Genomic DNA, 54,781 nt, shown 5'->3' with positions numbered 1-54,781 from the left:
GACGGCGAGCACCCCCACCCCTAGGGCGGCCAGGCGGCGGAGAAGGGCCACCACCCCCCCCTGGTGCTCCAGGTCCAGGAAGGTGGTGGGCTCGTCCAGGAGGAGGTAGCGGGGCCTGGCCGCCAGGGCCCGGGCCAGGAGGACCCGCTGCCGCTCCCCCCCGGAGAGGGTGCCGAGAAGGCGACCCTGGAAGCCCCCGGCCCCCACCACCTCCAGGGCCCAGGCCACCGCCTCCCGGTCCTCCCGCCCCTCCCGCCCGAAGAGGCCCAGGTGGGGAATCCTCCCCAGGCGCACCACCTCCTCCACCAAAAGCCCCTCGGGGTAGGGACCCCCCTGGGGCAGGTAGGCCAAAAGCTGCCCCCGCCGGTAGCTCCCGTGGGCCCGAAGGGGCCTGCCCTCCAGGAGGACCACCCCCCCCTGGGGGCGGAGGAGGCCCGCCATCACCCTGAGAAGGGTGCTCTTGCCCGAGCCGTTGGGACCCAGGAGGGCCACCCACTCCCCGGGGGCGACCCGGAGGTCCACCCCCTTTAGGGCGTAAGGCCCCACCACCCCCTTGGCCTCAAGCCCGGCCACGCCGCCTCCACATGAGGTAGAGGAAGAAGGGCCCCCCCAGGAGGGTGGTCACCACCCCCACGGGAAGCTCCGCGGGCCGGGTAAGGGTGCGGGCCAGGAGGTCGGCCAGGGCGAGCAGCGTCGCCCCCCCCAGGGCGCTTGCCGGGAGGAGGAGGCGGTAGTCCTCCCCCAGCAGCCGCCGCAGCAGGTGGGGGGTGACGAGGCCCACGAAGCCGATGATCCCCGCCTGGGCCACCGCGGCGGCGGTGAGGAGGCTCGCGGCGAGGAGGAGGAGGAGCTTCAGGGGCTCCAAGGGGAGGCCGAGGCTGCGGGCGGTCTCCTCCCCCAGCTGCAGGGCGTTCAGCACCCGCCCCAGGAGGAGGAGGGGGGGCAGGGCCAGGAGGAGGAAGAGGAGGAGGGCCCGCACCCCCGGCCAGCCCACGAAGGCCAGGTTCCCCAGGGTGTAGGCGAACACCGCCCGCACCCGGTCCGCGTCCTGCATCATCAGGTAGGTGGTGAAGCCGGTGAGGACGCTGCCCACCACCACCCCCGCCAGGATGAGCTCCCCGGTCCTCGCCGTCCCCCCCGCCAGGATCAGGGTGAGGAGGGTGGCGAGAAGGGCCCCCAGGAAGCCGAAGAGGGTGGCGGAGAGGGGGAGGCCCTGGAAGATCCCGTGCTGGGCGAAGGCCGGGGTGAGCCCCCCCAGGAGGACGGCGAGGAGGGTGACGGCGAAGGCCGCCCCCGCCGCGGCGCCCATGAGGTAGGGGTCGGCCAGGGGGTTGCGGAAGAGGCCCTGGAAGGCCGCCCCCGCCACCCCCAAGGCCGCCCCCACCAGCATCCCCCCCAGGACCCGGGGCAGGCGCATCTCCGTGACGATGGGGTTTTCCCGAAGGCCCAAAAGGGCCTGGACCACCTCCCCCGGGGGGATGGCCACCGCCCCCAGGCCCACCCCCAGGACCAGGGCCAGGAGGAGGAGGCCCACGAGCCAGAGGAAGACCAGGCTCCGCTTGAGGGCCAGGGGAAGGGCCTGGACCACCGCCTACCGCCCGTGGAAGCAGTCCACCAGGAGCCTAAGCCCCTGGGCCACCCGCGGGCCCGGGCGGGAGAGGAGGTTGTTCTGCTCCCCGGTGAAGACGCAGATCCGCCCCTGCTGCACCGCCCGCACCCGGCCCCAGCCGGGCCTGGCCCGGATGGTCTCCAGGGCCCCCGGGTAGGTGGCCACGATCACCTCGGGGTTCCTCTCCACCACGAACTCGGGGGCGATCTTGGGGAAGAGGCCGAGCTCCCTGGGGACGATGTTCACCCCCCGGGCCTTCTGGATGAGCACCCCGATGAAGCTCTCCGGCCCCACGGTGTAGGGGGTGGGGTCGATCTCGTAGTAGACCCGGGGGCGGGCCTGGAAGCGGGCCGCCCGGGACTCCTCCGCGTAGACCTGGCGCTGGATCTGGGCCACCAGGCGCTCCGCCTGGGCCTCCATCCCCAGGAGGCGCCCCAGGGTGCGGGTGGTGCGGAAGATGTCCTCGTAGGTCTCCGTGCGCACCGCGTACACGGCGAGGCCCGCCCTTTCCAGGGTCTCGTAGAGGCGGCCGTACTTGGAGACCAGGACCAGGTCGGGCCTGAGGGAGACGATGAGCTCGGGGTTGGGGTTGTAAAGCCCCCCGGCCTTGGGCAGGCGGCGCACGCCCTCGGGCCAGTCGGAGTAGTCGTCGGTGGCTAGGATGCGCTCGCAGGCCCCCAGGGCGCAGACCGTCTCCGTCACCGAGGGGAGCATGGTGACAATGCGCTTGGGGGGTGCCTTGACGGTAACCGTACGCCCCAGGTCGTCGGTGAGGGTGAGGGGAAAGGCGAAGGCCAGGGCCAGCAGGACCGAAAGGAACGCCAGGATCTTCCGCATGCCTACCTCCCTAAGGCCGCTAGGGCCAGGCCCGGGGGAGGTAGGGAAAGCCCCCGCCGGAAAGCGGCAGGGGCAGAAACGGCTCAGGAGCCCCCATCGCTCCCCCATCCGCGTGAGGTGCCCGCCTTGGGGTCTGGCGGGCGGCCCTGGCAGGTATTCGGGCTTCCGGCCTGCGAAGCGGGGCGCGAAGCTGGACCGGTTACCGTTGCGGGACAGCGCCGGATTTGCACCGGACTTCCCCACTTTAAGCCTGGACTACGCGCCCAGGCACCAGGGCAACGGGACCTGGCTTTGGAGCCCTAGCGGGCCTTGTGGGAAAGGATAAGGCAAGGCCGGGGGCGGCGCAAGGGGTGGCCTCACCCGGCCAGGCGCAGGAGGGCGAGGAAGCTTGGAAGCTCCAGGCTGGCCCCGCCCACCAGCCCCCCGTCCACGTTGGGCATGGAGAGAAGGTCGGCGAAGTTCTGGGGGTTCACGCTTCCCCCGTAGAGGATCCTCACCCGCTGGGCGAAGCCCTCCCCGTACCGCTCCGCCAGGGCCTGGCGGAGGGCCTGGTGCATGGCCTCCGCATCCTCCGGGGTGGCGTTTCGCCCGGTGCCGATGGCCCAGACGGGCTCGTAGGCGATGACCAGGTCCTCGGGGCCCGGAGGGCTTACCCCCTCCAGGCTCCCCCCGAGCTGGGCCAGGGTGTAGGGCACCGCCTCCCCCCGTTCCCTAACCTCCAAGGGCTCCCCCACGCAGAGGATGGGGGTGAGGCCCTCCTCCAGAAGCCTCCTGGCCTTCTCCGCCACCAGGGCGTCCGTCTCCCCGTGGTAGCGCCGCCTTTCCGAGTGGCCCACGATGGCGTAGCGGCACCCCAGGTCCTTCAGCATCCGGGCGGAGACCTCCCCCGTGTAGGCCCCCTCCCGGTGGGAGGAGACGTCCTGGGCCCCGTAGGCCACCTGGGTGCCGGAAAGCACCTCCTTGGCCGCGGGGAGGATGGGGAAGGCGGGGAGGACCGCCGCCTCGCTCTCTAGGGGGGGGAGAAGCCGCTTCAACTCGGCGAACCACACCCGGGCCTCCGAGGGCACCTTGTGCATCTTCCAGTTGCCCGCCACCAGTACCCGGCGCATAGGGCCATCATAAGGGCGCCCTGCCCCCCTGGGACAGGGCGCCCCCCGCCCTACTTCAGGACCTCGATCCCCGGCAGGGTGCCCTTCTCCAGATACTCCAGGCTGGCCCCGCCCCCGGTGGAGACGTGGCCGAAGCGCTCCTTGAGGCCCAGGCGGTTCACCGCCGCCACCGAGTCCCCGCCCCCCACCACGGTGAAGGCCCCCTCGAGGGCGGCGATGGTCCGCCCCACGAAGAGGGTGCCCCCGTCGAAGGGAGGCACCTCGAAGACCCCCATGGGCCCGTTCCAGAAGACCGTCTTGGCCCCCTGGAGGGCCGCGGCGAAGGCCTCCTGGGTCCTGGGGCCGATGTCCAGGCCCATGTAGGGGACGGGGATGGCGTCCGCGGGGAAGACCCGGGTCTCCACCCCGGGCTCCACCCGTTCCGCGGCCACCACGTCCAGGGGAAGGTACACCTTGACCCCCAGGGACTCCGCCCGCCGGAGCAGATCCCGGGCCAGATCCAGGCGGTCCTCCTCCACCAGGCTCCTCCCCACCTCCCCGCCTAAGGCCTTGAGGAAGGTGAAGGCCATGGCCCCACCCACGAGGAGACGATCCACGCGGGGGAGAAGGCTTTCCAAAACCCCGATCTTGTCCGAAACCTTGGCCCCCCCGAGGACCACGGCGTAGGGCCTCTCCGGATCGTGGAGGAGGCGGGAGAGGGCCCGCACCTCCTTTTCCATGAGGAAGCCCGCAAAGGAGGGCAGGAGCCTCGCCACCCCCACCACGCTGGCGTGGGCCCGGTGGGCGCTGCCGAAGGCGTCCAGGACGAAGGCCTCCCCCAGGCGGGCGTAACGGGCGGCGAGCTCGGGGTCGTCCTTCTCCTCCCCCGGCTCAAAGCGCACGTTTTCCAAAAGGGCCACCTCCCCCGGGACCAGCCCCTGCACCGCGGCCTGGGCCTCCTCTGAGCCGGGGCTGAAGGGGAGGAAGCGCACCCCGGGAAGGTGCTTGGCCAGGGCCTCGGCCACCGGGGCCAGGGAGTGCTTGGGGTCCGGCCCCTTGGGCCGGCCCAGGTGGGAGAGGAGGACCAGGGAGGCCCCCTGGTCCAGGAGGTGGCGCAGGGTGGGGAGGCTTTCCTGGATACGGGTCTCGTCCTGGACCGCCCCGCCTTGGATGGGCACGTTGTAGTCCACCCGGACCAGCACCCGCTTGCCCCGGGCCTCCAGGTCCTTCAGGGTGCGCATCTAGACCCCCTTCCGCAGGACCAGCTCCACCAGGTCTGCCACCCGCTCGGAGTAGCCCCACTCGTTGTCGTACCAGGCGAAGACCTTCACCAGGTTGCCCAGGGCCTTGGTGAGCTTGCCGTCCACGATGGAGGAGTGGGGGTCCATGACGATGTCCTGGAGGACGATCTCGTCCTCGGTGTAGGCCAGGATCCCCTTCAAGGGCCCCTCGGCGGCGGCCTTGAAGGCGGCGTTCACCTCCTCCGCGGTCACCTCCCGCCGCAGGAGGGCGGTGATGTCGGAGATGCTCCCCGTGGGGGTGGGCACCCGCAGGGCGGTTCCGTCAAAGCGCCCCTTGAGGGAGGGGAGGACCAGGGCCGTGGCCTTGGCCGCCCCGGTGGTGGTGGGGATGATGTTCATGGCCGCCGCCCGGGCCCGGCGGAGGTCCTTGTGGGGCAGGTCCAGGACCCGCTGGTCGTTGGTGTAGGAGTGGACCGTGGTCATGAGGGCCTTCTCCACCCCGAAGGCCTCCTCCAGCACCTTCATCACCGGGGCCAGGGAGTTGGTGGTGCAGGAGGCGTTGGAGAGGATGTGGTGGCGGGCGGGTTCGTACTGCCCCTCGTTCACCCCCAGGACCACGGTGAGGTCCTCCCCCTTGGCCGGGGCGGTGATGATCACCTTCCTGGCCCCGCCCTCGAGGTGGGCCTTGGCCTTCTCCGCGTCGGTGAAGACCCCGGTGGCCTCCACCACCACCCCCACCCCCGCCTCCCCCCAGGGGATCTCCCTGGGATCCTTGTGGGCGGTGGCCCGGATGGCCTTGCCGTCCACGTAGAGGTTCCGGTCATCGTACCCCACCTCCCCGGGGAAGCGGCGGTAGATGGAGTCGTACTTGAGGAGGTGGGCCAGGGTCTTGTTGTCGGTGAGGTCGTTGACCAAGGCTACCTCCACACCCCTTTGGTGGAGGATGCGGAAGACCTGGCGGCCGATCCTGCCGAAGCCGTTGATGCCGACCTTCATGGGTTCACCTCCGGGCGGGAAGCCTCCCGTCCCCCCCTACCTTACCCCAGGGGGACCGGGGGGCAGAAGGGGCAAAGGTCAGGGGAGGGCTCCCTTCCGGGGGGCAGGGGCCCCCTTGACCCGTCAACCAAGGTCAGGTAGCTTGGTTGACGAACGCCCCAGAGGGCGGCGGAGGTTTTATGAAGACGGAATCCCTGAGCCACCTCCCCCTGGCCAAAGCTTTCTGGCCCCGGCGCTCCCTGGGCCGCGACCTGGCCCTGGTTCTGGGAGGAAGCCTCCTGGTGGCCCTCACCGCCCAGGCTGCCCTGCCCCTCCCCTTCACCCCCGTGCCCCTCACCCTGCAGACCCTGGGGGTCTTGCTGGTGGGGGCAGCCTTGGGTAGCCGCCTCGGGTTCCTGGCCCTCTTGGCCTACCTCCTCCAGGGCGCCATAGGGCTTCCCGTCTTCGCCGGGGGAACCGGGGGTCTGGCCAAGATCCTCGGGCCCACCGGGGGCTTCCTCCTGGCCTTCCCCTTGGTGGCAGGCTTGGTGGGGTTACTGGTGGAGCGCTTCGGCCTGGACCGAGGTTTCTTAGGAACCCTCCTGGCCATGCTGGCGGGGAATGCCCTCCTCTACCTGGTGGGGCTTCCCTGGCTCGCCGCCTGGCTCATGGGGGCGGGAAAGCTCGCCGGCACCGGCGCCCTTTTGGCCATGGGGCTTTTCCCCTTCATCCCCGGAGACCTGGTGAAGGCAGGGATGGCAGCCTTGGTCCTGCCCTCCGCCTGGAGGGTATTGGGCAGGCGCTAGCGTGCGGCTGGCCTTAGCCCATCTAGCCAAGCGGGAAAGCCTTTCGGCGCTTCTCCAGGCCCTCGTTCCCCTGGTGCACCGGGCTCGCGGGGAGGGGGCCTTGGCCCTCCTCCTCCCCGAGCTGATCCTGGGGAAGCGCGGAGAGGAAGGGCTTCCCCAAGCCCTCGAGGCCCTGGCCGGGGAAAACCGCCTAGCGGTGGTGGCGGGCTTCCTGGCCCAAGGTCCCAGGAACCGGCTGGGCGTTTTTCCCCAAGGCCCTTTTTACGACAAGGTACACCCCTTCCTGGCCCCGGGGGAGGAGGGGGAGGAGGGCGTCGAGCCCGGGGAAGGGCCGGTGATGTGGGCGTTTGAGGGGCGCAGGTTCGGACTCGCCCTTTGCTACGACCTGGACTTCCCCGAGCTCTTCCGCAGCTACGCCTTGATGGGCGCCGAGGTCTTTTTGGTGGGCTCGGCCTGGCCCGGGGCGTACGGGGAGCTCCTTTCGGTCCTGGCCAGGGCCAGGGCCGCGGAGAACCAGGCCTACCTCCTCCTCGCCAACCGGGCGGACACGGGCAGCCCCTCCCTGGCGGTGGCCCCCGATGGGCGCCTCCTGGCCTTAAGGCGGGAGGAAGGCCTGCTCGTGGTGGACCTGGACCTGGGTTTCCTGGAGGAGTACCGGGCCCGCTACCCCATCCTCCGCCACCGCCGCATGGGAGCCTACCCCCTCTGGTAAGATGGCCCTCGTGCTGGAGAACCGCCGGGCACGGCACGATTACGAGATCCTGGAAACCCTCGAGGCGGGGATCGCCCTCCGGGGAACGGAGGTCAAGTCCCTGCGGGCGGGGAAGGTGGACTTCACCGGGAGCTTCGCCAAGTTCGCCGACGGCGAGCTCTTCCTGGAAAACCTCTACATCGCCCCCTACGAGAAGGGCTCCTACACCAACGTGGACCCCAGGAGGAGGCGCAAGCTCCTCCTCCACCGCCACCAGCTCCACCGCCTTCGGGGCAAGGTGGAGCAAAAGGGCCTCACCCTGGTGCCCCTCAGGCTCTACTTCAACGAGCGGGGCTACGCCAAGGTCCTCCTGGGCTTGGCCCGGGGCAAGCGGGACTACCAGAAGCGGGCGGAGGACAAAAGGCGGGCGGTGCAACGGGCCCTGGAGGAGCTATGAGGGCCTGGCTCCTGGTCTTTCTCCTCCTCCCCGCCCTGGGCCAAGCCCCGAGGCCCCTCACGGTGGGGAGCCTCACCGGGGAAGCCCTCTACCCTGGGGGCCGCGGGGTGGCCTACGGGGAGGTGCGCCTCCTGGCCCAGGGCCTGGGCCTGGCCCTGTGGCAGGGGGAGGACCGGGTGGCCCTGGGCCTGGGGAGCCGCTACCGCGCCTTCCCCGTGGTGGAGGGGGAGGCCCAGGCAGCGGCCCAGGGAGCGGCCTGGCGCCGGGGGGGGGAGGTCTACGTGCCCCTGCGGGCCCTGGCGGAGGCCCTTGGCCTGGAGCTGAGGGTCCAGGAGGGCATCCTCCTCACCCTCCCGTGGGCCCGGCTCCTGGGGGTGGACCGGGAGGCGGGGCGCTGGACCCTGCGCTTCAGCCGGGAGGTGAACGCCCTCTGGCGGGGGGAAGGGATCCTCTTCCTCCTGGCCCAGGGCGAGGGAGCCGGCCTCAGGCAGGAGGCTCTAGGGCTCTTCCTGCCCCTGGAGGCCCCCCCGGACCGCCTCTACTATCCGGGAGGGGGCCGGGTGGCCCTGGAGTGGGGCCCCCTGCCCCGGCCCAGGCCCCTGGTCCTCCTGGACCCCGGGCACGGGGGAGAGGACCCGGGGATCGCCCTGGAAGGGCTTCTGGAGAAGGACCTGGCCCTGGACCTAGCCCGGCGGGTGGCCGTGAGGCTCCCCGGGAGCCGCCTCACCCGGCAGGAGGACCGCACCCTTTCCCTGGAGGAGCGCCTGGAGCAGGCCCAGCGGGCCTCGGTGGTGGTTTCCCTCCACGTAACCCAGGGGAGCGCGGTGAACCTCTACCTGCCCCGGGCGCGGTCCCACCCCTTGGGGCGCAACGCCGAGGCCCTCCTGGCCACGGCCCCGCCTCCCCAGGCCGCCCTGCTCCGGGCCTTCGCCGGGGATCCCCGCCGCCTGGCCCGCACCCTGGAGGAGGCCTTTTCCGCCCTAGGCATCGTGGTGGCCCGCGCCGAGGGCCCCTACGCCCTCACCGATGTGCCGGGGGCCGCGGTGATCCTGGAGGTGGGTTTAGACCGCCTCCGCACCCCCGAGGCCCGGGAGGGGATGGCCGAGGCCATCGCCCAGGGCATACGCGCCTACCTGGAGTAGAGGATGCGGCGGATCCTAACCTTCTGGAACCTCCTGGGCCTCCTGACCTTCCTCCTGGGAGCCCTGGTCTTCTGGCAGACCCGAGGGGGCCAGACCCCCGGCGCCCTGCCCCTGCCCCCCGGGGAGGAGGCCTCCCCCGACCGGCTGGCCCTCACCCTCTACCGCCCGGACCCCCCCCGGGGCTTCCTGCGGGAGTCCCTGCTCCTGGACCTGGAGCCGGGGGAAACCCGGGAGAGCCGGGCCCTGGCCGCCTGGGCCGAGGCCCTGGGGGCCCCGGTCCCCCGGGGGCTTTACCGGGTAGGAGGGCGCCTGGTGGTGGACCTGCCCAAGGACTTCGTCCAGGGGCTGGATGCCACCCAGGAAGCCTTTCGCCTCTACAGCCTGGCCTACACCCTCCTGGCCACCTTCCCCCAAGGGGAGGAGGTGCGCTTTCTGGTGGAGGGGGAGCCCCGGGTGGGCCTGGCCCACCTGGACCTGCGGGAGCCCGTGCGCCGGCCATGAGGGGAGGGGAAGCCTGGCGCATCGACCGCCTGGTCCTCCAGGGGTTCAAGTCCTTTCCCGACCGCACCGCCTTGGACTTCCCGGACCCGGTGACCGGGGTCATCGGCCCCAACGGCGCGGGCAAGAGCAACCTGGTGGAGGCCCTGCGCTTCGTCACCGGCGTGCGGGCCCAGGAGCTTCGCGGCCAGGAGCTCCGGTCCCTCCTCTTCCAGGGCGGGGAGGGCCGTCCCCCCTCGGGGATGGCGGAGGTGCGGCTGGAGCTTTCCCGGGGCAAGGAACGCCTGGTGGTGGAGCGGCGCATCGAGGGGGAGCGCAGCCTCCTCTGGCTGAACGGGCACCCCGCAAGCGCCAAGGCCCTGGCCCTGCGCCTAGCCGGCACGGGCTTGGGGCGGGGGGGGTACGCCATCGTGGGCCAGGGGGAGGTGGGGGCGCTCCTGGAGGCCCCGGAGGGGGTGCTCCTGGCCCACCTGGAGGAAGCGGCGGGGCTTAGGCCCGTGGCCGAGGCCAGCAGGGCCGCGGGGGAAAGGCTGGAGGAGGCCGCTGCCCTCCTGGAGGCCCGCGAGCGGGCCCTCTCGGAGCTAAAAGCCCAGGGGGAGCGCCTTGGGGCCGAGGCCGAGCGGGCCCGACGGGCGCGCGCCCTGGACCTCGAGGTCCTGGCCCTGCGGCGGAGCCTCCTCCTGGCCCGCCAGGAGGAGGCCCTGGCGGAGATGGCAAAGGCCAAGGCCCGCCTCCAAGCCCTGGCGCAAGAGGAAGAGGCCCTGGCGGCGGCACGGCAGGCCCTGGAGGCCGAGCGCCGGGCCCTGGCCGAGGAAGAGGAAGGCCTGCGCCTGCGCTGGGAAAGGGTGCGCCTGGCCCTGAAGGAGGGTGAAGGCCTCCAGGGAGAGCTCCGGGAGCTCTCCCGGGTGCTCAGGGTCCTGGACCGGCCCCCGCCCCCGGAACCCGGCCCCCCGGTGCCGGTACCCCCACCCCCCGCGCCCCCCAGGGAGCTCAGGGCGCGCCTGGAAAAGCTCCGGGCCGAGGAGCGCCGCCTCCAGGGGGAAAGGCGGCGCTGGGAGGAGGCCCAGCGCCGCCACGAGGCGGAGCTGGCCCGCTACGAGGAGAGGCTTAGGGCCTACCGGGAGGCCCTGGGGGAGCGGCAGGGGCTGGAGAGGGAGCTTAAGGAGAAGGAGGCCCTCCTGGCCCGCCTCGAGGCGGAGGCGGCGGAGCGGCGCAGGCTGGAAGAGGCCTTGGCGGAACTCCGGGCCCAGGCCCAGGCCCAAAAGAAGGAGGCCGAGCGCCTGCGCCACCTTCTGGAGACGGGCGCCGACCTGCAGGAAGGCCCCCGTCGGGTGCGGGGCCTCCCCGGGGTCCTGGGGGTGGTGGCCGACCTGGTGCGCCCCCAACCGGGGCTGGAGCTGGCCCTGGAGGTGGCCTTGGGCCCCCGGCTCCAGTGGGTGGTCACGGAGGACGAGGAGGCGGCCAAGGCGGCCATCGCCCGGCTCAAAAGGGAGGGGGGCCGGGCCACCTTCCTGCCCCTAACCCTTCTGCACCCCCCTTCCCCGCCCCCCACCCCCAAGGCCCCGGGCCTCCTGGGGCCCGCCTTCCGCCTGGCCCGCCTGGCCCTTCCCGGCCTGCCGGCAGAAACCCTCCTCAGGGTGCTCCTGGGGGACACCCTGGTCTTCCAGGACCTGGAGGCGGCCCTGGCCTACCGCCGGGCCGGGGGGAGGGAGCGGCTGGTGACCCTGGAGGGGGACGTCCTGGAGCGCTCGGGGGCCCTCACCGGAGGGCGGTCCCGGGGTGGGGGTGAAACCCTTCTCCTCAGGCGCCGTCTGGAGGAGTTGCAGGAGGAGATGGCCCGCCAGGAGGCCGAGGCCCAGGCCCTCGCCCAGGCCCTGGCCGCCTTTGCGGTAAAAGGCCTGGAAGCGGTCCGGGCGGAGGTGGCCGCCCTCCGAGGCCGCCTCCGCACCCCTCCTCCAACCCCGCCCCAGCCCCCCGTTCCCCCCGGGGCCACCTGGGACGAAACCCGCCTGGTGGGCCTGGAGGAGGAGCGGCAGGCCCTCGAGGCCGCCATAGCCCAGGCGGAGGCCCACGAGCGCTGGCGCCTCCTGGAAAAAGCCTGGGGTGAATGGCAGGAGGCCCAGGAGGAAGCCGCCCGGGTGAGGGCGCGCATGGCTGAGCTGCAGGAGCGCCTCCAGGCCCTTCTCCCCCTGGCCCAGGAGGCCCAGGGGCTGGAAGCCCGCCTAAAGGAGGCTCAGGCCACCCGGCGCCGCCTCCAGGACCGGGAAGCCGAGATCCTGGCCCGCCGCAACGCCCTCTTGGCGGAACGGGAAGGGCTGCACCTCCTCCTGGCCCGGCGCGAGGCCCTGGTGGAGGAGCTATCCCGGGAGGTGGCCACCCTACCCGAAACCCCCCGCCTCCCGGGGACGCCCCGGGCCCTCCAGGCCCGCCTCGCCCAGGCGGAGGGGGAGCGGCGGGCCCTGGGGCCGGTGAACGCCCTGGCGGAGCGCGAGCTCGCGGAGCTGGAAACCCGCCTGCGGGCTCAGGAAGGGGAGGTGGCCGAGGCCAGGGAGGCCCTCAAGCGGCTGGAAGAGGAGAGGCGGGGGGTGGAACGGGCCTACGGGGCCCGGCTCCAGGAAAGCTTCCGGATTTTTCAGGAAGCTTTCCGAAAAAATGCCCAGGCCCTCCTGGGGGCCCAGGCCGAGGTGCGGCGCGAAGGAGGGGGCTTACGCCTCCTGCTGGTCCCGGCCGGCAAGCGCACCCAGGATCTGCGCCTCCTCTCCCTGGGGGAGAAGACCCTGGGGGCCCTGGCCTTCCTCTTCGCCCTGGGGGAGCTCCAGGGGGGCCTGCCCCTGGCGGTGTTGGACGAGGTGGACGCTGCCCTGGACGAGGCCAACCTCCTCCGCTTCGCCGACTTTTTGGCCTCGGGGCGGCAGTTCATCCTGGTGACCCACCAGAAGCGCACCATGGAGGCCTGCCACGCCCTCTATGGGGTGACCGCCGAGGGGGGCGCAAGCCGGGTGTACGCCATCCGCAAGGAGGTGGCCCTTGACCCTTGAGGAATACCAGAAGGAGGCTCAGAAGACCGCTCTCTACCCCGAGGCCTACCGCCTCCTCTACCCCACCCTGGGTCTGGTGGGGGAGGCCGGGGAGCTGGCCAACAAGGTGAAGAAGGTGCTGCGGGACGAGGGGGGGCAGCTCGGCGAGGAGGCCCGGGAAGCCCTCCTGGCAGAGCTCGGGGACGTACTCTGGTACGTGGCCCAGGTGGCCACAGACCTGGGGGTGAGCCTCGAGGCCGTGGCCGCCCACAACCTGGCCAAGCTCCGCTCGCGGCTGGAGCGGGGGCGGATCGGGGGATCGGGGGACGGGCGCTGACGCCGCCCCAGCGCGGGCGGCGGGAAGGGCCAGGGGTTCTCCGCAAAAGGGGGGGCCGCCCCGGCCGGCGCCGGGGCGGGGGACCGGGGAGGGGGCTACTCCCTCCGTCCCATGAGGAGGCTGGCGTAGTAGAGGATGGTGGCCAAGGAGCTGGCCAGGGCCGCCACGTAGGTGAGGGCCGCCCAGGTGAGGACGCGCCGGGCGGGGGCCACCTCCCCCTGGGAGAGGAAGCCCATGCGCCGGAGGAAGTCCATGGCCCGCCTGGAGGCGTCGAACTCCACGGGTAGGGTGACCAGCTGGAAGAGGGCCACCGCCAGGTAAAGGTAAAGGCCCAGCTTGGCCAGGCCCAGGGCCCCCAGCATCAACCCGGCGATGACCAGGATGGGGCCCAGGTTGGTGCCCAGGCTGGCGGCGGGCCAGAGGCTGGCCCGCACCCGGAGCCAGGCGTACCCCTGGGCGTCCTGCACCGCGTGCCCCACCTCGTGGGCCGCCACCGCCAGGGCCGCCAGGCTGGGGGAGGCGTAGTTGGGCTGGGAGAGCCGCACGGCCTTGGCGTGGGGGTCGTAGTGGTCGGTGAGGGTTCCGGGTACGGGCTCCACCTTCACGTGGCCGAGGCCGTGGGCGTCCAGGATAGCCCGGGCCACCTGGGCCCCCGTGAGGCCCCGGGCGTTGGCCACCCGGCTAAAGCGGGCGAAGGTGGCCTGCAACCCCCCTTGGATCGCCAAGCTGGCCAGGAAGACCAGCACCATGAGCAAAAGGGCAAAGATCTCCACGCTCGACCTCACCTCCTTTGGGAGTAGCAGAGCGGCTCAGGCCACCTTCGCGGTGGTCTTCGCCGCGCGCCCAAGGCGCTTTGGCCAACCCAAGGAGGAAGACCTCCCGTAGGGGCGATGGGCCGGTCCGCGCAGGGCAGCTACTCCCCAGGGGTCTTTATACCAGATCGCGGCCTCCGGAACAAGGACCTTGGGGAATTGTGCCCTAGGTTTGTTGTTAAGGCAAGGCTCAGGGGTATATTGGGCGCGGAGGTGAGTATGGGCTACGCGCATCCCGAGGTCCTGGTGAGCACGGAGTGGGTCCAGGAGCACCTGGCCGACCCGAAGGTACGGGTCCTCGAGGTGGACGAGGACATCCTCCTCTACGACACCGGGCACATCCCAGGAGCGCAGAAGGTGGACTGGCAGCGGGACTTCTGGGACCCGGTGGTGCGGGACTTCGTGGACGAGGAGGGCTTCGCCCAGCTCATGGAGCGCCTGGGGATCTCCAACGACACCACCGTGGTCCTCTACGGGGACAAGAACAACTGGTGGGCGGCCTACGCCTTCTGGTTCTTCAAGTACAACGGCCACCAGGACGCGCGCCTCATGAACGGGGGAAGGCAGAAGTGGGTGGAGGAGGGCCGCCCCCTCACCACCGAGGTGCCGAGCTACCCCAAGGGCGCCTACCGGGTGCCCTACCGGGACGAGTCCATCCGCGCCTACCGGGACGAGGTGCTCAAGCACATCCTTAAGGTAAAGGAGGGCAAGGGGGCCCTGGTGGACGTGAGGAGCCCCGAGGAGTACCGGGGAGAGCTCACCCACATGCCCAACTACCCCCAGGAGGGGGCTCTGCGGGCAGGGCACATCCCCGGGGCCAAGAACATCCCCTGGGCCAAGGCGGTGAACCCCGACGGGACCTTCAAGTCCGCGGAGGAGCTCAAGGCCCTCTACGAGCCCCTGGGCGTCACCCAGGATAAGGACGTGGTGGTCTACTGCCGCATCGCCGAGCGTTCCAGCCACTCCTGGTTCGTGCTCAAGTACCTGCTGGGCTACCCCCGGGTGAAGAACTACGACGGCTCCTGGACGGAGTGGGGGAACCTGGTGGGGGTGCCCGTGGCTAAAGGGGAGGAGTAGGCCCCTCCCTCGCGGGGGCAAGGGTTTCCTCCGCGCCCTCCCCCAGGGCCCTGGCCGCCAGCCTGCGCCCCGTGGGGGTGTCGGCCAGGCCTCCCAGGCCCGTCTCCTTGAGCTCCAGGGGCAGGAGACGGCCGATGCCCGCCATGGCCAGGATCACCTCGTCCGGGGGGATGACGCTGCGGATCCCCGCCAGGGCCATGGAAGCGGCGCTCACCGCGTGCACCGCGTAGAAGCCGTTGCGCATCACGCAGGGCACCTCCACGAACCCCCCCACGGGGTCGCAGACCAGGCCCAGGGTGTTTTGCAGGGCCAAGGCGGCGGCGTGGGCCGAGGCCTCCGGGCTCCCCCCGAGGAGTTCCGTCACTGCAGCCGCGGCCATGGCCGCGGAGGCGCCGATCTCCGCCTGGCAGCCGCCCGTGGCCCCGGCGATGTAGATCTGCCGGCTGATGATCTTGGCCACCCCCGCGGCCAGGACCAGGGGCATGAGGAGGTCCTCCTCGGGCAGGCCCAGGTGGTCGGCCACCCCCAGAAGGGCCCCCGGCAGGGTTCCGGCGCTCCCCGCGGTGGGGGCAGCCACGATGCGCCCCATGCGGGCGTTCTCCTCGTTCACCGCCATGGCGTAGGCCTGGACCCGCCGGAGGAGGGGATCCCTTAGGGGGTCCGGGGCCTCCCAGAGGGTCTTGGCGTTCTTCCCCACCATCCCCGCCACGCTGGGGGCGTCGGAAGCGAGGCCCCTCTGGATGGAGTCCCGCATGACCGAAAGGCGCTCCCGGAGCCTTTCCAGGATGATCCCGGGGGCCAGGCCCGTTTCCTCCACCTCCTCGCGCAACACGTGCTCCGAGGCCCGGCCCGGGAGCCGGGCCAGGCCATTCAGGGTCAGGGGCATGCTCCCAGTATAGACCTTGACAGGCCTTTCACGCCCAGGCCCTATGCTTAGGTGAGGATGGGCCACCTTGGGGCAACCCTTCGCGTGCTCATCGCCGACGACCACCCCCTCTTCCGGCTGGGGCTCCGGGCGGGCCTGGAGCGGGAGGGGCTGGAGGTGGTGGCGGAGGCGGCCAGCGGCCAGGAGGCCCTGGAGAAGGCCCTGGCCCTGAGGCCGGAGGCCGCCCTTCTCGACCTGCGCATGCCCGGCATGGACGGGCTGGAGTGCACCCGGAGGCTCCGTCAAGGGGGCTACCGGGGCCTCATCGCCCTCCTCACCACCTACCAGGAGCCCGCCCTGGTGCGGGAAGCCCTCCTGGCCGGGGCCGACGCCTACTTCTCCAAAGAGCTCTCCGCTCCGGAGCTCAAGGGGCGGCTTCTGCGGGTGGCCCGGGGAGAGGAGCGCCTGGTCCCCCCGGACCTGCCCAGCCTCACCCCCAGGGAGGAGGCGGTGCTCAGGCTCCTGGCCCAGGGGCTATCGGTGAAGGAAATGGCCAAGGCCCTCGGCCTCTCCCCCGACACGGTGAAGGACCACCTGGAAAACCTGTACGGCAAGCTTCTGGTCAGAAACCGGGTGGAGGCCCTAGCCAAGGCCAGGAGCCTGGGGTTCCTGGCGGAAAAAGGCTAGAGCCCTTTTCCGCTGGACCCTTCGCTCCCCGGTGCCGGGGCAGGGGGTGGGCAGCCCTCCGCCGGGGTCCCCACGCGGGCAAAGTCCGCGCGGGGGGGCATGTGGCCCTACTCCCTGGGCGTCTCCCCTTCGGCGGGGGCCTCCGCGGGCGCCTGGGCGGCTTCCCTGGCGGCCTTGGCCTCCTCGCGGTCCTGGCCCATGCGCTTGCGGTCGGCCCGGAGCTTGCGGCGGATTTCCCTTTCGGAAAGCTCCCGGATGAAGTAGAGCCTGGCCCGGCGGGCCCGGCCCCGCTGGACGATCTCCACCTTTTCGATCAAGGGGGAGTGGAGGGGGAAGATGCGCTCCACCCCCACCCCGTAGCTCACCTTGCGCACGGTAAAGCTGGTGTTGTAGCCGTTCCGCTTGATCCTGATGACGATCCCCTCAAAGTTCTGCACCCGGGTGCGGTTGCCCTCCTTCACCCGGTAGGCCACCCGCACGGTGTCCCCCGGGCGGAACTCGGGCAGGTCGGTGCGGGTGTAGCGGGACTCCACCACCTTCAGAAGCGCTCCTCGGTTCATCCCTCGCCTCCCATCCCAGAGGAACCCTCAGGGGGTTCGTGGGCAACAGGCCCCAGTTTAGCTCTCCCGGTCCAGTTCCGCAAGCCACTGGGCCTCGAGGGGCCCTACCCGGGCTTGCCGCAAAAGCTCCGGGCGGAGGGCAAGGGTGCGGCGGAGGGCCTCCTTCCGCCGCCACCGCTCCACCTCCTGGTGGTCCCCCGAGAGGAGCACTTCCGGCACCCCCAGGCCGCGGAACTCCGGGGGCCGGGTGTAGTGGGGGTAGTCCAGAAGCCCCCGCACGAAGGAGTCCTGGCGGTGGCTTTCCGGGTCCCCGATGACGCCGGGAAGGAGGCGGGCGGTGGCCTCGAGGACCGCCAGGGCGGCCACCTCCCCCCCCATGAGCACGTAGTCCCCAATGGAGAGAACCCGGGTGGCGAAGGCCTCCACCCGGGCGTCAAACCCCTCGTACCGGCCCGCCAGGAGGACCAGGTGCCCCTTCCCCGAGAGCTCTTCCGCCACCCGTTGGGTGAAGGGCTCCCCCGCCGGGGAGAGGAGCACCACCTCGTCCGCGGGCAGGACCGACTCCAGGGCGGCCACGGCCACGTCGGGGCGGATCACCATCCCTGCCCCGCCCCCATACGGGGTGTCGTCCACCGTGCGGTGGCGGCCCAGGCCGAAGGCCCTCAGGTCCACCACCTCCACCCGGATGAGGCCCCGCTCCTGGGCCTTTTTGAGAAGGGACTCGGCGAGCCAGGGGCGGATGAGGCCCGGGAAGAGGGTGAGAACCGTGTAGCGCATCTAGTCGAAGAGGCCGGGGATGGGCTCCACGTGGATCCCCTCCTCCGCCACCCGCACGTAGGGGGCCTGCAGCGGCACGAGGCGCTCCGCTTGGTCGCGGAGCCGCTCCCCCACCCCGCGGATCACCAGCACGTCCTGGGCCCCGGCGTCCAGGATGTCCGCCACCTCCCCCACCTGCCGCCCCGCCACGTAGACGGGCAGGCCGATGAGGGCGAAGTAGTAGTACTGCCCCTCCTCCAGGGGGGGCAGGTCCGCCACCTCCGCGTAGACCCGGAGGCCCACCAGGGCCTCCGCCAGCTCCCGGGTGGCCACCCCGGCCAGGTGGACCACCAGCTCCCCGGCCACCGGGTAGAGGTCCTCCACCGCCCGCCAGCCGTGCCCCTCCACGTAGACCCGCTCCAAGTGGGCCACCACTGGCTCCCCGCGGAACTTGAGGCCTCCCTGGAGGGCGTAGGGCGCCCCGAAGCGGCCGATTTCCACCAGGCGCATACCCCCTCCATTATGCCAAAGCCCCCCGGACCGGGGCGGGAAGGACCCCTTTGGGGCCCCCGTGGCGGCATGGGCCAAGACGGGGTACTTAGCGCACCTCCACCCCCACCTTGCGCTTGGCGTAGGCCCGCACCAGGGTGCGGATGGCCTCGATGACCCGCCCCCCCTTGCCGATGAGGCGGCCCTTGTCCTCGGGGGCCACCTCCACCACGTAGACCGGCCCTTCCCGGGTACGCCGCTCCTGCACCCGCACCCGCTCGGGCTGGTCCACCACGCTCCTCGCCAGGTACTCCACCAGGTCCCGCATGGCCCCATGCTAAGGCAAAGGGGCCGCACCGGGAAACCCGCGCGGCCCCCGGAGGGGGAAAGCCTCAGCCCTCCTGCCGGAAGACCCCCGCCTGACGGAGAAGCCTCCTGGCGGTGTCCGTGGGCTGGGCCCCCACGGAGAGCCAGTACTTGGCCCGCTCCACGTCCACCTTGAGCCAGTCCGGGGTGGTCTTGCGGGGGTCGTAGTAGCCGATCTTCTCGATGTAGGCCCCATCCCGCTTCCTGCGGCTGTCGGCCACCACGATGCGGTAGTGGGGGTTGTGCTTGGAGCCAAACCGGGAAAGCCTGATCTTGACCATTCTCCTTTACCTCCGGAACATTCCCATGAGTCCCCGGCTTCGCCTCTTCTCCAGGGACCGCATCAGGGCTTTGGTCTCCTCGAAGGCCTTGATGAAGCGGTTGATCTCCTGGACCGTGGTGCCGCTTCCCCTGGCGATGCGCTTGCGGCGGGAGCCGTTCAGGATCCGGGGGTCCTTGCGCTCCTCGGGGGTCATGGAGAGGACGATGGCCTCCAGGCGCCTGAAGGCCCTCTCGTCCACCTCCACCCCCTTGGGCAGGGCCTTCCCCGCCCCGGGGATCATCCCCAGGATCTCCGAGAAGGAGCCCAGGCGCTTGAGCTGCTGCATCTGCCTGAGGAAGTCTTCCAGGGTGAGCTCCTTGGCAGCCTTGGGGGCCTCGGCCTCGAGGCCCGCCGCCTTGACCCGCTCCGCCAGGGTGGCCACATCCCCCATCCCCAGGATGCGGCCCGCCAGGCGGTCGGGGTAGAAGGGCTCCAGGCCCTCGGGCCGCTCCGAGACCCCCGCAAAGTAGATGGGCTTGCCCACCACTTGCCGGGCGGAGAGGGCCGCCCCACCGCGGGCGTCCCCGTCCAGTTTGGTGAGGACGAGGCCCGTGACCCCCACCTTCTCCTCGAAGGCTCTGGCCACGGCGAGGGCCTCCTGCCCGGTCATGGCGTCCAGGACCAGGAGCACCTCGTCGGGGCTCATGGCCGCCTTCAGCCGGGCGAGCTCGGCCATGAGGGGCTCGTCCACCTGCAAGCGGCCCGCGGTGTCCACCAGGACCAGGTCCCGCACCTCGGCCCGGGCCCTCTCCTCCACCCGGCGGCGGATGGACGCCGGGCTCTCCCCGTCCATGACCTCCAGCACCGGCACGCCCACCTTCTCCCCCAGGAGGCGAAGCTGCTCCCGGGCAGCCGGGCGCTGGGTGTCCGCGGCCACCAGAAGGGGGCGGCGGCCCTTGGCCTTGTAGTGGAGGGCCAGCTTGGCGGCGGTGGTGGTCTTGCCCGAGCCCTGGAGGCCCACCAGGAACCAGAGGTTCCTCTCCTTGAGGAGGGGCTGGCGGGGCTCGCCCCCCAGGGCCTCCTTCAGGGCCTCGTAGACCGTGGCCAGGACCACCTCCGCCGGAGTGAAGGACTCCAGGACCTTCTGCCCCAGGGCCCGCTCCCGCACCCCCTCCACGAAGGAGCGGATCACCTCCACGTTCACGTCGGCGTCGATCAGGGCCCGGCGGATCTCCCGCAAGGCGGACTTCAGGTCCTCCTCGCCGATCCGCCCCCGGCCCCTGAGCCGGTCGATGGCTTCCTGCAGCTTGGCCGCTAGCTTCTCGAACATGCCCTCCCCGGCCCCAAGGCCAGGCTCCAGAATAGGGCACGGCCCTTGAGGGTGTCAACCGCAATTCTTCTTCTATTTCTAGCGGGCAGGGTTGACGCCCCCGGGGGCCCGGCCTAGGCTGGGATGAGGCATGCCGGAGGCCTTGCCCCCGAGTCCCAGGCCCTGAAGGCCGCCCCCGGGCGGCCTTCGCCAGGAAAGGAGGCCGCCCGTGGAGAGGACCCCCGCTCCCCTGCGCCAAGCCCTGGAAGAGGGCGACACCCTGACCCTGCGCCAGCTTCTGGAAGAGGTGCACCCCCAGGACCTCCTGGCCCTTTGGGATGAGCTTGGGGGCGAGCACCGCTACATCCTCCTCACCCTCCTGCCCAAGGGCAAGGCCGCAGAGGTCTTCGCCAACCTGCCCTCGGAGGCGCAGGCGGAGTACCTGAAGACCCTCCCCCCCTGGCGGGTGCGGGAGCTTTTGGAAGAGCTCTCCCTGGACGACCTGGCGGACGCCCTCCAGGCGGTGGAGGCGGAGGACGCCGCCCTGGCCCGCCGCCTCAAGGAGGCCCTGGACCCCGAGACCCGGGCGGAGGTGGAGGAGCTCACCCGGTACGAGGAGGACGAGGCGGGCGGCCTCATGACCCCGGAGTACGTGGCGGTGCGGGAGGGGATGACCGTGGAGGAGGTCATCCGCTTCCTGCGCCGGGCCGCCCCCGACGCGGAGACCATCTACTACCTCTACGTGGTGGACGAGGAGGGCCGCCTCAAGGGGGTGCTTTCCCTGCGCGACCTCATCGTGGCCGACCCCCGGACGCGGGTGGCGGAGATCCAAAACCCCAAGGTGGTCCACGTGCGCACGGACACCGACCAGGAGGAAGTGGCCCGCCTCATGGCCGACTACGACTTCACCGTGCTCCCCGTGGTGGACGGGGAGGGGCGGCTCGTGGGCATCGTCACGGTGGACGACGTGCTGGATGTACTGGAGGAGGAGGCCACCGAGGACATCCACCGGCTGGCGGCGGTGGACGTGCCCGACCTGGTCTACAGCCAGGCCTCCCCCCTGACCCTGTGGCTCGCCCGGGTGCGCTGGCTGGTGATCCTCATCCTCACGGGCATGGTTACGAGCTCCATCCTCCAGGGGTTTGAGAGCCTCCTGGAGGCCCTCACCGCCCTGGCCTTCTACGTCCCGGTGCTCATCGGCACCGGGGGCAACACCGGCAACCAGTCGGCCACCCTCATCATCCGGGCCCTGGCCACCCGGGACCTGGACCTCAGGGACTGGCGGCGGGTCCTCCTCAAGGAGGGGGCGGTGGGGGTCCTCCTGGGCCTCACCCTGGCCCTCTTCCTCCTGGGCAAGGTGGTCCTGGACGGGCAGTGGGCCCTGGTGCCGGTGGTGGGCCTGGCCCTCTTCCTTATCGTCCTCTTCGCCAACCTGGTGGGGGCCCTCCTCCCCTTCGCCCTGAGGCGGCTCGGGGTGGACCCGGCCCTCCTCTCCAACCCCCTCATCGCCACCCTCACCGACGTCACGGGCCTGCTCATCTACCTCACCCTGGCCCGCTTCCTCCTAAACTTGGCATGATGCGGCTACGCATGGTGGTGGAGTGGAGCAAGGGAAGCCCCCTCCGCTACGCCTGGAAGGGAAACAGGCTCCTCCCCGTGGGCGAGGACCGGCCCGCTCCGGTGAACTACGGCCTGGTACCGGGCCTCATCAACCCGGCGGATGGAGAAGAGGTGGACGCGGTGTGCCTGGGCTCCGCCCGCCCTCCCGGCAGCCAGGTGGAGGGGGAGGTTCTGGGCATGGTGTGGCTGGTGGACGGGGACCACAAGCTCCTCCTGGGCCCCGGGCAGGAAACCTTAGCCGGGGAGGAGCTGGGTTCGCTTCTGGCCTGGTTTTCCCCGGCGCGCCGTCCCAACATCCGGGGACCTGAAGCGGCAAGGGCCTGGGTGGAGGCGCTTAGGGCCCTGCAGGACCGCCACCTGGGAGCCCTTCTGGGCCTGGCGGTGGGGGACGCCCTGGGGGCCCAGGTGGAGTTCCAGCCCAAAGGAAGCTTCCCCCCGATTTCCCAAATGGAAGGGGGCGGCCCCCACGGCCTGCCTCCCGGAGCCTGGACCGACGACACCAGCATGGCGCTTTGCCTGGCGGAAAGCCTGCTGGAGAGGGGCTTTGACCCCGGGGATCAGATGGCGCGCTACCTGCACTGGTACCGGGAAGGGTACCTGAGCCCCAAGGGCTACTGCTTTGACATCGGAAGCGCCACCCGCCGCGCCCTGGAGCGCTTCGCCCGCACGGGGGAACCCTTCTGCGGGGATGGGGAGGGGGCCGGGAACGCGCCCCTCATGCGCCTGGCCCCCCTGGTCTTGGCCTACTGGCAGAGTCCCGACCTCCTCCACCTGGCCCGCCTCTCCGCCCGCACCACCCACGGGGCCAGGGAGGCCCTGGAGGCCACCGAGGTTCTGGCCTGGCTGGTGCAAGGGGCCCTAAAGGGGGCTTCCAAGGAAGCGCTTTCGCGCATGGGGCCCTTCCGGGAGCACGACCTGCACCCCGCGGTGCGCCGGGTGGTGGAGGGGAGTTTTTGGCGGGAGCCCCCGGAGGGCCCCGGGTACGCTCCGGGCACCCTCGAGGCCGCCCTCTTCGCCTTCGCCACCACCTCCACCTTCGAGGAAGGGATGCTCCGGGCGGTGAACCTGGGCGGGGACGCGGACACCGTGGGGGCGGTCTACGGCCAGCTGGCGGGGGCCTACTACGGCCAAGAAGCCATCCCAGAGCCCTGGCTCAGGCCCCTTTTCCTGCGGGAGCGGATCGAGGCGCTGGCCCTGGCGCTCTACAGGATGAGCATGGCGTCCCCCAGGGAGTAGAAGCGGTAGCGCTCGGCCACCGCCAGCCGGTAGGCCTCCATGGTCTTTTCGTAGCCCAAAAAGGCGGCCACCAGCATGAGCAGGGTGGAACGGGGCAGGTGGAAGTTGGTGAAGAGGGCGTCGATGGCGCGGAAGGCGTAGGGGGGGCGGATGAAGAGCCGGGTCTCCCCCACCCCCGGCACCACCCCCTCCCCCTCCCGGTAGGCGCTTTCCAGGGCCCGGACCACGGTGGTCCCCACCGCCACCACCCGCCTGCCCTCCCTCCGGGCCCGGTTCACGGCGGAGGCGGTCTCCTCGGGGATCTCGTAGGGCTCGGCGTGCATGGCGTGCCCCTCCGGGTCCCCCTTCACCGGGCGGAAGGTGCCGGGGCCCACGTGCAGGGTGAGGAAGCGGAGCTCCACCCCCCCTTCCCGCAGACGGGCGAGGAGTTCGGGGGTGAAGTGGAGCCCGGCGGTGGGGGCGGCCACGGACCCCGGGCGGCGGGCGTAGACGGTCTGGTAGCGCTCCAGGGGCACCCTGGCCCGGATGTAGGGGGGCAGGGGCACCTCCCCCACCGCCTCCAGGTGGGCCAGGAGGTCCCCCCGGAAGCGGAGGAGGCGCACCCCATCCGGCTCCACCCCCACCACCTCCGCCTCGAGGTCCGGCACCGGGGAGAGGTCCTTGGGGGAGAGGAAGCGGAGGCGGGTGCCGAGGGGAGCCCGGCGGGCCGGGCCCAAGAGGGCCTCCCAGAAGCCTGGGGCCCGCTCCCGCACCAGGAGGACCTCCACCTTCCCCCCGGTGGGCTTCTGGGCCAGGAGGCGGGCGGGGATGACCCGGCTCTCGTTGAAGACCAGCAGGTCCCCGGGGCGGAGGTAGGCGGGCAGGTCCCGCACCTGCCGGTGCTCGGCCCGGAAGGGGCCTTCCCGCCACACCACCAGCATCCGGGCGGCGTCCCGGGGCTCCACCCCCTCCTGGGCGATGAGCTCCGGGGGCAGGTGGTAGTCGTAGGCCTCGAGGCTCATCGCTCCGGGCTCTTGGGCTCCATGAAGGGGCTGGGGATGTCGGGGAGGTGGGTGAAGCGGTCCACGGCGTCGATGAGCTTCTGGGCGGTGGTTTCCCGGAAGGCGACCACCTCCACGCGGATGCCCCTTTCCATGAGCACCTCCAGGATCTCCACGAAGTCCCCGTCCCCGCTCCCCAGGACCACCACGTCCAGATAGGGCATGAGGCGCACCATATCCGCGGCGATGCCCATGTCCCAGTTGCCCTCGTAGATGGGCTTGCCCCCCTCGGCGAGCTCCTTTACCGTGAGGTACATGCGCCGCACCCGGTAGCCCATGGTGGAAAGCTTGTAGATGAAGGGCCAGGCCGAGGTGTCCCCCTCCTTCTCCACCACATAGGCGGTGGCCCGCACCAGGCGCCTCCCCGCCACGGCGAAGCGCAGAAGGCTTTCGAAGTTCACGTTGCGCTCGTAGTAGTCCCGGGCGGAGTGGTAGAGGTTCTGGGTGTCCACGAAGACGCCCACCCGTTGCTCGGGGTGCTGGCCGATGGGCTCCATCGACTCCCATCATACGGGGCCGGGAAGGCGGGAAGCCCTCCGCCGGGGCCCCCAGGCGTCAGCCGGCGTTCCTGAGGCCCGCCGCCACTCCCAGGAGGGAGAGGAGGAGGGCCTTCCTGAGCCCCTCGTCCTCCTGGCCCCCCGGGGCGCGGTAGCGGCGCAGGAGCTCCACCTGCAGGAAGTGGATGGGGTCCACGTAGGGGTTGCGCAGGGCGGTCTGCCGCGCCAAGGTCTGCTGGTTGTGGAGGAGGGGGGCTTGGAAGACCGCCTCCAGGAGGGCCACCGTCTTGGCGTACTCCTCGGCGATGCGGTGGAAGAGGGGGTGGAGGGCCTCGGGGACCAGGCGCAGGTAGAGCCTCGCCACCCCCAGGTCGGCCTTGGCCAGGGCCATGGCCGCGCTCTCCAGGGTGGTGGCGAAGAAGGGCCACCCCCGGTACATCCGCCTCAGAAGGTCCAGGGGGAGAACCTCCAGGGCGGAGAGGCCGTACCAGCCGGGCAGGAGGAGGCGGACCTGGGTCCAGGCCATGACCCAGGGGATGGCCCGGAGGTCCCGGATGTCCCGCACCCGGCCGTGGCGGTAGACGGGGCGGCTGGCGATGGGCAGCTCCCCGATCTCCCGGATGGGGGTGAGGGCCTCGAAGAAGGGGAAGAACCCCTCCTCGCCGAGGAGGGCCCGGTAGCGGGCCATGCTCTCCTCCCCCGCCCGCCCCAGGGCCTCCCGCCAGGGGGCTTCCGGCTCCCGCCCCTCCCCCAGGGCCGCCAGGGCGAAGTGGTAGAGGAGCTGCTCCAGATGGCGCACCGCCAGCTCCGGGTGGGCGTAGCGGTCGGCCAGGGCCTCCCCCTGCTCCGTGAGGCGCAGGCGGCGGCCCACGCTCCGGGGAGGCAGGCTGGCGATGGCCCGGCCCGCGGGGCCCCCGCCCCGGGCGGTGGAGGTGCCCCGCCCGTGGAAAAAGTGGACGGGAAGCCCCGCCTCCTCCCCCACCCGGGCCAGGGCCTCCTGGGCCTCGTAAAGGGCCAGGTTGGCCATGAGGAAGCCCGCGTCCTTGTTGGAGTCGGAGTAGCCGATCATCACCTCCACCCCGCCCCGGCCCCGGGCGTGGGCCAGGAAGACGGGGTTCTGCAGGAGGCGGCGGAGGACCCCAGGCGCCCGCCGCAGGTCCTCCAGGGTCTCGAAGAGGGGGACCACGTCGAAGGGCAGGGGCTGGCCGGGGCGGTAAAGGCCCACCTCCCGGGCCAGGAGGAAGACGGCGAGGAGGTCCCTCGGGCGGTGGGTCATGGAGACCACGTGGCCCCCCGGGTCGGACCAGGCCCTGAGGGCCCCCAGGGCCACCCGCAGAGCCTCCCCCTCCGGCTCCTGGCCCACGGGAAGGAGGGGGCGGGCGGTCTTGAGCTCCTCGGTGAGGAGGGCCTCCTGGGCCTCCTCGGGCAGGGCGAGGAAGCCGGGGTGGATCCCGCCTACGGCCAGGAGCTCGCTGGCCGCCTCCAGGAGCCTGGAGGCTTCCTCCCGGAGGTCCAGGGGGGCGAGCTCCAGGCCGAAGGCGGAGAGGCGGACCTCCAGAGGGCGCAGAAAGCTCTCCGCCACCCGGCCCAGGCCCACCAAGGCCAGCCCCGCCTCCGCCACCTTGAGGGCCCGCGCCAGCTCCTCCGTGGTGGCCTCTCCCTGGGCCAACCGGGTGTAGAGCCGGGCGAAGAAACGGCGGTAGGGTTCCCCGGGAAAGCGCTCCACCCCCTCGCCCCCCTGCCGCACCTCCCAGGAGGCGGGCACCTTGGCCTCAGAAAGGGAGAGGTCCCGCACCAAGCCAGCGAGCTCCTCCAGGAACTTTTCCCGCGCCACCTGACGGGCATAGCGGGCGGCGAAGGCGGTCACCTCCGGGGTGACGAAGGGGTTGCCGTCCCGGTCCCCCCCCATCCAGCTCCTGAAGCGCACCGGGCTCCTGAGGCGGGGGCGCCTCCCGTACACCCGCTCCAGGGCGGCCTCGAGGCCCGCCACCACCCGGGGCACCGCCTGCCACAAGGTGGTGGGCAGGTAGTAAAGGCCCCCCTTGATCTCGTCCTCCACCGTGGGCCTGGCCTTGCGCACCTCCTCGGTGGCGTAGAGCAGGACCACCCGGGCGAGGAGGCGGCCGGGGTCCCCCGCCTCCATCTCCTCCTGAAGGCGTTCCAGGTGGTTTCTCAGGGTGCGCCGGCGGGTCTCCGTGGGATGGGCGGTGAAGGTGAGGTAGAGCTCCAGGCGGTTCAGGTGGGCCTCGGCCTCCTCCAGGGAGAGGCCACGCTCCCTGAGGGCCTTGGCCAGGGCCAAAAACCCCTCTGGCCTGGGGCTTTCCGGGGTCTCCGCCCGGGCGCGGAGGCGGTTCACCCGTACCCGGTGCCGCTCCTCCGCCAGGTTCACCAGGTGGAAGTAGTGGGTGAAGGCCCGGACCAGGGCCTCGGCCTCCTCCAGGGAGAGCCCCTCCACCCGGGCAAGGAGGGCCTCCCCCACCCCTTCCTCCCCCTGGCGGCGGGCCCGGGCCAGGTGGCGCACCTCCTCCACCAGAGCGTAGAGGCGCTCCCCGGAAACGGCCCGGATGGCCTCGCCCAGGAGGCGGCCCAGGAGGTCCACCTCCCCCCGGAGGACGGCAAAGGCCTCCCCCTCCACCTCCCTCACGGCTCCTCCCAGACGTAGGGGCTGATGGAAACCCCCCTTCCCCCCTCCAGGAAAAGCTCCGTGGCGTGCAGGCGGGCCTTGCCCTGGGCGGGGCGGAAGGGCTGGGGACGGCCGGTGAGGAAGCGGGCCAAAAAGGCCTCCACCTCCCCCCCGATGATGGACCGGTAGGTGCCGGTCATGCCCACATCGGTCTGGTAAAGGGTACCCTGGGGCAGGGGCCCGGCGTCCAAGGTGGGCACGTGGGTGTGGGTGCCGAGGACTGCCGAAACCCGTCCATCCAGGTAGTGGGCCAGGGCCATCTTCTCGCTGGTGGCCTCGGCGTGGACCTCCACCAGGACGTAGTCCGCCTTCTCCTCCGCGAGGAGGGCGTCCAGGGCCCGGAAGGGGTCGTCCAGGGGGTCCATGAAGATCCGGCCCATCACCTGCGCGAAGAGCAGGCTCTCCCCTCCCGCCACGAGCCGCCACCACCCCCGGCCCGGGGTGCCGGGGGGGTAGTTCAAGGCCCGCACCACAGGCTCCTTCTCCAAAAGCTCGTAGACCTCCTTGTGGTCCCAGGCGTGGTTGCCCAAGGAAACGAGGTCCACCCCCGCTTCCCGCAGGAGGCGGTAGGCCCGCCGGTCCAGGCCCTTGCCTTTGGCGGCGTTCTCCCCGTTGGCGATGACCAGGTCGTAGCGGTCGCGGATGTCCGGCAGGTGCAGGCCCACCGCCCTCAGGCCCGGCTCGGCCATCACGTCCCCGATGAAAAGAAGCCGCATGGGGGCATTATACGCACCCCCAGGGCCCGCCTCAGGGACTGGTCCGGCGCTTTTGCAGGAAGTAGACCACCCCGTAGCCGATGGCCGCGATGATCAGCACGGGGATAACGTAGGTGAGAAGGGTCCAGATGAGTCCGGAGAGGGCTAGGAGGACCCGGCCCAGGAAGGTGAAGACCCAGCCCCCCACCCAGAGGGCGAGGAGCACGCCCACCACCACCAAGAGGCCCAGGACGATCCACTCCAGGAGGTCGCGCAGGCTCCGCTCCATGGCCTAAGCATACACTGGAAAGGTGGAGCGCTACCGCCTGGAAGAGGGCGTGGTGGTGGGGCGGAAGGCCCTCCCCCAGGGGGACCTCCTCCTGCGCTTCCTCACCCCTAAGGGGAGCCTCGAGGCCCTGGCCAAAAAGGGCCTCCGCCCCTCGGGGCGCTCGGGCCGGCTTTCCCTCTTCCACCACGTGCGCTTCCAGGTCTACGCCAAGGGGGAAGGCCTCCCCACCCTCACCCAGGCGGAGCTGGTGGGCAGGCTCCACGGCCTGGAGGAGCCGAGGCGCTTTCTCCTGGCCTCCTTCCTGGCGGAGCTCGCCTACCGCCTGGCCTCCCCCGAAGCCGCCCCCAGGCTCTACCCGGTCTTCGTCTCCGGCCTCCGGGGGATCGCCAAGCAGCCCGAGCCCCTCCTCCCCCTGGTCTGGGCGGGCTGGCGGGCGGTGAAGGCGGGGGGCCTGGCCCCGAGCCTCCTGGGGCCCGGCCTCCGCCTCCAGGGGGGGAGGCTGGGGGAGGAGGGGGTCTACCTGGGGGAAAAGGGGGTGGAGGCCCTCCGGGCCATCCTCCACCTGCCCGGGGGGGAGGCCCTCCCCTACCTGGAAACCGCGCCCCTGGAGCGGCTCCTCCTCGCCCTCAAGGCCCACGCCGAGGAGGCCCTGGGCCCCTTGCGGGCGGCCGCCCTCCTATAGGGGCCGGATCTCCAGGATGGTGTAGACCTGGGCCCCCCGCTTGCCCCGGATCTCCACCACGTCCCCCACCTTCTTGCCCAGGAGGGCCTGGCCCAGGGGGGATTCATCGGAGATCTTGCCGCTGAAGATGTCCGCCTCGTGGCTGCCCACGATGGAGAGGGAAAGCCTTTCCCCGGCCTCGGTCTCCAGCTCCACCTGGCAGCCCAGGGCCACCTGGTCGTAGGAGCCGTTCCCCTCCACCACCAGCGCCCGGGAGAGGAGGTCTTCCAGCTGGGCGATCCTGGCCTCGTTCTGCCACATGGCCCGCCGGGCCTCGTCGTAGCCGGCGTTCTCCCGGAGGTCCCCTTCCTCCAGGGCCTGCTCAAAACCGGCGGAGATCTCCTGCCTCTTGGTGGTCTTGAGGTGGTTCAGCTCCTCCTGGAGGCGCCTAAAGCCTTCCGGGGTGAGGTAGACCGGCTTTTTCATCCCTATCCTCCGCGTAAAAGGGGGCCCCAGCCCAAGGGCCTGGGCTGGAGGCAGCGTTATCCAGTATAGCAGGCGGGGCGAAGGGCCCGGATCAAGGGGGCCAGCTCCTCCGGGGGCGGGCCCGCCGGCAGGAGGCCCACCCCGCTTCCCGCAAGGAGGAGGAGGCCCCTGAGCCCCTCTGGGCGCAGGTAGACCCGCTCCACCCTCAGGCCCAGGGCCCGCGCCCCCGCGGCCACCTTCTCCCGGGTGATGCCCTCCAATCCCCCCTCCAGGAGGTAGAGCGTCCCCTCCCGGTAGAGGAGGGGGCTGGTGCGGCTGCCGTCCACCACGTGCCCCTCTGCGTCCTGCAAAAGCCCCTCAAAGGCCCCCCGGCCCCGGGCCTCCCCAAGGGCCAGGCGGTAGGGCAGGTAGTTCCCGGTCTTGTAGCGGGCGAGGTCCGGGTGCACCCGGTGGCGGGTGAGGTGGACCCGCACCCCCTCGCGGTAAGCGGCAAGGGGCGGGGGCGTGTGGGGCCTGGCTTCAGAAAGCCACACCCCTTCCCCCAGGGTGAAGCGGAGGCGCAGGCAGGGCACGCCGGAAAAGGAGTCCTGGAGGGCCCTCAGGTCCGCCAAGAAGACCCCGTCCCCCGGATAGGGGAGGCCCAGGGCCTCCCCGTGGCGGCGCAGGCGAAAGAGGTGCTCCTCCAGCCATAGGGGCTCCCCCCTTTCCACCCGCAGGGTGGTGAAGACGCTCAGGCCGTGGTAGGCGAGGCTTTCCGGCAAGCCCTCCACGAAGGGCTCCCCCCGGAGCAGAACCCGGCGCATGCCCCATTCTCCCCTTGCACCCCCGGGTCCGGGCAAGCGCCCGGGGGCGGAGACGCCCCACCGGGAGAGGGGGCACCCCGCCTCCCCGGGCAGTCAGCCCACCTCCAGAAACCGGGCCAGAAGCTCCATCCCCCACGGGGAAAGGATGCTCTCCGGGTGGAACTGCACGCCAAAGGCCCGCCTCCCGTCCCATAGGGCCATGGGCACCCCCTCCCCTGTCCAGGCCAGAAGGCGCACCCCTGGGGGAAGGTCCCTGAGGGCCAGGGAATGGTAGCGGGCAAAGGGCAAGGGGTTGGGAAACCCGGCGAAGAGCGCCTCTCCCCCGTGGTAGACCGGATGCGCCTCCCCGTGCACCGGCCTTTCCCGGTAGAGCGCCGCCCCCAGGGCCACCCCCAGGGCCTGGTGCCCCAGGCACACCCCCAGGAAGGGGATCCCCTCCGCCAGGGCCCTTTGGGTCCACTCCAGGACCCGCCCCGCGGTGAAGGGGTCCTTGGGCCCCGGGCCCACCACCAGGTGGCTGAAGCCCCCAAGGCGGGGCGGCTCCTCCTGGTCCACCACCGCCACCTCCGCCCCCAGGGCGCGGAGGTAGTCCACCAGGTTGTAGCTGAAGGAGTCGCGGTTTTCCAGGAAGAGGACCCGGGCCCGCACCCGCCGGGGAGGGGGCGGGGGGGCCCAGGCGGCGGTGGGCCTGGGAGGCTCGGGGGCCTTCCCGGGGCGGCCCCGCTCCAGGGCCAGGAGGAGGCTTTCCGCCTTGTGCAGGGTCTCCCGGTACTCCGCTCCCGGATCCGAGGCGATGACGATCCCCGCCCCCGCGGAGAAGAGCACCTCCTCCCCCACCCTCTGGAAGGAGCGGATGAGGAGGTTGAAGTCCGCCCCCCGCCCCGAAACGTACCCCAGGCTCCCCGTGTAGGCCCCCCGGGGCACGGGCTCCAGCTCCCGGATGGCCGCCATCACCGTGCCCTTGGGGGCCCCGGTGATCGTGCCCCCGGGGAAGAGGCTGGCGAAAACCTCCCCCAAGGAGGCGCGGGTGTGGCCCTCCACCTCGGAGACCAGGTGCATCACGTGGGCGTAGCGCTCCACGGTGAAAAGCTCCCGCACCCGCACCGTCCCCGGCAGGGCCACCCGGGCCAGGTCGTTGCGGAGGAGATCCACCAGCATGGCGTGCTCCGCCCGCTCCTTGGCCGAGGCGAGGAGCTCCCCCTCCAGGGCCAGGTCCTCCTCCGGGGTCCTCCCCCTGGGCCTCGTGCCCGCGATGGGCCGGGCCAGGACCCGGGCCCCCGCCTTCCGGAAAAGCCTTTCCGGGCTCCCCGAGACCACCGCCCACTCCTCCCCCTCCAACAGGCCCATGAAGGGGGAAGGGTTCAGGGCCCGCAGGCGGGCGTAGAGGAGGAGGGGGTCCACCGGGCCCAGGAGGCGGAAGCGGTGGGAGAGGTTCACCTGGTAGACCACCCCGGCGCGGATCCTTTCCTGCACCTCGAGGACCCCCTGGAGGAAGGCCCTTTGGGGGAAGTCGGAGACCAGGGGGTGGTGGGGCAGGGGTGGGGGGAGGTAGGGCAAGGGCTTCAGGGAAAAGGAGGGGCGCTGCACCAGGCGCCCCTCCAGAAGGGCGTAGCCCTCGGGGTAGTAGAGGAAGAAGGCCTCGGGCAGGCCCGGGAGGGGGTCGTGGGCGGGAAGGCCCAGGTGGCGGGCGAACTCGTAGGCGAAAAAACCCATCCAGGCGGGGAAGTATCCCTTCCCCAGGCCCCTTTCCAGGTAGCGGAAGAGGTCCAGGGCCTCCCCCACCCGCCTCCCGTCCAGGTAAAGCCGGCCCGCCCACACCTCGAGGCGGTGCCGGGGCCTGACCCCCAGGAGGGAGAGGCGGGCGAAGGGGGCCTTGGGGCCCAGGGACTCCAGGAGGGCGGGGGCCAGGCCCAGGCTCCGCGCCCGGTGGTAGAGGAGGAGGAGGGCCGAAGGGGGGCCAGCCACGCGGGGAGTATACCGGTCCGCCGCCCCAGCCACCCCGGCGGGGCCCGGGTGGCCCCGCGGAACCCGGGGCCCCGTCGGGGCTTGCCCCTAGGCTCCCAGCCCCAAGGGCAGGGGATGGGCCCTTCAGTCCACGCTGAAGTAGCGGGCCTCCGGGTGGTGGACCACCAGGGCACTGGTGGCGTGCTCCGGCTCCAGCTGGAAGCTCTCCGTGAGGCGCACCCCGATGCGGACGAAGCCCATGAGCCGGTCCAGCTTGGCCTGGTCCGCCAGGTCCGGGCAGGCGGGGTAGCCGAAGGAGTAGCGGGCCCCCTGGTAGCCCCCCTGGAAGAGCCTCTTGATGTCGGTGGCGTCCCGGCCGGCGATCCCCCACATCTGCCGCATCCTCTTGTGCCAGTACTCCGCCAGGGCCTCGGTCATCTCCACAGCAAAGCCATGGGCGAAAAGGTAATCCTGGTAGGCCCCGCCCTCAAAGAGCGCCCTGGCCTTCCGGGAAGGCTCCTCCCCCATGGTCACGAGCTGGACGCCCAAGACGTCCCGGGCGCCCGCTTCGTAAGCGGGGAGCCACGCCGCCTCGTCCCCCAAGGGCGGGGCGAAGCGGGGGCGGAAGTAGTCCAACAAGGAAAGCCCTCCGCCCCGCTGGCGGGGAAAGCGGAAGCGCTCCCGCACCTCCCCGGTCTCCGGGGAGAAGACCAGGAGCTCCTCCCCCTCCCTGGCCACGGGAAAGAAGCCGTAGAGCACCCTGGGCCTGAGCCACCCCCCCGCCTGGGCCTCCCGAAGGAGCCTCTGGAAGACGGGCTCCGCCTCCCGCGCCACCAGGGCCTGCCACGCCTCCCGGCTCATCCCTTTGCGGCTGTACCCCCACTGGCCGCGGAAAAGGGCGAGCTTGTTCACGTAGTGGGCGATGGTGGCCAGGTCCAGCCCCTCCTCCACCCGCACCCCGAAGAAGGGGGGACGGGGAACGAAGGGGGCCTCCCCCACGGGCTTGGCCTTGGGCGCCACCCTGGGGGCTTCCGCCTTGGGTTTGGGGGCTTCCTGGCGGACCGAGGGGGCCTCCCCGCCCGTGAGGGCTTCCATGAGCCTGAGGCCCTCGAAGGCATCCTCCGCGTAGTGGACGTTGGGGTAGATGGCCCTGAGCTCCCCCTCCACGTAGGCGCGGGTGAGGGCGGCCCCCCCCAGGATCACCGGCAGGGTGTAGCCCCTGTCCCGCATGTACTCCAGGTTCTCCTTCATGACCAGGGTGCTCTTGACCAGGAGGCCGGACATGCCCACCGCCTGGGGCCGGTGCTCCTCCACCGCCTTCAGGATCTCCTCGATGGGCACCTTGATCCCCAGGTTCACCACCTGGTAGCCGTTGTTGCTGAGGAGGATGTCCACCAGGTTCTTGCCGATGTCGTGCACGTCCCCCTTCACCGTGGCCAGGACCATCTTCCCCCGGCCTGCCCCCCGCCTTTCCATGTGGGGCTCCAGGAAGGCCACGGCCCGCTTCATCACCTCCGCTGCCTGCAGGACGAAGGGCAGCTGCATCTTCCCCGCCCCGAAGAGTTCCCCCACCTCCTTCATGCCGGCAAGGAGGGGGCCGTTGATGAGGTCCAGGGGCCTGTGTCCCGCCTTCAGGGCCTCCTCCAGGTCGGCCTCGAGGCCCGCCTTCCGCCCCTCCACCACCCGGCGCCTGAGGCGCTCCAAGAGGGGCAGGGCGGCGAAGGCGTCCTCCTTGGCGGCGAACGCCTGCTGGTGGGTTTCAAAGTAGGCCATGAAGGCGAAGAGGGGGTCGTACCCCTCCCGCCTGCGGTCGTGGATGAGGTCCAAGGCGATGGCGTAGGCCTCCTCGGGGATCTCGGGGATGGGGAGGATCTTCCCCGCGTCCACGATGGCGGCGGTGAGGCCCCGTTTGCGGGCCTCGTCCAGGAAGACCGAGTTCAGGACCCGCCGGGCCCGGGGCTTGAGGCCAAAGGAAACGTTGGAAACCCCCAGGATAAACCCCACCCCAGGAAGCCTCTCCCCTAGCTCCTCCAGGGCCAGGAGGGTTTCCCGGGCCAAAGGGCGGCTCTCCTCGTCCCCTTGGGTGATGGGGAAGGTGAGGAGGTCGAAGAGGAGGTCCTCCGGGCGGAAGCCGTGATGCTCCGTGAGGCGCTCGTACATGCGCAGGGCCACCCGCACCTTCTCCTCCCGGGTCTTGGCCATGCCCCCCTCGTCGATGGTGAGGACCACCAGGGCCGCCCCGTGGGCCTTGGCCAGGGAGGCCACCCGGTCGAACCGCTCCAGGCCCTCCTCCAGGTTGGCGGAGTTCAGGAGGATCCGCCCGGGAAGGTGTTTGAGGGCCAGCTCCATGGCCGAAGGGGAGGTGGAGTCCACCATGAAGGGCGCGGTGACCGCGGTGGCCAGGTGGGGAAGGAGCCAGGCGAGGTCTGCAAGCTCGTCCCGCCCCGTCCAGGCCACGGAGAGGTCCAGGGCGTGGGCCCCCTCCGCCACCTGCTCCCGGGCCAGGGCCAGTATGCCCTCGAGGTCGCGGGCAAAGAGCATCTCCCGGAAGCGTCGGCTCCCGGTGGCGTTCAGCCTCTCCCCCACCAGGAGGAGGCTCGCCTCCTGCCGGAGGGGCACCGCCTGGTACAAGGAGGCCACCTGGGGGGGGAAGGCCCCGGGCCGCGGGGGGGCAGGGAGGCCCCGCACCGCCTCCGCCACCATCCGGATGTGCTCCGGCCCCGTGCCGCAGCACCCCCCCACGGCGTTCACCCCGTACTCGGCCACGAACTTCCGGTGCCACCGGGCGAGTTCCTCGGGGGTGAGGTCGTAGACCACCCTCCCCCCCTCGTTCCGGGGGAGGCCCGCATTCGGGAGGCAGGCCACAAAGCGGGTGCTGTTCTCGGCGAAGTAGCGGATCTTGCTGTCCATGAGGTCAGGGCCGGTGGCGCAGTTCATGCCCACCACATCTATAGGCAGGCTCTCCAGGGCGGCCAGGGCCGCGCCCTCGTCCGAGCCCACCAGCATGGTGCCCGTGGCCTCTAGGGTGACCTGCACCTGCAGGGGCACCTCCCGCCCCACCTCGGCCATGGCCTCCCGCACCGCCAAGACGGCGCAGCGCACCTGCAGGAGGTCCTGGGCGGTTTCCAGGAGGATCAGGTCCACCCCGCCCCTGAGAAGCCCCCGGGCGGCCTCCTTGTAGGCGGCAAAGAGCTCGTCCCACCCGATCTGCCCTAAGGAGATGAGCTTGGTCCCCGGGCCCAGGGCCCCGGCCACGAAGGCCCCGTAAGGTTCTGCGGCCTCCCGGGCGATCCTGGCCGCGGCGTGGGCCAGCCCTTCCGCTTCCTCCCCGAGGCCGTACTCCGCCAGGACGTGGCGCAGGCAGCCGAAGGTGTTGGTCTCGATCACCTCGGCGCCGGCCTCGAGGTAGGCCCGGTGGATCTCCCCCACCACCTCGGGCCGGGTGCGGTTCAGCACCTCCGGGCAGCCGTAGAAGGCCTCCCCCCCGTAGTCCTCGGGGGTGAGGTCCCGCTTCCAGAGCTCCGTGCCCATGGCCCCGTCGAAGACCAGGGGCCTTTCCAGGAGGGCCCTCAGGTAGGGGAACCTCCTGGCCCGGGCCTCCCGGTTGTACCCAAGCCGCACCAAGGGGGCCTCCCCCCAGCCCGCCCCCCCCAGGTGGTGGCGGCAGCCGGGGCTGCAGGCGTGGACCTCCACCATATCCCGCTAGTGTAGCCAAAAGAGGGGGGCTATGCTAGGCCCATGGACCCCTTCGGCATCCTCTACACCGACCTCTACCAGCTCACCATGGGCCAGGTCTACTTCCGCCTGGGCCTCCACGAGCGGCCGGCCCTTTTCGAGGCCTTCTACCGCAAAAACCCCGATTACGGAGCCCACCAGGCGGGCTACACCGTCTTCGCCGGCCTGGACCCCCTCCTCTCCTGGATGGAAGGGGCCCGCTTCGGGGAGGAGGAGGTCGCCGCCCTCCGCGCCCTGAGGGGCCGGGGCGGCCAGCCCCTCTTCGCCGAGGACTACCTCCGCTACCTGAAGGGCATGGGGGGGTTTTCCGGCCTGACCCTGAGGGCCCTCCCCGAGGGGCGGGTGGCCCACCCCCAGGTGCCCCTGGTGAGCGCGGAGGGCCCCCTCCTCCAGGCCCAGCTCCTGGAGACCGCCCTTCTGAACCGCCTCACCTACGAGACCCTGGTGGCCACCAAGGCCAGCCGGGTGCGGGAGGCGGCGGGGGAAGCGGTGGTGCTGGAGTTCGGCCTGCGCCGCGCCCCCGCCAAGGGGGGGGAGGCCGCCACCCGCGCGAGCCTCATCGGGGGGGCGGACCGCAGCAGCGCCGTGAGCCTCTCCCACCTCCTGGGCCTCCCCTCCTCCGGCACCCACGCCCACAGCCTGGTGCAGGCCTTCCTGGCCTTGGGCTACTCGGAGGAGGAAGCCTTCCAGGCCTTCGCCGAGGTCTTCCCCGACGACACCATCCTCCTCCTGGACACCGTGGACACCCTGGGCTCGGGGCTCCCCCACGCCATCCGGGTCTTCGAGCGGCTGCGCCGCCGGGGGCACCGCCCCGTGGGGGTGCGCATCGACTCCGGGGACCTGGCCTACCTGGCCATCCAGGTGGCCAGGGAGCTGGACCGGGCCGGCTTCCCCGAGGTCCTCATCGTCCTCTCCGGGGACCTGGACGAGCTCGTCATCTGGCAGATCAAGAGCCAGATCCTGGAGGAGGCTCCCCGCTACGGGGTGGACGCGGAAAGGCTCCTCAAGCGCCTGGTCTACGGGGTGGGCACCAAGATGGTGGTCTCCTGGGGCCACCCCGCCCTGGGAGGGGTGTACAAGCTGGTGGCCGTACGGGAAAATGGCGCCTGGGCCCCAGCCATGAAGATCTCGGACTCCCTGGAGAAGGTCCTGAACCCCGGGCACAAAAAGGCGTACCGGGTGTACGACAAAAGGGGCCTGGCCACCGCCGACCTCCTGGCCGCCTTCGACGAGGCGGTGCGGGAGGACGAGGCCCTCACCCTCCGCCACCCCACGGACCCCGCCAAGCGCCGCACCCTGCGCCCAGGGGAGTTCACCCTGGAACCCCTCCTGGAGGAAGTCTACCGGGGAAGGCGCCTCTTCCCCCCCCTCCCGCTGGAGGTGCTCCAGGAGAGACGGCGGAGGGACGTGGAGCGCCTGGACCCCGGGGTGCGCCGCCTGGTGAACCCCCACCTCTACCACGTCTCCCTCACGGAGAGGCTTTTTGCCCTCAAGGGGGAGCTGGCGGCGCGGATGGAGCGGGGCTGAGGTGACCTCGAGGCTCCGGAGGGGGCTGGCCCGGAAGCCTACGAAGCCTGCCTCAGCCGGGCCTCCTCCAGGGCCCTGAGGGGCTGGTCCAGATGGGGCAGGTCGACGACCAGCTCCTTCACCCCGCTCCCCGGGACCTCGAACATCAGGTCCACCATGGCCTTCTCCAGGATGGCCCTAAGGCCCCGGGCCCCGGTGCCCCGCCTGAGGGCCCGGCGGGCGATCTCCTTGAGGGCCGCCTGGGTGAAGCGGAGCTCGATCCCCTCCATGCGCAAAAGCTCCTGGTACTGCTTGACCAGGGCGTTCTTGGGCTCGGTGAGGATGCGCACCAGGTCCTCCTCCGTTAGGGGGTGGAGCTGGACGATGAGGGGCGCCCGGCCCACGAACTCGGGGATCATCCCGAACCTCACCAGGTCCTCGGGGATGACCTCCAGGGGCTCCTCCTGGGCCCGGGTGCGGGTGAAGCCGATGGCCGTGCGCTCCGTGCGGGCCTTGACGATGTTTTCCAGGCCCTCAAAGGCCCCCCCCAGGATGAAAAGGATGTTCTTGGTGTTCACGGGGATGAACTCCTGGTGGGGGTGCTTCCGCCCACCCTGGGGCGGCACGTTGGCAACGGTCCCCTCGATGATCTTGAGGAGGGCCTGCTGCACGCCTTCCCCGGAGACGTCCCGGGTGAGGGAGGGGTTTTCCGACTTGCGGGCAATCTTGTCGATCTCGTCGATGTAGACGATGCCCATCTCCGCCCGCTCCACGTCGAAGTCGGCGTTCTGGAGAAGTCGCAGGAGGACGTTTTCCACGTCCTCCCCCACGTACCCCGCCTCGGTGAGGGTGGTGGCGTCGGCGATGGCGAAGGGCACGTCCAGGAAGTGGGCCAGGGTCTCCGCCAGGAGGGTTTTGCCGGTGCCCGTGGGGCCGATGAGAAGGATGTTGGCCTTGCCGATCTCCGCCTCGGGGTGGAGGAGGCGCTTGTAGTGGTTGTAGACGGCCACGCTCAGGGCCCGTTTGGCCGCCTCCTGCCCCACCACGTACCCGTCCAGGTGGGCCTTGATCTCCTGGGGTTTGGGCAGGCGGCTTGGCCCCTTGGGCCCGGGCCTCCCTCGGCGCAGAAGCTCCTGAGCCCGCTCCACGCAGTCCTCGCAGATGAAGGCGTCGGAAACGGGGCTTTCCAGAAGCCGCCCCACCTCCGGCGGGCGCAGGCCGCAAAAACTGCAGCTGGGTCTAGGCCTCCTCACGGGTCACCACCTGGTCGATGAGACCATACTCCAGGGCCTCCCGGGCGGAGAGGTAGTAGTCCCGGTCGGTGTCCTTTTCCACCTTCTCCAGGGGCTGGCCGGTGTGCCGGGCCAGGATCTCGTTCAGGAGCTTCTTGGCCTTCAAGATCTCCTGGGCCTGGATGGCGATGTCGCTGGCCGTACCCCTGGCCCCTCCCCAGGGCTGGTGGATCATCACCTTGGAGTGGGGCAGGGCGTAGCGGCGGCCCCTCTCCCCCGCCGCCAGGATCACCGCAGCCATGCTGGCGGCAAGCCCGATGACGATGGTGGAAACCGGGGCGCGGACGAACTGCATGGTGTCGTAGATGGCGAGCCCGGCGTCCACCTCCCCCCCGGGGGAGTTGATGTAGAGGCGGATCTCCTGGTTGGGGTTCTGGGCGTCCAGGAAGAGGAGCTGGGCCACGATGGTGTTGGCCACCTGGGCGTCGATGGGGGTGCCCAGGAAGATAATCCGGTCCTTGAGGAGGCGGGAGTAGATGTCGTAGACCCGCTCCCCGCGGGCGGTCTGCTCGATGACGTAGGGTATGACCATACCAGTCCCCATTGTAGCCCCAGGGGCAGGGGAAAAACCCCTCCGGGCCACCGTGCCCGCCTCAGGAGAGCCGAAAGACCGCCTCCCTCACCGCCTTGTCCTGGAGGTAGGCGTTCCTCAGGCGGGCCAGGCCCCGCTCCCCCAGCTCCCGCTTCAGCGCCTGGGGGGAGACCCCGGAGGAGCGGGCCACGGCCTGGAGGTAGGCCTGCCACTCCTCCTCGGAAACCTGGGGCCTGAGCTCCTCCGCCAAACGCTCCTTGGCCAGGGAGCGGCGCACCCGCCTTTCCGCCTCCCGCCTCAGGTCTTCGCGGAACTTCCCCAACTCGCCCCGGTCCTCCAGGGACTTGAGGTAGGCCTCCAGGGGAATACCCTGCCGCGCCAGGTCCTCCGCCAGGTGCTCCAGGAGATGGCGTTCCTCGGCCTGCAACATGGAGGGGGGAATCTCCGCCTCCAGTCCCTCCGCCAGCCTTTCCAGGAAGGCCCGCTCGCGGGCCTCCTGGTACTCCCTTTCCGCCTGGCGCTTGAGGCTTTCCCGCACCTTGGCGCGGAGGTCTTCCAGGCTTTCCGCCTCCAGGGTCTTGGCGAACTCCTCGTCCAGCTCGGGAAGCTCCAGGGCCTTCACCTCCAGGATCTCCGTGCGCTCCTCCCGGACCTTCTCCCCCTTACCGTCCAGGACGGGCACCATCACCACCTCCCCCGCCCGCCTTCCCAAAAGGGCCTCCCGGACGTGGGGGAGAGCCTTGGCGAGGTCGATGGGGAACTCCGCCCCCTCCCCCGTGCGCACGAAGACGTGGTCCCCCTCCTGCGCCTCCCGCTCCACGGGCGAGAGCTCCGCGTAGCGGTGGCGGAGCTCCTCCAGGGCCTTCTCCACCAGCTCCTCCGTGACCTCGGGGGGGTTCACCTCCAGGGCGAAGCTCCGCCAGTCGGGGAGCCTCACCTCCGGGTAGTTCTCCACCTCGGCCACGTAGCGGAAGCCCTCGCCCTCCCTGAGCTCCCGCTCCACCACCCGGGCGGCCACGGGGAGGAGACCCAGCTCCTGCACCGCCTCGGGGTAGGTTTCCTCCACCAGGCGCTCCTGGAGGTCGGCAAGCAGCCCCTCCCGCCCCAGGCGGGCCTCCACCACCTTGGGGGGAGCCTTCCCCGGGCGGAAGCCCGGGATGCGCACCCGCTTGGCCACTTCCCGCAGAAGGGCCTCGTAGCTCCTCTGCACCCTCTCCGCCGGCACCTCCACCCGGACCCTGACCAGATAGCCGGAACGCTCCAGGATCTCCGCCACGCCTCACCTCGCGCTGTGGGGAGGGCCCCGCCCGGCTGGTGCGAGGAGCGGGACTTGAACCCGCACGGGTTGCCCCACCGGATCCTAAGTCCGGCGCGTCTACCGGTTCCGCCATCCTCGCGCGGGAGGGCGGGACCCTCCTCTAAAATACCACCCCTTGCGGGGTGGCGGTTTTGGGGTGAGCGATGGGACTTGAACCCACGACCCCCGGATCCACAGTCCGGTGCTCTGACCAGCTGAGCTACGCTCACCACGCTCAGCATCCGCCATTCTAAGGAGCTACCTGCCCTCCGTCAAGGCCAACAAGCCTCCCTCCAGGCTCATGGCCTCGTAGCCCTCGGCCTCCAGGTACAGGGCCGCCACCTGGCTCAGGATGCCCCGCTCGCAGACCAGGAGCAGGGGCTCCCTGGGCAGGCCATGCTCCCCCCTTTGGATCCTCTCCAGGGGCACCCAGTCCGCGGGGAAGGGCAGGGGGGTGGTGCGGCGGTCTTGGGGGCGCACGTCCACCACCCGGACCCCCTGGGCCAGGAGGGCGGGCAGCTCCCGGGACGACACCTTGCGCATAGCCTGAGTATAGCGCCGGCCCGAGGCCCGCCCTTTGCGCAACTCTATGCGCTACAGGCGGCACATTCCGCATAAGACTTGCACTCCCGCCTTGGCGAACCCCCCTTTTTGTGATAAGCTCGTCCACCGGGTACGCGATGCCGCCACGCAGAGACCTGAAGAAGATCCTCATCATCGGCTCCGGGCCTATCACCATCGGCCAGGCCGCGGAGTTCGACTACTCCGGCACCCAGGCGGTGAAGGCCCTAAGGGGCGCGGGGTACGAGGCCATCCTGGTGAACTCCAACCCCGCCACCATCATGACCGACCCCGACCTGGCCGAGCGCACCTACGTGGAGCCCCTCACCCTGGAGTTCCTGGAAAGGGTGATCGCCAAGGAGCGCCCGGACGCCCTCCTGCCCACCCTGGGGGGGCAGACGGCCCTCAACCTCTCCATGGCCCTCCACGAGGAGGGCATTCTGGAGCGCTACGGGGTGGAGCTCATCGGGGCCAGGGCCGAGGCCATCAAAAAGGGAGAGGATCGGGAGGAGTTCCAGAAGGCCATGCGGAGGATCGGCCTCGAGGTGCCCCGGGGGCAGATGGTGGGGAGCGTGGCCGAGGGCCTCCACTTCGCCCGGGAGGTGGGCTACCCCGTGGTGGTCCGCCCCTCCTTCACCCTGGGGGGCACCGGGGGCGGCCTCGCCAGGAACGAGGCCGAACTGAGGGAGGTCCTCGGCCGGGGGCTTCTCCTTTCCCCGGTGCACACCGCCCTCGTGGAGGAGTCCGTTCTGGGCTGGAAGGAGTTCGAGCTGGAGGTGATGCGGGACCACGCGGACACCGTGGTCATCATCACCAGCATCGAAAACCTGGACCCCATGGGGGTCCACACCGGGGACTCCATCACCGTGGCCCCCGCCCAGACCCTCTCCGACGCGGAGTACCAGAGGATGCGGGACGCGGCCAAGGCGGTGATCCGGGAGATCGGGGTGGACACCGGGGGGTCCAACATCCAGTTCGCCGTGGACCCCCGCTCAGGCCGCCAGGTGGTCATCGAGATGAACCCCCGGGTCTCCCGCTCCAGCGCCCTGGCCTCCAAGGCCACGGGCTTCCCCATCGCCAAAATCGCCGCCCTCCTGGCGGTGGGCTACCGCCTGGACGAGCTCCCCAACGACATCACCCGCAAAACCCCGGCCTCCTTCGAGCCCACCATCGACTACGTGGTGGTGAAGATCCCCCGCTTCGCCTTCGAGAAGTTCAAAGACCTGCCCAACACCCTGGGGGAGCTAAAGGACGAACTCGGCACCCAGATGCGGTCCGTGGGGGAAGTGATGGCCATCGGCCGCACCTTCAAGGAGGCCCTCCTGAAGGCCCTCCGGGGCCTGGAGCGGGACGTGCGGGCCCTGGCGGGGGTGCCCACGGAGGACCTGGAGCGGAAGCTCTACCCCAACCCCGACCGCATCTACGCCGTCTTGGAACTCCTGCGGCGGGGCATGCCCATAGAGGACCTGCACCAGGCCACCCGCATCGACCCCTGGTTCCTCCACCAGATGCGGGAGATCGTGGAGGCCGAGGAATGGCTGAAAACCCACCCCCCCAAGGACCGGGAGGACTGGCGCCTTTACAAGGGCCTGGGCCTTTCCGACGCCCGGCTGGGGGAGCTTCTGGGGAAAAGGGAAGAGGCGGTGCGGCAGGAGCGCAAGGCCCTCGGCGTGGCCCCCGTCTACAAAACCGTGGACACCTGCGCCGCGGAGTTCGAGGCCTACACCCCCTACCACTACTCCACCTACGAGGAGGAGGACGAGGTCTGGCCCTCGGAGAGGCCCAAGGTGGTGATCCTGGGCTCGGGGCCCATACGGATCGGCCAGGGGGTGGAGTTCGACTACGCCACGGTGCACGCGGTCTGGGCCCTGAAGGAGGCGGGCTACGAGACCCTCATGGTGAACTCCAACCCCGAGACGGTGTCCACCGACTACGACACCGCCGACCGCCTCTACTTCGAGCCCCTGACCCTCGAGGACGTGCTCAACCTGGTGGAGCACGAGAAGCCCCTCGGGGTCATCGCCACCCTGGGGGGGCAGACCCCCCTCAAGCTGGCCCAGGGACTGGAAGCGGCCGGGGTCAGGCTCCTCGGCACCCCCTTCGCCGCCATCCACCGGGCGGAGGACCGCGAGGCCTTCCACCGGCTCTGCCGGGAGCTGGGCATCCCCCAGCCCGAGGGCCGGGTGGCGAGGACGCCCGCGGAGGCCCTGAGGCTCGCGGAGGAGGTGGGCTTCCCCCTCCTGGCCCGGCCCAGCTACGTCCTGGGGGGGCGGGCCATGCGGGTCCTCCACGGCCAGGAGGAGCTAAAGCGCTACCTGGAGGAGGTCTACGAGCCCCTGCAGGAGAAGCCCTCCATCCTCCTGGACCGGTACCTGGAGGGGGCTTTGGAGCTGGACGTGGACGCCCTCTCCGACGGGGAGGAGGTGATGATCGCCGGGGTGATGGAGCACGTGGAAAGGGCTGGGGTGCACTCGGGGGACTCGGCCACGGTGCTTCCCCCGGTCCACCTGTCCCCCACCGCCTTGGCCAAGGTGAAGGACTACACCCGCCGCCTGGCCCTGGGCCTGGGGGTGCGGGGGCTTCTCAACGTGCAGTACGCGGTGTTGGGGGAGGAGGTGTACATCCTCGAGGCCAACCCCCGGGCCAGCCGCACCGTGCCCTTCGTGTCCAAGGCCATCGGGGTGCCCCTGGCCAAGCTGGCGGCCCTGATCGCCGTGGGCAAAACCCTAAGGGAACTCGGGGTCCGCGACCTGGACCCCGTGCCCCCTTACCATGCGGTGAAGGAGGTGGTCATCCCCTGGATCAAGTTCCCCGGGGTCATCCCGGTGCTGGGCCCGGAGATGCGCTCCACCGGGGAGAGCATGGGCCTCGACGAGGACCCCTACCTGGCCTACTACAAGGCCCAGCTGGGGGCCGGGCAGAGGCTACCCCTCTGGGGCCGGGTGCGCTTCCTGGCCGAGGGGCTGCCACCGGGGGAAAAGGGGCGCCTGGAGGAGCTGAAGCGGGCCTACCTGGAGGCGGGCTTCGCCCCTGCCGAAGAGGAGTACGACCTCCTCATCTCCCCCACCCCCCACCCGGAGCTCCGGCGGGCGGTGGAGCAGGGCCTTCCCTTCATCACCACCCTGGAGGGGGCCTGGTGGAGCCTGAAGGCCATCCTGAGGGCCCGGGAGAAAGCCCTGGAAGCCCGGAGCCTCCAGGAGTGGCACGGGGCGCTGGTGCGAAGGTAAAGCCCCTTCCCCCGGGCGGGAAGAGGGGCAGCCTGTCCTTACGGCGCCCCGGACCGGGAAGGCGAAGTCCGTGTGGGACGGTTCAGGCAGGAGGACTGAGCCGGGCCAGGAGCTCGGCCGCCGCCTCCTGGGCGGTTTGGGCGAAGGCCCCCGGGTCCTCCCCCCGGGCGAGGGCCAGGGCCTCCAGGTAGGCCTCCAGGTACTCCTCGGCGATAAGGGCCATGGCGGTGAAGGCCAGGCGCCGCCAGGCGTCCTCCAGGGCCCGGGCCTCCTCCACGGGCAGGCTCTGACGGGCCTTCCGGGCCACCGTCTCCGTGACCCAGTTCCACATGGCGGCCATCATGGCGTTGGTCACCCCCCGGCGGAGGTGGACCAGGCCCACCAGGGCCTGCCAGGCGAAGTACTGGCCGTTGAAGGGCCCCCTGAGGGTGCGCAGGTACCAGTCCCTGAGGGTTTTTTCCCGTGCGGGGCGCTCTCCTTCCCGGAAGACCCTGGCGGTGGCGGGGTGGGCGAAGAGGGTGTCGTAGAAGCCCTGGACCAGCTCCTCCGTCCAGCCCTCCATGAGGGGGGCGTGGCGGAGGAGGACCTTGCCGTCCTCCAGGGGGCGGAAGCGGGCCTGGGGGGGAAGCTGGCTCCAGACCTCCTGGGCTGCCTGGTAGAAGCGGGCCAGGCTCTTCTCCGTCATCCCCCTGAGGATAGCCGAAGGTCAGGGAAGGGTAAACTCCTCCCATGAGGGCCTGGGTGCAGGAGCGGCTGAGAGGCCCCATGGTTCTGAAGGAGCTCCCCGATCCCGTGCCGGGAGCGGGGGAGGTGGTTTTGGAGGTGGAGGCCGTGGGCCTGAACTTCGCCGACCACCTCCTGCGCCTGGGAGCCTACCTCACCCGGCTCCACCCGCCCTTCGTGCCGGGGACGGAGGTGGTGGGGCGGGTGGGGGAAAGGCGCTACGCCGCCTTGGTGGGCCAAGGGGCCCTGGCGGAGAGGGTGGCCGTACCCGAGGAAGCCCTCCTCCCCCTTCCCGAGGACCTCGCCCCTGAGGAGGCCGCCGCCTTCCCCGTCTCCTTCCTCACCGCCTACCTGGCCCTGAGGCGGGCGGGGGCGAGGCCGGGGGAGAGGGTCTTGGTGCAGGCGGCGGGCGGGGCCCTGGGCACCGCGGCGGTGCAGGTGGCGAGGGCCTTGGGCCTGAAGGTCCTGGCCGCGGCCTCGAGGCCGGAAAACCTCGCCCTGGCCCCCTCCCTGGGGGCGGAGGCGGTGGCCACCTACGAGGAGCTCCCCGGGGTGGCCCAGGCCCTGGGCGGGGTGGACCTGGTCCTGGAGGTGCGGGGGAAGGACCTGGAGGGAAGCCTCTCCCTCCTCCGCCCCGGGGGGAGGCTGGTTTACGTCGGGGCCGCGGAAGGGGAGGTGGCCCCCCTGAACCCCTTGCGCCTCATGCGCAAGAACCTGGCGGTCCTGGGCTTCTGGCTGGCCCCTCTCCTCCGGGATAGGGGCCTCCTGGAGGAGGCCCTGGGCTTCCTCCTCCCCCGCCTGGGAAGGGAGCTCAAACCCGTGGTGGGGGCGGTCTTCCCCTTCCCGGAGGCCGAAAGGGCCTTCCAGGCCCTTCTGGACCGGGGGCACCGGGGGAAAATCGTGGTCCGCATCTAGGGGCCCCACCGCGGCTTGGGCCACGGCAGGGCCCTCCAAAAACGACCCTAGCCCAGGCCCAGATAGGCCCTGGCCGCCGCCAGGTCGAAGAGGGCGTGGCCCACGCTCTTGAAGAGGACGGGGTCCCCTTTGGCGCGCCTTCCCAGGAGGGCCTCCCTTAGGGTCACCACGGGCTTCGCCAGCCCTTGAAGCTCCCCGGCCTCGAGGAGGGCGTCCTCCGTGTCGCAGTAGACCGCCGCCCGCGCCACCAACCCCTCCGGCACCTCCCGCATCTCCGGGCGGAAGCTCCCCACCGCGGCGATAAAGGCTCCCCCGGGCACCCCCTCAGGGAGGACGGGGGTGGGGCTTGGGGTGGCGGTCACGATGAAGGCCACATCCCCAGGCACCTCCGCCCCCATCCATTCCTCGGCCCTTAGGCCCATCCCCCGGGCCTTTTGCAGAAGGGCGAGGACCCTTTCCCGCCCCCGCCCCCGCACCAGGACCCGGGTGAGGGGGAAGGCCTCGGCGAAGGCCTCCAGGTGGGCCTCCCCCTGGGCCCCCGGCCCCACCAGGAGGAGCGCTCCCTCCCGTCTGGGGGCGAGGAGGCGGGCGGCGAGGAGGGAGAGGGCGGCGGTGCGCCTTTTCGTGAGCTCCTCCCCCGGCAGGCGGAAGGCCTCCCCGGTATCCAGCCGCTTGGCCCAGACCTCCGCCTGGACCGAAGGGCGGCGATGGGCTTCCACCGTGACCAGCTTGCAGAGGGCCACCTCGGGGTCGGCGGCGGGCATCACCAGGAACTGCCCCCCGGGGATGGGGAGCACCTGGCGCCTGGGGGCCTCCGCCCCCCGGAGGAGGACGCCCCGGATGGCCTCGGCCAAGGCCAAGTAGGAAGGCATGCCCTTAGAATGCCGCACATGGGGGCCCTTCTCAACACCCTCCTCCCCGTGGCCCTGGTGGTCCTGGCGGGCTACCTCCTGGGGAAGCGCCTCCCCATGGACCTCACCACCCTAAGCCGCCTCACCCTCTACCTCCTGGTGCCCGCCCTCATCTTCGACACCATGCACCGGATGGAGTACGCCTGGGAGGGGCTCCTCGGCCTCGCCCTGGGCTTCGCCCTCACCTACGGCCTCCTCTTCCTCCTCATCTCTGGGGCAGGCCGCCTCCTCCGCCTCTCCCCCGAGGCGGCCAAGGGGCTTTTGGTGTGCGGCCTCTTCCCCAACTCCGGCAACATGGGCCTCTCCCTGGTCTACTTCGCCCTGGGGGAGGAGGGGCTGCGGCTGGCGGTGGTCTACTTTCTCCTCTCCAGCGTCCTCATGTTCGGCCTGGGCCCGGCCTTCATCCGGGGAGGCGGGATGAGGGAGGGCCTCCTCTTCACCCTGCGCCTGCCCCTCTTCTACGCCCTCTTCCTGGGGCTCCTCCTCCGGGGCCTGGGGATTTCCCTCCCCTTCGGCCTGGACGAGGGGGTGCGCCTCATGGGCCAGGCGGCCATCCCCGTCCTCCTCCTCACCCTGGGGATGCAGATGGCCCAAACCCCCTTCCGGCCGGGGGCCTTCGAGGGGGCGGCCAGCGCCCTAAGGCTCCTCCTCGCCCCCCTCCTGGCCTACGGGGTGGGGGCCCTCCTGGGGCTTCCCCGGCTGGAGCACCAGGTCCTCGTCCTCCAGTCCGCCACCCCCATCGCGGTGAACGCCTTCCTCCTCACCCGGGAGTTCGGCGGGGGAGGCGCGCGGGTGGCCCGGAGCGTGGTCCTCTCCACCTTCCTGGCCTTCCTAACCTTCCCCCTCTTCCTCCTCCTCCTCGGGGTCCGGTAGCCGGGGCGTGCCCAGGTCCAGCTGGAAGAGGGGGGCTCCCTCCCAAAGCCCCACCAGGCGGTGGTAGCCCTCCCCCAGGGGCAGGGCCGCCCGGTACTCCCCCGGGCCCTCCAGGAAGAGGGCCCGCTCCAGGAGGAGCTCCTCCTCCCGGAACCACCTGAGGTGCAGGTAGCCGGGGCGGGGAAGCCTTTCCACCCGCACCCAAAGCCGGGCCTCCTCCGCCGCGGGGGCGAGACGGGCCACCAGGAAGGGCCGCTCCGGTGGCAGGGGCCGCCCCGGGTCCAGGGGCAGAAAGGTGAAACGGCACCCGGCGAGGAGGGTGAGGAGGAGAAGGGGCCAAAGCCGCATGGCCAAGCCTCCCCCCAGGCTACCGGGGCCCCCGCCCGGGCGCAAGCCCGGGCGGGGTGGCTTTGCCGGGGCCCCCGCCCTCACCTCCCCTCCCCCGCGGTGCCGAGGGCGAGGAGGGCTATGGCCGCCGTCTCCGCCCGCAGGATCCGCCGCCCCAGGGTCACGGGGAGGAAGCCCTTCTCCTGCAAAAGCTCCACCTCCTCCTCCGCAAACCCCCCCTCGGGCCCCACCGCCAGGGCCAGGGGCTTCAGGGGGTCTAAGACCTCCCGCACCAGGGCGCTGGCCCCCACGTGGGCCACCAGGCCCTGGGCCGCCTCCGGCACCTCCCCTAGGGGGATGGGGGGAAGCACCTCCGGGACCCGAAGCCTCCCCGACTGCTTGGCCGCCTCCACGGCGATGGCCTGGAGGCGGCGGAGCTTCCCCTCCCCCATCCCCTTGGGCACGGAGTGGCGGGTGATGAGGGGCTGGATGCGGGTGGCCCCGAGCTCCGTGGCCGCGCGCACCACCTCGGCGAGCTTGTCCCCCTTGAGGAGGGCCGGGTAGAGGGCCACCTCCACCCCCACCTCCCGCTCGGGGCGCCGCTCCTCCAGGAGGCGGTAGCGCACGGGGGGCCCTAGCTCCACCACCTCCGCCAGGGCCTCCCGCTCGGCGTCAAAGACGGTGAAACGGTCCCCCACCCGGGCCCTTAAGACCTCCAGGAGGTGGCGGCTTTCCCTTAAGGGAAGCACCCCGGTGAGGCCGGGGCTGTAGGCGCGGTGGGGGCGCACCCTTACCTCCGGTAGGCCAGGAGGACCCACTCCCCCTCGGCCGCCTCCTCCAGGGGGCCGAGCCCCGCGCCCGCCAGGGCCTCCCGCACCAGAGGGGCCTTCTCCTTAAGGATCCCCGTGAGGAGAAGCCTCCCCCCGGGGGCCAGGGCCTCCGGGTAAAGGGGGGCCAGGTCCCGGTGGAGCTCGGCGAAGAGGTTGGCCACCACCAGGCCGAAGGGGCCCAGGGGCCGGGCCTCCTCCAGGCTCCCCAGGAGAAAGCGCACGGAAACCCCGTTCTGCCGGGCGTTGGCCTCCGCCTGGGGGAGGACGCTCCCATCCACGTCCACCCCCACCGCCTCCCCCCCCAGCCTGGCGGCGGCGATGGCCAGGATCCCGCTTCCCGTGCCCAGGTCCAGGACCTTCTCCCCGGGGCGGAGGTGGCGGGCCAGGGCGGCGAGGGCCAGGCGGGTGGTCTCGTGGTGCCCGGTGCCGAAGGCCATGCCGGGCTCGATCACCAGGGGAATCCCCTCCCCTTCCCACGAATGCCAAGGCGCCAGCACCAGGAAAGGCCCCGCCTCCACGGGCTTAAGGTCCCGCCGCCAGGCCTCCAGCCAGTCCTCGTCCGGGAAGGCTTCCCACACCCCGCCATAGGGCAGGTCCTGGGGAGCGGGGAAGTAGGCGAGGATTTCCCCTTCCCGCTCCTCGAGGCCCCGCGCCCCCCGGGCGAAGAGCTCGGGGATGAGGGGATCAAGCTCCCAGGGAGAGCCCTTGAGGCGGTAGACCCACACGGGGGACATTCTATTAGGCTAAGGGGGGAGGCTCCCAATGTTCCGCATGGACGGCAAGGTGGCGGTGGTGACCGGTGGGGCCAAGGGCATCGGCCGGGGGATGGCCCGGGTCTTCGCCCAGGCGGGGGCCAGGGTGGCGGTCCTGGACCTGGACGAGGGGGCAGGCCAGGGGGTGGTGGAAGCCATCCGCAAGGAAGGGGGCGAGGCCCTCTTCCTGCGGGCGGACGTGGCCCGCCTCCCCGACCTACAGGCGGCCGCCGGGAAGGTGGAGGCGGCCTTCGGGGGGGCGGACATCCTCCTGGCCAACGCCGGGATCTACCCCCAGGCCTCCCTCCTCACCATGGAGGAGGCCGACTGGGAGCGGGTGATGGCGGTGAACCTCAAGGGGATGTTCCTGGCGGTGAAGGCCTTCCTTCCCCTCCTGCGGCGCTCGAGGGCGGGGCGCATCGTCCTCACCTCCTCCATCACCGGGCCCATCACCGGGTACCCGGGCTGGAGCCACTATGGGGCCACCAAGGCGGGGATGCTGGGGTTTATGCGCTCCGCGGCCATCGAACTCGCCCCTTACGGGATCACCGTGAACGCCGTGCTCCCGGGCAACGTCGCCACCGAGGGGCTCGGGGAGCTCAGCGAGGACTACCGGCGCAAGATGGAGGCCACCATCCCCCTGAGGCGCCTGGGGACCCCTGAGGAGGTGGCCTACGCCGCCCTCTTCCTGGCCTCGGAGGAGGCCCGCTACATCACGGGCCACGCCCTGGTGGTGGATGGGAGCCAGACCCTGCCCGAGTCGGGCCTGGCCCTGGAGGGGCTCTACGAGGAGCCCACCCGGTAGCGGCAGCAGCTTCCCCCCTGGGCGATGCGCTCCTCGCGGGAGAGGGGGAGGCCCAGGAGCTCCTGGTAGGCCAGGAGCTCGCTTTCGCAAAGGGCCTCGTGCTCCCGGGAGAGGGCCAGCTTGGGGCAGCGCCTTTGGCAGAGGTAAAGCTCTCCCCCCTCCTCCACCACCTCGGCCTCGTAACCCTGCTCCCGCAGGAAGAGGGCCAGGCGGGCGAGCTTTTCCCGCAAGGGGAGGTCCTGGAGGTGGAGGGGGGCGAGGAGGGCCCGGTTCCGCTCGAGGAGGAAGGCCACCACCCCCTCCCGCCCCAAGGCCCCCTCCAGGCCCTTGAGGACCTCCCCGCAGAGGGCGGCGTAGGGGGCCTCCCCGTCCCGCGCCCGGTAGAGGCGGTAGGGCCGCCCCCGGCCCGCGCACTTCCGCACCTCCGAGCGCACCAGGCCGCGGGCCTCCAGGTCCTGGAGGTGCTTCAAGACCGCCGCCCGGCTCACCCCCAGGGCCTCGGCCACCTCCTTGGCGGTGCGGGGCCTGGCCCGGAGGAGGTCCAGAACCCGTTCTTTGGTGGTCTCCAGGAGGAGGGGCATGCTAGGCCATGGGGAGGGCGATGAAGGCCTGGACGCTCAGGGCGGCGGCCAGCTCCCGGGCCGCCCGGCGGAAGGCCTCCGCCTCGGGGCCCTCGGGGGCCTCCACCAGGATGGGCCGCCCCCGGTCGCCGCTTTCCCTGAGCGGGAGGGTGAGGGGGATCTCCCCCAGGAAGCGGGTCCTGAGCCGCTCCGCAAGCCGCCTCCCGCCCCCCTCCCCGAAGATGGGGGTGGGCTGGCCGCAGTGGGGGCAGAGGAAAGAGGACATGTTCTCCAGGACCCCGAGCACGGGCACCTGCACCTTGTGGAACATGTCCGCGGCCCGCTCGGCGTCGATCAGGGCCACCTCCTGGGGGGTGGTGACGATCACCCCCCCCGAGACCCGGGTGAGCTGGGCGAGGGAGAGCTGCACGTCCCCGGTGCCCGGGGGAAGGTCCACCACCAGGTAGTCCAGCTCCCCCCAGCTCACCTCCTCCAGGAACTGGCGGATGGTGCCGTGGAGGATGGGCCCCCGCCAGACCATGGCCTGGCCCGGGGGGACGATGTTGGCGATGGAGAGCACCTTAAGGCCGTAGGCCTCCAGGGGGAGGATCTTGCGGTTTTCGTCCACCCTGAGCCTCTGCCCCTCCAGCCCGAACATCTTGGCCTGGCTGGGCCCGTAGAGGTCGGCGTCCAGGAGGCCCACCTGGGCCCCTTCCCCCCGGAGGGCCAGGGCCAGGTTGGCGGCCGCGGTGCTCTTCCCCACCCCCCCCTTCCCCGAGCCCACCGCCACCACGTGCTTGACCCCAGGGATGGGGTACTGCTCGGGGGCCTTCACCCCGCCCCCGAAGCGGACCCGCACCTCGGAGGCCCCCAGGGGAAGGAGGGCCCGCCGGATGTCCGCCTCGATCTGCCCCTTGAGGGGGCAGGCAGGGGTGGTGAGGTAGACGAGGAGGTCCACCCTGGTCCCCTCCAGGCGCACCTCCTTCACCATGCCCAGGGAGACCAGGTCCCTCCCCAACTCCGGGTCCATCACCGTGCGCAGGGCCTCGAGGACCCGTTCCTCGGTAAGCGCCATACCGGGCTTAGGCTATACCCGGGGATAGCGGCGGGCAAGGGGCGAAGGCACAATGGGGCCTTATACTTTCCCGTGTACCCCGAGTGGCAGAAGCGCCGCCTCTTCGAACTCCACCTGGCCTGGCTGGTCCAGGGACCCAGGGGCTACCACCTCCTCTTCAAGGTGAACCCCTATAGCCTCTACGGCACCCGGGAGGAGGCCCTGGAGGCCGCCCGGGCCCTCCTCCGGGGGCGGCTGGACCAGGACCCCAGGGTAGGGCCCCACAAGGCCCCGGTCCTCCTCTCCGAAGAGGACCGGGAGCGTTTCCTGGTCCTCCTGGAGGGGGGCAAAGCCCTCCTCCCCTTGGACCGCTACGCCCTCTTGGGGGAGGTGGCCGAGGTGGAGGAAAGGCTCCTCCACCGCGCCCCCTTCCGGGACCCCACGAACGTGCTCCATAGCCTGCAAGGCCTTCCCGTGCGCCTCCTCCACACCCCCTTGAACGACCCCGAGGCGGAGGGCCTGGAGGTGGCCCGAGGGGTGTTGCGGGTGCTTCCCGAGGGAATCCAGGTGGGGGAAACCCGCTTGAGGATCCCCACGGACACCGCCATCGAGGGCCTGGCCTACGAGGACGCCTTCTTCACCCTGGGGGAAGGGCGCTACTACCTCCACGCGCTTTCCGGCTCCACGCCCTCGTAGGGGGCCTCGAGGTCCCAAAGGGCCTCCAGGCAGGGCAAGGGCACCCGCCCCCCCGCGTAGACCTCCAGGCGAAGGCCCTCCCCTTCCCGGCGGCAGACCTCCACCCGGGGCTCCTCGGGGCCCACCGGCAGGTAGGCCTCCAGGATAGGCAGACGCAGGTAGTTGTGGGGCTTCTCCCCCCGGTCGGACCGCTCCGTGCCGGGGGAAACCCCCTCGGCCACCGGACAAGGGTTCTCCTCGCAGAGGGGATGCCCTCCAAGAGCTCGTGGCGCACGGGGCTTCCCGCCTCCATCCCCAGGTAGGCGGCAGGGCTCAGGGGTGGGGTCCTGGCCGCCTCGCCCATGTGGTCCCATGGTAGCGCCTCTTGGGTAAAGTGGAGGGTAGCATGGACCTGCCCAAGGCCTACGATCCCCAAGCGGTGGAGCCCAAGTGGGCGGAGCGGTGGGCGCAACACCCCTTCGTGGCGGACCCCAAAAGCGGCAAGAAACCCTTTGTCATTTTCATGCCGCCCCCCAACGTCACGGGAAGCCTGCACATGGGCCACGCCCTGGACAACGCCCTGCAGGACGCCCTCATCCGCTTTAAGCGCATGCGGGGGTTTGAGGCGGTCTGGCTCCCCGGCACGGACCACGCGGGCATCGCCACCCAGGTGGTGGTGGAGAGGCTCCTCCTCAAGGAGGGCCAGACCCGGAACGACCTGGGCCGGGAGGCCTTCTTGCAACGGGTCTGGCAGTGGAAGGAGGAATCCGGGGGGACCATCCTGCGCCAGCTCAAACGCCTGGGGGCCAGCGCCGACTGGAGCCGGGAGGCCTTCACCATGGACGAGGCCCGCTCCAAGGCGGTGCGCTACGCCTTCTGCCGCTACTACCACGAGGGCCTGGCCTACCGGGCCCCCCGCCTGGTGAACTGGTGCCCCCGGTGCGAGACCACGCTTTCGGACCTGGAGGTGGAAACGGAGCCCACCCCGGGCCGGCTCTACACCCTGCGCTACGAGGTGGAAGGGGGCGGGGAGGTCGCCATCGCCACCGTGCGCCCGGAGACGGTCTTCGCCGACCAGGCCCTCGCCATCCACCCCGAGGACGAGCGCTACCAGGGGCTCATCGGCAAGCGGGCCCGCATTCCCCTCACGGGGGTTTGGATCCCCATCCTGGCCGACCCCGCGGTGGAACGGGACTTCGGCACCGGGGCCCTCAAGGTGACCCCCGCCCACGACCCCCTGGACTACGAGATCGGCCTCCGCCACGGCCTGGAGCCGGTCTCCGTCATCGACCTGGAGGGGCGCATGGCAGGGGATAGGGTGCCCGAGGCCCTGAGGGGCCTGGAACGGTTTGCGGCCCGGAAAAAAGCCGTGGAACTCTTCCGGGAGGCGGGCCACCTCCTCAAGGAAGAAGACTACACCATCCAGATGGCCACCTGCTCCCGCTGCGCTACCCCCCTGGAGTACGCCATCTTCCCCCAGTGGTGGCTTGCCATGAAGCCCCTGGCGGAAAAGGTCATCCAGGGCCTGGAGCGGGACGAGATCGCCTTCGTCCCCGAGCGCTGGAAAAAGGTGAACCTCGACTGGCTAAAAGGGGTCAGGGACTGGAACATCTCCCGCCAGCTCTGGTGGGGGCACCAGATCCCCGCCTGGTACTGCGAGGACTGCGGGGCGGTGAACGTGCCCCACCCTGAGCGCTACCTGGAAGACCCCCAGGCCTGTGAAGCCTGTGGAGGCCAGAACCTCAGGCGGGACGAGGACGTCTTCGACACCTGGTTCTCCTCGGCCCTTTGGCCCCTTGCCACCCTGGGCTGGCCCGAAGAGACGGAGGACCTGAAGGCCTTCTACCCCGGGGACGTCCTGGTCACGGGCTACGACATCCTCTTCCTCTGGGTTTCCCGCATGGAGGTTTCCGGCTACCACTTCCTAGGGGAAAGGCCCTTCAAGACCGTCCTCCTCCACGGCCTGGTCCTGGACGAGAGGGGGCAGAAGATGAGCAAGTCCAAGGGGAACGTCATCGACCCCTTGGAGATGGTGGAACGCTACGGGGCGGACGCCCTGCGCTTCGCCCTCACCTACCTGGCCACCGGGGGGCAGGACATCAGGCTCGACCTCCGCTGGCTGGAGATGGCCCGGAACTTCGCCAACAAGCTCTACAACGCCGCCCGCTTCGTCCTCATGAGCCGGGAAGGCTTCCAGGCCAAGACCGAGGCCCCCACCCTGGCGGACCGCTTCATGCAAAGCCGCCTCGCCCGGGGGGTGCGGGAGGTCACCGGCCTTTACGAGGCCCTGGACCTGGCCCAGGCGGCGAGGGAGATCTACGAGCTCGTCTGGAGCGAGTTCTGCGACTGGTACCTGGAGGCCAGCAAGCCA

At 71.2% G+C, this 54,781-nt stretch carries 54 protein-coding genes, 2 tRNA genes and 1 riboswitch (2 of these 57 cut by a window edge); of the genes, 19 read left to right on the top strand and 37 right to left on the bottom strand.

Going from position 1 to position 54,781, the window contains the following annotated elements:
* The 6 genes from ETP66_RS00840 to gap form a co-directional block, all read right to left on the bottom strand.
* Positions 1–573, bottom strand: partial view of an ABC transporter ATP-binding protein gene (locus tag ETP66_RS00840; protein ID WP_130839697.1) — the 5' portion only. Its footprint begins 180 nt before the window's first position; 573 of the gene's 753 nt are visible here — the first part of the coding sequence; its start codon is at positions 571–573; its stop codon lies off the left edge, out of view.
* Positions 560–1,588, bottom strand: coding sequence for a FecCD family ABC transporter permease (locus tag ETP66_RS00835; protein ID WP_130839696.1), 1,029 nt, complete (start codon positions 1,586–1,588; stop codon positions 560–562). Before ETP66_RS00835 ends, ETP66_RS00840 begins: the two co-directional genes overlap by 14 nt.
* 3 nt (positions 1,589–1,591) lie before the next feature.
* On the bottom strand, positions 1,592–2,446 hold the full coding sequence (locus ETP66_RS00830) for an ABC transporter substrate-binding protein (RefSeq protein ID WP_130839694.1): 855 nt from the start codon (positions 2,444–2,446) through the stop codon (positions 1,592–1,594).
* A gap of 131 nt (positions 2,447–2,577) precedes the next feature.
* A riboswitch (cobalamin riboswitch) is annotated at positions 2,578–2,736 on the bottom strand.
* Positions 2,737–2,802: 66 nt separating this feature from the next.
* Complete coding sequence (gene tpiA, locus ETP66_RS00825) at positions 2,803–3,555, bottom strand: triose-phosphate isomerase (RefSeq protein WP_130839692.1); 753 nt, start codon at positions 3,553–3,555, stop codon at positions 2,803–2,805.
* Positions 3,556–3,605: 50 nt separating this feature from the next.
* On the bottom strand, positions 3,606–4,775 hold the full coding sequence (locus ETP66_RS00820; RefSeq protein WP_130839690.1) for a phosphoglycerate kinase: 1,170 nt from the start codon (positions 4,773–4,775) through the stop codon (positions 3,606–3,608).
* Entirely contained in the window at positions 4,776–5,771 is a 996-nt protein-coding gene (gap, locus tag ETP66_RS00815; RefSeq protein ID WP_130839688.1) for a type I glyceraldehyde-3-phosphate dehydrogenase, read from the bottom strand. It abuts the gene before it with no gap.
* A 179-nt stretch (positions 5,772–5,950) separates the two neighbouring features.
* On the opposite strand from gap, the gene ETP66_RS00810 reads away from it, so the two are divergent.
* Genes ETP66_RS00810 through ETP66_RS00780 form a run of 7 tightly spaced genes read left to right on the top strand, consistent with a single transcriptional unit; the run spans position 5,951 to position 12,698 of the window.
* A complete protein-coding gene (locus ETP66_RS00810) occupies positions 5,951–6,556 on the top strand; it encodes a biotin transporter BioY (protein ID WP_130839686.1) in 606 nt (201 codons plus the stop codon).
* A gap of 1 nt (position 6,557) precedes the next feature.
* Positions 6,558–7,268, top strand: a complete 711-nt coding sequence (locus ETP66_RS00805; protein ID WP_130839684.1) for a carbon-nitrogen hydrolase family protein — start codon at positions 6,558–6,560, stop codon at positions 7,266–7,268.
* Position 7,269: 1 nt separating this feature from the next.
* Positions 7,270–7,704, top strand: a complete 435-nt coding sequence (gene smpB, locus ETP66_RS00800) for an SsrA-binding protein SmpB (protein WP_130839683.1) — start codon at positions 7,270–7,272, stop codon at positions 7,702–7,704.
* Positions 7,701–8,846 (top strand): N-acetylmuramoyl-L-alanine amidase family protein, encoded by a 1,146-nt coding sequence (locus ETP66_RS00795; protein ID WP_130839681.1) that lies wholly within the window; start codon positions 7,701–7,703, stop codon positions 8,844–8,846. Before smpB ends, ETP66_RS00795 begins: the two co-directional genes overlap by 4 nt.
* Positions 8,847–8,849: 3 nt before the next feature.
* Entirely contained in the window at positions 8,850–9,347 is a 498-nt protein-coding gene (locus tag ETP66_RS00790; protein ID WP_130839679.1) for a GerMN domain-containing protein, read from the top strand.
* Positions 9,344–12,382, top strand: a complete 3,039-nt coding sequence (locus ETP66_RS00785; protein WP_130839678.1) for an AAA family ATPase — start codon at positions 9,344–9,346, stop codon at positions 12,380–12,382. Before ETP66_RS00790 ends, ETP66_RS00785 begins: the two co-directional genes overlap by 4 nt.
* Positions 12,372–12,698: a nucleoside triphosphate pyrophosphohydrolase family protein gene (locus tag ETP66_RS00780; RefSeq protein WP_130839676.1), complete on the top strand. Its 327-nt coding sequence runs from the start codon at positions 12,372–12,374 to the stop codon at positions 12,696–12,698. Before ETP66_RS00785 ends, ETP66_RS00780 begins: the two co-directional genes overlap by 11 nt.
* Positions 12,699–12,793: 95 nt before the next feature.
* Here ETP66_RS00780 and ETP66_RS00775 read toward each other — a convergent pair whose 3' ends face one another.
* Entirely contained in the window at positions 12,794–13,447 is a 654-nt protein-coding gene (locus tag ETP66_RS00775) for a zinc metallopeptidase (RefSeq protein ID WP_430731869.1), read from the bottom strand.
* 282 nt (positions 13,448–13,729) lie between these two features.
* Here ETP66_RS00775 and ETP66_RS00770 point away from each other — a divergent pair, with 282 nt between their 5' ends.
* Positions 13,730–14,587, top strand: a complete 858-nt coding sequence (locus ETP66_RS00770; RefSeq protein ID WP_130839672.1) for a sulfurtransferase — start codon at positions 13,730–13,732, stop codon at positions 14,585–14,587.
* Here the strand turns inward: ETP66_RS00770 and sdaAA are convergent.
* Entirely contained in the window at positions 14,571–15,473 is a 903-nt protein-coding gene (gene sdaAA / locus ETP66_RS00765) for an L-serine ammonia-lyase, iron-sulfur-dependent, subunit alpha (RefSeq protein WP_130839670.1), read from the bottom strand. The two genes, ETP66_RS00770 and sdaAA, sit on opposite strands and share 17 nt — an antisense overlap.
* Before the next feature lie 57 nt (positions 15,474–15,530).
* Between sdaAA and ETP66_RS00760 the strand changes: the two genes are divergently transcribed.
* Positions 15,531–16,139 carry a response regulator gene (locus ETP66_RS00760; RefSeq protein WP_130839668.1) on the top strand — a complete coding sequence of 203 codons (609 nt, stop codon included), beginning with the start codon at positions 15,531–15,533 and terminating at the stop codon, positions 16,137–16,139.
* Between the two features lie 107 nt (positions 16,140–16,246).
* Here the strand turns inward: ETP66_RS00760 and rplS are convergent, their stop codons facing one another.
* The 6 genes from rplS to ffh form a co-directional block, all read right to left on the bottom strand.
* Positions 16,247–16,699: a 50S ribosomal protein L19 gene (gene rplS / locus ETP66_RS00755; RefSeq protein ID WP_130839667.1), complete on the bottom strand. Its 453-nt coding sequence runs from the start codon at positions 16,697–16,699 to the stop codon at positions 16,247–16,249.
* Positions 16,700–16,756: 57 nt separating this feature from the next.
* On the bottom strand, positions 16,757–17,476 hold the full coding sequence (gene trmD / locus ETP66_RS00750; RefSeq protein ID WP_130839665.1) for a tRNA (guanosine(37)-N1)-methyltransferase TrmD: 720 nt from the start codon (positions 17,474–17,476) through the stop codon (positions 16,757–16,759).
* Positions 17,477–17,965 carry a ribosome maturation factor RimM gene (rimM, locus tag ETP66_RS00745; RefSeq protein ID WP_130839663.1) on the bottom strand — a complete coding sequence of 163 codons (489 nt, stop codon included), beginning with the start codon at positions 17,963–17,965 and terminating at the stop codon, positions 17,477–17,479.
* 88 nt (positions 17,966–18,053) lie between these two features.
* On the bottom strand, positions 18,054–18,272 hold the full coding sequence (locus ETP66_RS00740; RefSeq protein WP_130839661.1) for a KH domain-containing protein: 219 nt from the start codon (positions 18,270–18,272) through the stop codon (positions 18,054–18,056).
* 64 nt (positions 18,273–18,336) lie between these two features.
* On the bottom strand, positions 18,337–18,591 hold the full coding sequence (rpsP, locus tag ETP66_RS00735; RefSeq protein WP_130839660.1) for a 30S ribosomal protein S16: 255 nt from the start codon (positions 18,589–18,591) through the stop codon (positions 18,337–18,339).
* A gap of 6 nt (positions 18,592–18,597) precedes the next feature.
* Positions 18,598–19,902 (bottom strand): signal recognition particle protein, encoded by a 1,305-nt coding sequence (gene ffh / locus ETP66_RS00730; RefSeq protein WP_130839658.1) that lies wholly within the window; start codon positions 19,900–19,902, stop codon positions 18,598–18,600.
* A gap of 208 nt (positions 19,903–20,110) precedes the next feature.
* Between ffh and mgtE the strand changes: the two genes are divergently transcribed.
* Entirely contained in the window at positions 20,111–21,460 is a 1,350-nt protein-coding gene (gene mgtE / locus ETP66_RS00725) for a magnesium transporter (protein ID WP_130839656.1), read from the top strand.
* Positions 21,460–22,737 (top strand): ADP-ribosylglycohydrolase family protein, encoded by a 1,278-nt coding sequence (locus ETP66_RS00720; RefSeq protein ID WP_236630060.1) that lies wholly within the window; start codon positions 21,460–21,462, stop codon positions 22,735–22,737. Before mgtE ends, ETP66_RS00720 begins: the two co-directional genes overlap by 1 nt.
* On the opposite strand, the gene queA is transcribed toward ETP66_RS00720, so the two are convergent.
* The 5 genes from queA to ETP66_RS00695 are packed head-to-tail and all read right to left on the bottom strand — an operon-like array spanning position 22,704 to position 27,941.
* The gene (queA, locus tag ETP66_RS00715; RefSeq protein WP_130839654.1) at positions 22,704–23,738 is read right to left on the bottom strand and encodes a tRNA preQ1(34) S-adenosylmethionine ribosyltransferase-isomerase QueA; all 1,035 of its coding nucleotides are present in this window, start codon (positions 23,736–23,738) and stop codon (positions 22,704–22,706) included. The genes ETP66_RS00720 and queA overlap by 34 nt on opposite strands.
* Positions 23,735–24,274 (bottom strand): LabA-like NYN domain-containing protein, encoded by a 540-nt coding sequence (locus ETP66_RS00710; RefSeq protein WP_130839653.1) that lies wholly within the window; start codon positions 24,272–24,274, stop codon positions 23,735–23,737. The genes queA and ETP66_RS00710 overlap by 4 nt, the downstream gene beginning before the upstream one ends.
* A gap of 58 nt (positions 24,275–24,332) precedes the next feature.
* Complete coding sequence (locus ETP66_RS00705) at positions 24,333–26,909, bottom strand: phosphoenolpyruvate carboxylase (RefSeq protein WP_130839958.1); 2,577 nt, start codon at positions 26,907–26,909, stop codon at positions 24,333–24,335.
* A 5-nt stretch (positions 26,910–26,914) separates the two neighbouring features.
* Positions 26,915–27,673: a TIGR00282 family metallophosphoesterase gene (locus ETP66_RS00700; RefSeq protein WP_130839651.1), complete on the bottom strand. Its 759-nt coding sequence runs from the start codon at positions 27,671–27,673 to the stop codon at positions 26,915–26,917.
* A 31-nt stretch (positions 27,674–27,704) separates the two neighbouring features.
* Positions 27,705–27,941 carry a hypothetical protein gene (locus ETP66_RS00695; protein WP_130839649.1) on the bottom strand — a complete coding sequence of 79 codons (237 nt, stop codon included), beginning with the start codon at positions 27,939–27,941 and terminating at the stop codon, positions 27,705–27,707.
* 22 nt (positions 27,942–27,963) lie between these two features.
* Here ETP66_RS00695 and recO point away from each other — a divergent pair, with 22 nt between their 5' ends.
* On the top strand, positions 27,964–28,623 hold the full coding sequence (gene recO / locus ETP66_RS00690; RefSeq protein WP_130839647.1) for a DNA repair protein RecO: 660 nt from the start codon (positions 27,964–27,966) through the stop codon (positions 28,621–28,623).
* On the opposite strand, the gene greA is transcribed toward recO, so the two are convergent.
* The 4 genes from greA to metH form a co-directional block, all read right to left on the bottom strand.
* Positions 28,618–29,088: a transcription elongation factor GreA gene (gene greA / locus ETP66_RS00685; protein ID WP_130839645.1), complete on the bottom strand. Its 471-nt coding sequence runs from the start codon at positions 29,086–29,088 to the stop codon at positions 28,618–28,620. The genes recO and greA overlap by 6 nt on opposite strands.
* 56 nt (positions 29,089–29,144) lie before the next feature.
* Entirely contained in the window at positions 29,145–29,891 is a 747-nt protein-coding gene (locus tag ETP66_RS00680) for an aminotransferase class IV (protein WP_130839643.1), read from the bottom strand.
* A 93-nt stretch (positions 29,892–29,984) separates the two neighbouring features.
* A complete protein-coding gene (locus tag ETP66_RS00675) occupies positions 29,985–31,856 on the bottom strand; it encodes a chorismate-binding protein (RefSeq protein WP_130839641.1) in 1,872 nt (623 codons plus the stop codon).
* A gap of 123 nt (positions 31,857–31,979) precedes the next feature.
* Positions 31,980–35,531 carry a methionine synthase gene (gene metH / locus ETP66_RS00670; protein ID WP_130839639.1) on the bottom strand — a complete coding sequence of 1,184 codons (3,552 nt, stop codon included), beginning with the start codon at positions 35,529–35,531 and terminating at the stop codon, positions 31,980–31,982.
* 42 nt (positions 35,532–35,573) lie between these two features.
* Here metH and ETP66_RS00665 point away from each other — a divergent pair, with 42 nt between their 5' ends.
* Positions 35,574–37,097, top strand: a complete 1,524-nt coding sequence (locus ETP66_RS00665; protein ID WP_130839637.1) for a nicotinate phosphoribosyltransferase — start codon at positions 35,574–35,576, stop codon at positions 37,095–37,097.
* 38 nt (positions 37,098–37,135) lie between these two features.
* Here the strand turns inward: ETP66_RS00665 and clpX are convergent, their stop codons facing one another.
* The 6 genes from clpX to ETP66_RS00635 form a co-directional block, all read right to left on the bottom strand.
* Complete coding sequence (gene clpX, locus ETP66_RS00660) at positions 37,136–38,329, bottom strand: ATP-dependent Clp protease ATP-binding subunit ClpX (protein ID WP_130839636.1); 1,194 nt, start codon at positions 38,327–38,329, stop codon at positions 37,136–37,138.
* The gene (gene clpP, locus ETP66_RS00655; RefSeq protein WP_130839634.1) at positions 38,316–38,900 is read right to left on the bottom strand and encodes an ATP-dependent Clp endopeptidase proteolytic subunit ClpP; all 585 of its coding nucleotides are present in this window, start codon (positions 38,898–38,900) and stop codon (positions 38,316–38,318) included. The genes clpX and clpP overlap by 14 nt, the downstream gene beginning before the upstream one ends.
* Before the next feature lie 61 nt (positions 38,901–38,961).
* Entirely contained in the window at positions 38,962–40,176 is a 1,215-nt protein-coding gene (gene tig / locus ETP66_RS00650) for a trigger factor (protein WP_130839632.1), read from the bottom strand.
* A 36-nt stretch (positions 40,177–40,212) separates the two neighbouring features.
* A tRNA-Leu gene (locus ETP66_RS00645) sits at positions 40,213–40,297 on the bottom strand.
* Positions 40,298–40,350: 53 nt separating this feature from the next.
* Positions 40,351–40,427 (bottom strand) — tRNA-His (locus ETP66_RS00640).
* A gap of 28 nt (positions 40,428–40,455) precedes the next feature.
* Positions 40,456–40,740, bottom strand: coding sequence for a rhodanese-like domain-containing protein (locus tag ETP66_RS00635; protein WP_130839630.1), 285 nt, complete (start codon positions 40,738–40,740; stop codon positions 40,456–40,458).
* Positions 40,741–40,877: 137 nt separating this feature from the next.
* Here ETP66_RS00635 and carB point away from each other — a divergent pair, with 137 nt between their 5' ends.
* On the top strand, positions 40,878–43,985 hold the full coding sequence (gene carB / locus ETP66_RS00630; protein ID WP_130839628.1) for a carbamoyl-phosphate synthase large subunit: 3,108 nt from the start codon (positions 40,878–40,880) through the stop codon (positions 43,983–43,985).
* A gap of 82 nt (positions 43,986–44,067) precedes the next feature.
* On the opposite strand, the gene ETP66_RS00625 is transcribed toward carB, so the two are convergent.
* The gene (locus tag ETP66_RS00625) at positions 44,068–44,670 is read right to left on the bottom strand and encodes a protoglobin domain-containing protein (RefSeq protein ID WP_130839626.1); all 603 of its coding nucleotides are present in this window, start codon (positions 44,668–44,670) and stop codon (positions 44,068–44,070) included.
* A gap of 44 nt (positions 44,671–44,714) precedes the next feature.
* Between ETP66_RS00625 and ETP66_RS00620 the strand changes: the two genes are divergently transcribed.
* The gene (locus ETP66_RS00620; RefSeq protein WP_130839624.1) at positions 44,715–45,623 is read left to right on the top strand and encodes a zinc-binding dehydrogenase; all 909 of its coding nucleotides are present in this window, start codon (positions 44,715–44,717) and stop codon (positions 45,621–45,623) included.
* Between the two features lie 47 nt (positions 45,624–45,670).
* Here the strand turns inward: ETP66_RS00620 and ETP66_RS00615 are convergent, their stop codons facing one another.
* Positions 45,671–46,495: a Rossmann-fold NAD(P)-binding domain-containing protein gene (locus ETP66_RS00615; RefSeq protein WP_130839622.1), complete on the bottom strand. Its 825-nt coding sequence runs from the start codon at positions 46,493–46,495 to the stop codon at positions 45,671–45,673.
* Positions 46,496–46,504: 9 nt separating this feature from the next.
* Between ETP66_RS00615 and ETP66_RS00610 the strand changes: the two genes are divergently transcribed.
* Positions 46,505–47,407: an AEC family transporter gene (locus tag ETP66_RS00610; protein WP_130839621.1), complete on the top strand. Its 903-nt coding sequence runs from the start codon at positions 46,505–46,507 to the stop codon at positions 47,405–47,407.
* Here the strand turns inward: ETP66_RS00610 and ETP66_RS00605 are convergent.
* The 3 genes from ETP66_RS00605 to ETP66_RS00595 all read right to left on the bottom strand — a co-directional run bounded on the left by ETP66_RS00605 (position 47,366) and on the right by ETP66_RS00595 (position 49,289).
* Positions 47,366–47,755, bottom strand: coding sequence for a hypothetical protein (locus tag ETP66_RS00605; protein ID WP_130839619.1), 390 nt, complete (start codon positions 47,753–47,755; stop codon positions 47,366–47,368). The genes ETP66_RS00610 and ETP66_RS00605 overlap by 42 nt on opposite strands.
* Positions 47,756–47,835: 80 nt before the next feature.
* Positions 47,836–48,522, bottom strand: a complete 687-nt coding sequence (locus ETP66_RS00600) for a 16S rRNA (uracil(1498)-N(3))-methyltransferase (protein WP_130839618.1) — start codon at positions 48,520–48,522, stop codon at positions 47,836–47,838.
* 2 nt (positions 48,523–48,524) lie between these two features.
* A complete protein-coding gene (locus tag ETP66_RS00595; protein WP_130839616.1) occupies positions 48,525–49,289 on the bottom strand; it encodes a 50S ribosomal protein L11 methyltransferase in 765 nt (254 codons plus the stop codon).
* A 46-nt stretch (positions 49,290–49,335) separates the two neighbouring features.
* On the opposite strand from ETP66_RS00595, the gene fabG reads away from it, so the two are divergent.
* A complete protein-coding gene (gene fabG, locus ETP66_RS00590) occupies positions 49,336–50,121 on the top strand; it encodes a 3-oxoacyl-ACP reductase FabG (RefSeq protein ID WP_201738432.1) in 786 nt (261 codons plus the stop codon).
* On the opposite strand, the gene ETP66_RS00585 is transcribed toward fabG, so the two are convergent.
* Positions 50,100–50,702: a helix-turn-helix transcriptional regulator gene (locus ETP66_RS00585; RefSeq protein ID WP_130839612.1), complete on the bottom strand. Its 603-nt coding sequence runs from the start codon at positions 50,700–50,702 to the stop codon at positions 50,100–50,102. The two genes, fabG and ETP66_RS00585, sit on opposite strands and share 22 nt — an antisense overlap.
* Position 50,703: 1 nt before the next feature.
* A complete protein-coding gene (locus ETP66_RS00580) occupies positions 50,704–51,756 on the bottom strand; it encodes an Mrp/NBP35 family ATP-binding protein (protein WP_130839611.1) in 1,053 nt (350 codons plus the stop codon).
* A gap of 72 nt (positions 51,757–51,828) precedes the next feature.
* Here ETP66_RS00580 and ETP66_RS00575 point away from each other — a divergent pair, with 72 nt between their 5' ends.
* Entirely contained in the window at positions 51,829–52,431 is a 603-nt protein-coding gene (locus tag ETP66_RS00575; RefSeq protein ID WP_130839609.1) for a hypothetical protein, read from the top strand.
* Here the strand turns inward: ETP66_RS00575 and ETP66_RS00570 are convergent.
* Entirely contained in the window at positions 52,395–52,652 is a 258-nt protein-coding gene (locus ETP66_RS00570) for a hypothetical protein (protein WP_330848602.1), read from the bottom strand. The two genes, ETP66_RS00575 and ETP66_RS00570, sit on opposite strands and share 37 nt — an antisense overlap.
* Before the next feature lie 164 nt (positions 52,653–52,816).
* On the opposite strand from ETP66_RS00570, the gene ETP66_RS00565 reads away from it, so the two are divergent.
* Positions 52,817–54,781: the 5' portion of a valine--tRNA ligase gene (locus tag ETP66_RS00565; RefSeq protein WP_130839607.1), read on the top strand. It continues 624 nt past the right edge of the window; the window shows 1,965 of its 2,589 coding nt (coding positions 1–1,965); it begins with the start codon at positions 52,817–52,819; the stop codon falls past the right edge of the window.

It is taken from the genome of Thermus thermamylovorans, from assembly GCF_004307015.1.
In the GTDB taxonomy this organism is placed as follows: domain Bacteria; phylum Deinococcota; class Deinococci; order Deinococcales; family Thermaceae; genus Thermus; species Thermus thermamylovorans.
The sequence above is the reverse complement of the archived record's forward strand: the minus strand, read 5'-3'. Positions and strand labels throughout refer to the sequence as shown.

Coding starts and splice junctions, on each gene's coding strand:
- ETP66_RS00830 (WP_130839694.1), bottom strand. CDS start 2,446: ATGCGGAAGATCCTGGCGTTCCTTTCGGTCCTGCTGGCCCTGGCCTTC.
- tpiA (WP_130839692.1), bottom strand. CDS start 3,555: ATGCGCCGGGTACTGGTGGCGGGCAACTGGAAGATGCACAAGGTGCCC.
- ETP66_RS00820 (WP_130839690.1), bottom strand. CDS start 4,775: ATGCGCACCCTGAAGGACCTGGAGGCCCGGGGCAAGCGGGTGCTGGTC.
- gap (WP_130839688.1), bottom strand. CDS start 5,771: ATGAAGGTCGGCATCAACGGCTTCGGCAGGATCGGCCGCCAGGTCTTC.
- ETP66_RS00810 (WP_130839686.1), top strand. CDS start 5,951: ATGAAGACGGAATCCCTGAGCCACCTCCCCCTGGCCAAAGCTTTCTGG.
- smpB (WP_130839683.1), top strand. CDS start 7,270: ATGGCCCTCGTGCTGGAGAACCGCCGGGCACGGCACGATTACGAGATC.
- ETP66_RS00795 (WP_130839681.1), top strand. CDS start 7,701: ATGAGGGCCTGGCTCCTGGTCTTTCTCCTCCTCCCCGCCCTGGGCCAA.
- ETP66_RS00790 (WP_130839679.1), top strand. CDS start 8,850: ATGCGGCGGATCCTAACCTTCTGGAACCTCCTGGGCCTCCTGACCTTC.
- ETP66_RS00785 (WP_130839678.1), top strand. CDS start 9,344: ATGAGGGGAGGGGAAGCCTGGCGCATCGACCGCCTGGTCCTCCAGGGG.
- ETP66_RS00775 (WP_430731869.1), bottom strand. CDS start 13,447: ATGGTGCTGGTCTTCCTGGCCAGCTTGGCGATCCAAGGGGGGTTGCAG.
- ETP66_RS00770 (WP_130839672.1), top strand. CDS start 13,730: ATGGGCTACGCGCATCCCGAGGTCCTGGTGAGCACGGAGTGGGTCCAG.
- sdaAA (WP_130839670.1), bottom strand. CDS start 15,473: ATGCCCCTGACCCTGAATGGCCTGGCCCGGCTCCCGGGCCGGGCCTCG.
- ETP66_RS00760 (WP_130839668.1), top strand. CDS start 15,531: ATGGGCCACCTTGGGGCAACCCTTCGCGTGCTCATCGCCGACGACCAC.
- rplS (WP_130839667.1), bottom strand. CDS start 16,699: ATGAACCGAGGAGCGCTTCTGAAGGTGGTGGAGTCCCGCTACACCCGC.
- trmD (WP_130839665.1), bottom strand. CDS start 17,476: ATGCGCTACACGGTTCTCACCCTCTTCCCGGGCCTCATCCGCCCCTGG.
- rimM (WP_130839663.1), bottom strand. CDS start 17,965: ATGCGCCTGGTGGAAATCGGCCGCTTCGGGGCGCCCTACGCCCTCCAG.
- ETP66_RS00740 (WP_130839661.1), bottom strand. CDS start 18,272: ATGCGGGACCTGGTGGAGTACCTGGCGAGGAGCGTGGTGGACCAGCCC.
- rpsP (WP_130839660.1), bottom strand. CDS start 18,591: ATGGTCAAGATCAGGCTTTCCCGGTTTGGCTCCAAGCACAACCCCCAC.
- ffh (WP_130839658.1), bottom strand. CDS start 19,902: ATGTTCGAGAAGCTAGCGGCCAAGCTGCAGGAAGCCATCGACCGGCTC.
- ETP66_RS00720 (WP_236630060.1), top strand. CDS start 21,460: ATGCGGCTACGCATGGTGGTGGAGTGGAGCAAGGGAAGCCCCCTCCGC.
- queA (WP_130839654.1), bottom strand. CDS start 23,738: ATGAGCCTCGAGGCCTACGACTACCACCTGCCCCCGGAGCTCATCGCC.
- ETP66_RS00710 (WP_130839653.1), bottom strand. CDS start 24,274: ATGGAGCCCATCGGCCAGCACCCCGAGCAACGGGTGGGCGTCTTCGTG.
- ETP66_RS00700 (WP_130839651.1), bottom strand. CDS start 27,673: ATGCGGCTTCTTTTCATCGGGGACGTGATGGCCGAGCCGGGCCTGAGG.
- ETP66_RS00695 (WP_130839649.1), bottom strand. CDS start 27,941: ATGGAGCGGAGCCTGCGCGACCTCCTGGAGTGGATCGTCCTGGGCCTC.
- greA (WP_130839645.1), bottom strand. CDS start 29,088: ATGAAAAAGCCGGTCTACCTCACCCCGGAAGGCTTTAGGCGCCTCCAG.
- ETP66_RS00680 (WP_130839643.1), bottom strand. CDS start 29,891: ATGCGCCGGGTTCTGCTCCGGGGGGAGCCCTTCGTGGAGGGCTTGCCG.
- metH (WP_130839639.1), bottom strand. CDS start 35,531: ATGGTGGAGGTCCACGCCTGCAGCCCCGGCTGCCGCCACCACCTGGGG.
- ETP66_RS00665 (WP_130839637.1), top strand. CDS start 35,574: ATGGACCCCTTCGGCATCCTCTACACCGACCTCTACCAGCTCACCATG.
- clpP (WP_130839634.1), bottom strand. CDS start 38,900: ATGGTCATACCCTACGTCATCGAGCAGACCGCCCGCGGGGAGCGGGTC.
- ETP66_RS00635 (WP_130839630.1), bottom strand. CDS start 40,740: ATGCGCAAGGTGTCGTCCCGGGAGCTGCCCGCCCTCCTGGCCCAGGGG.
- carB (WP_130839628.1), top strand. CDS start 40,878: ATGCCGCCACGCAGAGACCTGAAGAAGATCCTCATCATCGGCTCCGGG.
- ETP66_RS00625 (WP_130839626.1), bottom strand. CDS start 44,670: ATGACGGAGAAGAGCCTGGCCCGCTTCTACCAGGCAGCCCAGGAGGTC.
- ETP66_RS00620 (WP_130839624.1), top strand. CDS start 44,715: ATGAGGGCCTGGGTGCAGGAGCGGCTGAGAGGCCCCATGGTTCTGAAG.
- ETP66_RS00615 (WP_130839622.1), bottom strand. CDS start 46,495: ATGCCTTCCTACTTGGCCTTGGCCGAGGCCATCCGGGGCGTCCTCCTC.
- ETP66_RS00610 (WP_130839621.1), top strand. CDS start 46,505: ATGCCGCACATGGGGGCCCTTCTCAACACCCTCCTCCCCGTGGCCCTG.
- ETP66_RS00605 (WP_130839619.1), bottom strand. CDS start 47,755: ATGCGGCTTTGGCCCCTTCTCCTCCTCACCCTCCTCGCCGGGTGCCGT.
- fabG (WP_201738432.1), top strand. CDS start 49,336: ATGGACGGCAAGGTGGCGGTGGTGACCGGTGGGGCCAAGGGCATCGGC.
- ETP66_RS00585 (WP_130839612.1), bottom strand. CDS start 50,702: ATGCCCCTCCTCCTGGAGACCACCAAAGAACGGGTTCTGGACCTCCTC.
- ETP66_RS00580 (WP_130839611.1), bottom strand. CDS start 51,756: ATGGCGCTTACCGAGGAACGGGTCCTCGAGGCCCTGCGCACGGTGATG.